General features: G+C 64.7%; 39 protein-coding genes (2 of these 39 running past the window's edge). 30 read left to right on the forward strand and 9 right to left on the reverse strand.

The genetic code is table 11. The annotated features are described in order from the left end of the window. Window positions 1-372, forward strand: the end of a protein-coding gene (locus F4Y72_08895) for a TonB-dependent receptor plug domain-containing protein (GenBank protein ID MXZ28406.1). The gene continues 2,946 nt to the left of window position 1, outside the view; only the last 372 of its 3,318 coding nucleotides appear in the window; the start codon falls outside the window, past its left edge; its stop codon occupies window positions 370-372. Between the two features lie 153 nt (window positions 373-525). On the opposite strand, the gene F4Y72_08900 is transcribed toward F4Y72_08895, so the two are convergent. Continuing rightward, on the reverse strand, window positions 526-906 hold the full coding sequence (locus F4Y72_08900) for a type II toxin-antitoxin system VapC family toxin (GenBank protein ID MXZ28407.1): 381 nt from the start codon (window positions 904-906) through the stop codon (window positions 526-528). After that, window positions 906-1,160 carry a type II toxin-antitoxin system prevent-host-death family antitoxin gene (locus F4Y72_08905; GenBank protein MXZ28408.1) on the reverse strand — a complete coding sequence of 85 codons (255 nt, stop codon included), beginning with the start codon at window positions 1,158-1,160 and terminating at the stop codon, window positions 906-908. The genes F4Y72_08900 and F4Y72_08905 overlap by 1 nt, the downstream gene beginning before the upstream one ends. A gap of 54 nt (window positions 1,161-1,214) precedes the next feature. Here F4Y72_08905 and F4Y72_08910 point away from each other — a divergent pair, with 54 nt between their 5' ends. The 18 genes from F4Y72_08910 (at window position 1,215) to F4Y72_08995 (ending at window position 32,611) form a co-directional block, all read left to right on the forward strand. Continuing rightward, window positions 1,215-1,904, forward strand: coding sequence for a sigma-70 family RNA polymerase sigma factor (locus tag F4Y72_08910; protein MXZ28409.1), 690 nt, complete (start codon window positions 1,215-1,217; stop codon window positions 1,902-1,904). A gap of 104 nt (window positions 1,905-2,008) precedes the next feature. Continuing rightward, a complete protein-coding gene (locus F4Y72_08915; protein ID MXZ28410.1) occupies window positions 2,009-3,082 on the forward strand; it encodes a DUF4974 domain-containing protein in 1,074 nt (357 codons plus the stop codon). Window positions 3,083-3,112: 30 nt separating this feature from the next. Next, window positions 3,113-6,502 (forward strand): TonB-dependent receptor plug domain-containing protein, encoded by a 3,390-nt coding sequence (locus tag F4Y72_08920; protein ID MXZ28411.1) that lies wholly within the window; start codon window positions 3,113-3,115, stop codon window positions 6,500-6,502. Window positions 6,503-6,673: 171 nt separating this feature from the next. Further along, window positions 6,674-8,212 carry a hypothetical protein gene (locus tag F4Y72_08925; GenBank protein ID MXZ28412.1) on the forward strand — a complete coding sequence of 513 codons (1,539 nt, stop codon included), beginning with the start codon at window positions 6,674-6,676 and terminating at the stop codon, window positions 8,210-8,212. Between the two features lie 117 nt (window positions 8,213-8,329). After that, a complete protein-coding gene (locus F4Y72_08930; protein MXZ28413.1) occupies window positions 8,330-8,641 on the forward strand; it encodes a DUF1778 domain-containing protein in 312 nt (103 codons plus the stop codon). After that, window positions 8,631-9,218 (forward strand): GNAT family N-acetyltransferase, encoded by a 588-nt coding sequence (locus F4Y72_08935; protein MXZ28414.1) that lies wholly within the window; start codon window positions 8,631-8,633, stop codon window positions 9,216-9,218. Before F4Y72_08930 ends, F4Y72_08935 begins: the two co-directional genes overlap by 11 nt. 6 nt (window positions 9,219-9,224) lie before the next feature. Further along, window positions 9,225-9,833 (forward strand): sigma-70 family RNA polymerase sigma factor, encoded by a 609-nt coding sequence (locus tag F4Y72_08940; protein MXZ28415.1) that lies wholly within the window; start codon window positions 9,225-9,227, stop codon window positions 9,831-9,833. Continuing rightward, window positions 9,830-10,918 carry a hypothetical protein gene (locus F4Y72_08945; protein ID MXZ28416.1) on the forward strand — a complete coding sequence of 363 codons (1,089 nt, stop codon included), beginning with the start codon at window positions 9,830-9,832 and terminating at the stop codon, window positions 10,916-10,918. The genes F4Y72_08940 and F4Y72_08945 overlap by 4 nt, the downstream gene beginning before the upstream one ends. Continuing rightward, window positions 10,915-14,043 carry a TonB-dependent receptor gene (locus tag F4Y72_08950; protein ID MXZ28417.1) on the forward strand — a complete coding sequence of 1,043 codons (3,129 nt, stop codon included), beginning with the start codon at window positions 10,915-10,917 and terminating at the stop codon, window positions 14,041-14,043. The genes F4Y72_08945 and F4Y72_08950 overlap by 4 nt, the downstream gene beginning before the upstream one ends. Before the next feature lie 58 nt (window positions 14,044-14,101). After that, the gene (locus tag F4Y72_08955; GenBank protein MXZ28418.1) at window positions 14,102-15,331 is read left to right on the forward strand and encodes a TlpA family protein disulfide reductase; all 1,230 of its coding nucleotides are present in this window, start codon (window positions 14,102-14,104) and stop codon (window positions 15,329-15,331) included. Between the two features lie 146 nt (window positions 15,332-15,477). Then, window positions 15,478-17,010, forward strand: a complete 1,533-nt coding sequence (locus F4Y72_08960) for a hypothetical protein (protein ID MXZ28419.1) — start codon at window positions 15,478-15,480, stop codon at window positions 17,008-17,010. Between the two features lie 32 nt (window positions 17,011-17,042). After that, entirely contained in the window at window positions 17,043-18,560 is a 1,518-nt protein-coding gene (locus tag F4Y72_08965; GenBank protein ID MXZ28420.1) for a hypothetical protein, read from the forward strand. Beyond that, entirely contained in the window at window positions 18,557-19,582 is a 1,026-nt protein-coding gene (locus tag F4Y72_08970) for a MoxR family ATPase (protein MXZ28421.1), read from the forward strand. Before F4Y72_08965 ends, F4Y72_08970 begins: the two co-directional genes overlap by 4 nt. 76 nt (window positions 19,583-19,658) lie before the next feature. After that, the gene (locus F4Y72_08975) at window positions 19,659-20,570 is read left to right on the forward strand and encodes a DUF58 domain-containing protein (GenBank protein MXZ28422.1); all 912 of its coding nucleotides are present in this window, start codon (window positions 19,659-19,661) and stop codon (window positions 20,568-20,570) included. Beyond that, window positions 20,567-22,288 carry a hypothetical protein gene (locus F4Y72_08980; protein MXZ28423.1) on the forward strand — a complete coding sequence of 574 codons (1,722 nt, stop codon included), beginning with the start codon at window positions 20,567-20,569 and terminating at the stop codon, window positions 22,286-22,288. Before F4Y72_08975 ends, F4Y72_08980 begins: the two co-directional genes overlap by 4 nt. Before the next feature lie 12 nt (window positions 22,289-22,300). Next, on the forward strand, window positions 22,301-24,796 hold the full coding sequence (locus F4Y72_08985) for a VWA domain-containing protein (protein MXZ28424.1): 2,496 nt from the start codon (window positions 22,301-22,303) through the stop codon (window positions 24,794-24,796). A gap of 11 nt (window positions 24,797-24,807) precedes the next feature. Then, window positions 24,808-31,461 (forward strand): hypothetical protein, encoded by a 6,654-nt coding sequence (locus F4Y72_08990; GenBank protein MXZ28425.1) that lies wholly within the window; start codon window positions 24,808-24,810, stop codon window positions 31,459-31,461. A 49-nt stretch (window positions 31,462-31,510) separates the two neighbouring features. Next, window positions 31,511-32,611, forward strand: coding sequence for a TlpA family protein disulfide reductase (locus F4Y72_08995; protein MXZ28426.1), 1,101 nt, complete (start codon window positions 31,511-31,513; stop codon window positions 32,609-32,611). Window positions 32,612-32,653: 42 nt separating this feature from the next. Here the strand turns inward: F4Y72_08995 and F4Y72_09000 are convergent, their stop codons facing one another. Then, a complete protein-coding gene (locus F4Y72_09000) occupies window positions 32,654-33,676 on the reverse strand; it encodes a DUF1838 domain-containing protein (GenBank protein MXZ28427.1) in 1,023 nt (340 codons plus the stop codon). A gap of 185 nt (window positions 33,677-33,861) precedes the next feature. On the opposite strand from F4Y72_09000, the gene F4Y72_09005 reads away from it, so the two are divergent. The 7 genes from F4Y72_09005 (at window position 33,862) to F4Y72_09035 (ending at window position 42,538) form a co-directional block, all read left to right on the forward strand. Further along, entirely contained in the window at window positions 33,862-34,707 is an 846-nt protein-coding gene (locus tag F4Y72_09005) for a DUF1838 domain-containing protein (GenBank protein MXZ28428.1), read from the forward strand. After that, entirely contained in the window at window positions 34,622-35,728 is a 1,107-nt protein-coding gene (locus tag F4Y72_09010; GenBank protein MXZ28429.1) for an alpha/beta hydrolase, read from the forward strand. Before F4Y72_09005 ends, F4Y72_09010 begins: the two co-directional genes overlap by 86 nt. Continuing rightward, on the forward strand, window positions 35,725-36,894 hold the full coding sequence (locus F4Y72_09015) for a hypothetical protein (protein ID MXZ28430.1): 1,170 nt from the start codon (window positions 35,725-35,727) through the stop codon (window positions 36,892-36,894). Before F4Y72_09010 ends, F4Y72_09015 begins: the two co-directional genes overlap by 4 nt. A 75-nt stretch (window positions 36,895-36,969) precedes the next feature. Then, entirely contained in the window at window positions 36,970-39,390 is a 2,421-nt protein-coding gene (locus F4Y72_09020; GenBank protein MXZ28431.1) for a TonB-dependent receptor, read from the forward strand. Between the two features lie 37 nt (window positions 39,391-39,427). After that, entirely contained in the window at window positions 39,428-40,318 is an 891-nt protein-coding gene (locus F4Y72_09025; GenBank protein MXZ28432.1) for an alpha/beta hydrolase, read from the forward strand. 100 nt (window positions 40,319-40,418) lie between these two features. After that, the gene (locus F4Y72_09030; protein MXZ28433.1) at window positions 40,419-41,597 is read left to right on the forward strand and encodes a serine hydrolase; all 1,179 of its coding nucleotides are present in this window, start codon (window positions 40,419-40,421) and stop codon (window positions 41,595-41,597) included. Window positions 41,598-41,605: 8 nt separating this feature from the next. Beyond that, window positions 41,606-42,538 carry a DUF1838 domain-containing protein gene (locus F4Y72_09035; GenBank protein MXZ28434.1) on the forward strand — a complete coding sequence of 311 codons (933 nt, stop codon included), beginning with the start codon at window positions 41,606-41,608 and terminating at the stop codon, window positions 42,536-42,538. 14 nt (window positions 42,539-42,552) lie between these two features. On the opposite strand, the gene F4Y72_09040 is transcribed toward F4Y72_09035, so the two are convergent. Together F4Y72_09040 and F4Y72_09045 are read right to left on the reverse strand one after the other, a co-directional pair. After that, a complete protein-coding gene (locus F4Y72_09040) occupies window positions 42,553-43,428 on the reverse strand; it encodes a hypothetical protein (GenBank protein MXZ28435.1) in 876 nt (291 codons plus the stop codon). Continuing rightward, window positions 43,422-45,059: a glucose-methanol-choline oxidoreductase gene (locus F4Y72_09045; protein ID MXZ28436.1), complete on the reverse strand. Its 1,638-nt coding sequence runs from the start codon at window positions 45,057-45,059 to the stop codon at window positions 43,422-43,424. The genes F4Y72_09040 and F4Y72_09045 overlap by 7 nt, the downstream gene beginning before the upstream one ends. 338 nt (window positions 45,060-45,397) lie before the next feature. Between F4Y72_09045 and F4Y72_09050 the strand changes: the two genes are divergently transcribed. Then, window positions 45,398-46,606: an FtsX-like permease family protein gene (locus F4Y72_09050; protein ID MXZ28437.1), complete on the forward strand. Its 1,209-nt coding sequence runs from the start codon at window positions 45,398-45,400 to the stop codon at window positions 46,604-46,606. A 161-nt stretch (window positions 46,607-46,767) separates the two neighbouring features. On the opposite strand, the gene F4Y72_09055 is transcribed toward F4Y72_09050, so the two are convergent. Next, window positions 46,768-47,988: an MFS transporter gene (locus F4Y72_09055; protein MXZ28438.1), complete on the reverse strand. Its 1,221-nt coding sequence runs from the start codon at window positions 47,986-47,988 to the stop codon at window positions 46,768-46,770. 128 nt (window positions 47,989-48,116) lie between these two features. On the opposite strand from F4Y72_09055, the gene F4Y72_09060 reads away from it, so the two are divergent. Continuing rightward, complete coding sequence (locus tag F4Y72_09060) at window positions 48,117-48,983, forward strand: methylenetetrahydrofolate reductase [NAD(P)H] (protein MXZ28439.1); 867 nt, start codon at window positions 48,117-48,119, stop codon at window positions 48,981-48,983. Continuing rightward, window positions 48,980-52,669 (forward strand): methionine synthase, encoded by a 3,690-nt coding sequence (gene metH / locus F4Y72_09065; GenBank protein ID MXZ28440.1) that lies wholly within the window; start codon window positions 48,980-48,982, stop codon window positions 52,667-52,669. The genes F4Y72_09060 and metH overlap by 4 nt, the downstream gene beginning before the upstream one ends. On the opposite strand, the gene prmC is transcribed toward metH, so the two are convergent. Further along, on the reverse strand, window positions 52,666-53,508 hold the full coding sequence (gene prmC / locus F4Y72_09070) for a peptide chain release factor N(5)-glutamine methyltransferase (GenBank protein MXZ28441.1): 843 nt from the start codon (window positions 53,506-53,508) through the stop codon (window positions 52,666-52,668). The genes metH and prmC overlap by 4 nt on opposite strands. Window positions 53,509-53,600: 92 nt before the next feature. Between prmC and F4Y72_09075 the strand changes: the two genes are divergently transcribed. Beyond that, complete coding sequence (locus F4Y72_09075) at window positions 53,601-54,755, forward strand: PLP-dependent transferase (protein ID MXZ28442.1); 1,155 nt, start codon at window positions 53,601-53,603, stop codon at window positions 54,753-54,755. Window positions 54,756-54,761: 6 nt separating this feature from the next. On the opposite strand, the gene F4Y72_09080 is transcribed toward F4Y72_09075, so the two are convergent. Both F4Y72_09080 and F4Y72_09085 read right to left on the reverse strand, forming a co-directional pair. After that, window positions 54,762-57,197: a TonB-dependent receptor gene (locus F4Y72_09080; protein ID MXZ28443.1), complete on the reverse strand. Its 2,436-nt coding sequence runs from the start codon at window positions 57,195-57,197 to the stop codon at window positions 54,762-54,764. Between the two features lie 208 nt (window positions 57,198-57,405). Next, window positions 57,406-57,671: the final stretch of a DUF3089 domain-containing protein gene (locus F4Y72_09085; protein MXZ28444.1), read on the reverse strand. The gene runs 1,936 nt beyond the window's last position; 266 of the gene's 2,202 nt are visible here — the last part of the coding sequence; its start codon lies off the right edge, out of view; its stop codon occupies window positions 57,406-57,408.

The raw sequence follows: 57,671 nt of genomic DNA on the forward strand, positions 1-57,671 counted from the left end.
CCTGACGAGTACCAACTGGAAGGCTCGCTGAGTTGGCTGTGGAACCAGTATGCCGCCAGCGTGTTCGTGTACTACACGCCTTCGTACGTCAACGACCGCGCAGCCTACTGCAGCAGCGCACGCCAGAACGTTCCCAACAGCCGTTGCGCCGCGATTCCCTGGGAATGGTTGAGTATCGACGTGGGCTCGCTGACCACGGTGGATCTGACGTTCACCTACCTCATGGACAATGGACTGCGCATCCGGGTCGGGGGCCGCAACATCCTTGACAGGGCCGCCCCGCCAAACGTGTTCGGCGGCCTACCGTACGATCCGACCCGCTGGGACGCGCGCGGGCAGGTGTTCTTCGTCGACCTGAACTGGGAGATATAGACCTCTTTCATCGCCGGTTCCGATCCCGTGCGGGGGGACCGGCGATCCCGGGAGCGAGTGCGCCGGCCTCCGGCAGCGGGCGGGCCTATTGTCCCGGGCTCAGTATTGGCGCCTCGCTCCCGGCTCTTTTCCGCAACTCCGACTTGCCTGTATTCACGCCGCCAGCGTGCGCACGTCATAGCGGCGGATACGGGCATCCCGCGTAACGAGGATCAAATTTTCGCATTGCGCCTGGGCGATAAGGAACCGGTCGAACGGGTCGCGGTGATGCATGGGGAGACGCCCTGCCTGCTCCGCGTGCTGGAAGGACAAGGGCAGATGCGTGAAGCCTCGTTCCGTAACCATCGTCCCCAGATTGTCGGGCGCCGTAATCCGGCCCTTCGCGCGTTTGACGGCAATCTCCCAGCCGGAAATCGCGCTGACGAGGACTTCATTGCGAGGGTCGGCAATTCCGTCGTGCGCGAGTTGGGTCAATTGAGGAACGTCCGACAGCCACCATATGAATGCATGCGTGTCCAGCAACAGGCGCTGCATTATCGATCCGAGTCCGGGAAAACCTTCGAGTTCTCTATCGCCTCCGTGAGCTCTTCGTCTTCCTCGTCGAAGTCGGGAGAAATCCAGATGCGGCCTTCCAGCCCACCGGATTTTCGTGGCTCCAGGGATTCACGATACGGCGTCAGACGCAACCAGGCCTCCCCCGCTCGGGCGATTACGATTTCCTCGCCTTCCCAGGCCAGCTTGCCCAGTTTCGAGAGTTGCGATTTCGCTTCGTGCATGTTCACTTTCATGGCGGCGGCCTTGCATTAGCTAATGCGGGCTAAGTCTGACGAGCCGTCACGAAATTGTCAAGGCGCATTTCGTGCCTCTTTGTGCGCAATTCCCGCCAATTCAGAGAAAGGAGTATTCTTGGGGAGTCGATCGGGATCGGGAGGAGACCCATCAACACCGCTTTCAAGCGCGGTCAAGACAATGTCATCGACCTGGCATCGCACGGGCGGCCGGAGCGAAGGCGTCTGGTCGAGCGGCTATTCGGCGAGCACGCGCATGCGCTTCGGGTGTTCCTCAAGGGGCGGCTGGTTCCGCCGGACGAGATCGAAGACCTTGTGCAGGAATTGTTCGTCCGGCTGATGAAAGTGAAACGGCTGGAGGAGAAGATGTCCGCCTCCTCCGGCAGCAACCGCTCCTACCTCCTGACCATGGCCAACAACATGGTTGTCGACCAGCAGCGAAAGGCGAGCATCCGCAGCAACTATGCCGCCCGGCAGAAGGGAGTTCCGGGCGATCACATTGATGAGCGGACACCCGAGGAAATCGTTGCGGCGCAACTGGAGCTGGAAGCCATGCGGGCCGTCATCCTGGCGATGCGCCCCAGCTGGCGGCAGGCCTTCGTGCTTCACCGTTTCCGCAACATGAGCTACGAAGATATCGCCCTGCACATGGGCATGACCGTCAAGCAGGTCGAGAACTGCATCGCCCAGGCGATGAAGCGAATCCGCAAGGCCCGCCGCAGGATCGAATCCGCCGGAACATGATCCTTCCGGGAGTGGGGGCATCGCCCCCACGGCGTCCCGCCCTCGCTCGAAGGAAGACTCAGGGAAATTTCGTGCTGGCACGTTAATTGCATTGGAGAGCTTGCATGCTGAAGAATCTTCAGGACATTTTGAACGGCGGAGTGGAGCAGGCGCTGTTGCGCCTGTGGTCCTCTCAACTGTCGGAAGCCGAGGCTGCGGCGATCCGCAGCCGGGCCAAGGACGATCCCAAATACCGCGAAGAATTGCTCGCTGCGCTGGATGCGCACGCAGGTATGGAAGACCTGGCCGACGATCCCGCGATCCGGGCTATCGCGGACGAGAGCGCGGAGCTGAGCAGGCTGCAGCGCTCGCAACGACGAGCGCGTTTCGCTGTAGCCGCCGGCATTGTGCTAGCGGTCGGCGCAACCCTTATTTACCTTGCGCCCTGGAGCGGTCCGGACGATAGCCATCTCCAGCGTCACTTCACCCGGACCGGCGAGCAGAAGACCATCGAGCTGGACGACGGCTCCGCCGTGACGCTGAACACCGCCACGCAACTCGTGGTGGACTACGGCGCCAACGGGCGAAGGATTCTGCTGGAGCGCGGAGAAGCCTTTTTCGACGTCGCCGAAGATCCGCAACGTCCATTCACCGTGGAACTGGGCGTTCGTTCGGTCACCGCCATCGGGACCGTGTTCAACGTGCGCAGGGACCCGCAGCGCTACGAAGTGGCGGTTCTGGAAGGCGCGGTGGCTATTCATGCCTTGACTGAAGATGCTTCGGCTGGGGCGCTGCCGGTTTCAACCGACGGCGAGGCCGCGGCGGTTGACGCGCCCGGGCAGCGCCGGGTGGACGCAGGTTGGCTGGCGGAATTCCACGTAAGCCGCAACGAGCTGACCGCGTTCCAGCCCAAGTCGATGGACCGCTACCTGGGCTGGCGCAATGGAATGCTGCGTTTCGACCGCGAGCCCCTGTACCGGGTCGTGCAGGAACTGAACCGCTACACCCGCAAGAAGATCCTGATCGAGGACGCGGCGGTCATGGAATTGAGCGTGTATGCGTCGGTGAGCGTGAATGAGCTGGATTCTGCACTCGACGCCCTGGAGCAATTGCTGGCCATCGAAATCACGGAACACTACGACCGGATCGTGATCACCGGTTCGGAAGGGAGGCCCCCCGCGCGCGGCGCCGGGGGCTGATCGTTGCACTCATCCCTGGAGGTAGGGACCATGAAGAGCATTACGAAATCACTTGGGACACTTGCCTATCCGGCGCTGGCGGCGCTGGTGCTGTCGCTGGGCGCGGCCGGCGCTTCGGCGGACGACGCCGAAGTCCTGACTCTGGACATCAAGTCTCAGCAGGCCGGTTCGGCGCTGATGGAGCTGGCCGGTTCCTCCGGCGTTCAGATCCTGGTCTCGGACGAGGCCGGCGCGGACGTCGAGGTGGAGGGCCTGACGGGCGAATACAAGTTCGACGACGCCTTGGCCGCGCTGCTGACGGACACCAGCCTGGCGTACGAGTACACGTCGGATAACGTGGTGCTCGTGCAGCAGGCGCAGGCGCAGCCGCAGGAGTCCGGCCAGCTTGAGGAAGTGGAAGCGCCCGACGAGACCGCGTCCGTGGAGGAAAGGGAGGACCCACTCGAGCTCAGTCAGCAGACGGTGACCGGTTCGCGGTTGCTCGGCGGCGATCCCAGCGCAAGGGTATTCAGCTTTACCGCTGAAGACATCGCCCGCCGAGGCGTATCCAACCTTGAGGATTTTTTCCGCAGGATGGCATGGCATCAGGCTTCTCTCAACTCGCAAACCAGCAACGCCAACTCTATCCACACCAACGACGCACGTTACAGCCGCGATAGCGTGCTGCCGGGTAATGGCCTGGGCGTGTCGGCCCTGAACCTGCGCGGATTGGGCTGGGAGAACACGCTGGTGCTGATGAATGGACGGCGTCTTGCCGGCACCGGAGGCATTGAGGACGACTTCGTGAACCTGCTCGATGTGCCGCTGGCGGCGATCGAACGGGTGGACGTGCAACTGGACGGCTCGTCGGCGGTGTACGGCTCGGATGCCCTTGGCGGCGTTGTGAATTTCATCACCAAGAAGGATTACCAGGGTTTATCCGCCACTTATCGGCGTTCCTACAGCTCCACGGACGCCGACAGCGACAACGCCAACATCACCGCCGGTTACGGATGGGGCAGCGGAAACATCACCGCCATTGCTACCCACTCCACCAGCGAACCGATCAACAACGCCAAGACCGGCTGGACGACGCTGGACTTTCGACCGCTGTTCGGGCCCGAGTTCGACTTCAGGGACTTCCTATCCGGACAGCCGGGCGTGGTTTGCGTGCTCGGCCCGCCCAGGCAATGGAATCCCGCCTATCCGCCCAGCTACCGATGCCCGGGATCCTATGACCCGGTCCAGCGCGCGTTTCTGACCACCTACCACCAACTGCCCGCCAGTCATAGCGGCGCCGGGGCCACGGCGGACGATTTCGTTACCTGGCGGGGCAACTACGCCACGCCATCTCCTGTGCCACTGGACGAACTCCCGCCGCAAAACGGTCAGGAGCGCGAGAACATGGGGTTGGTCCTGAGCATGGAGCAGTACTTGACGGACGACTTGCGGCTGTTCGCCGATGTGAAATGGAACACAAGCGAGAACTATCAGGAATTCAGCCGTCGAATGTCCGGCAATGCACTCCTGGTTCCGGCCAGCAACGCCTACAATCCCTTCGGCGCACCGGTGCAGGTACGCTATGCGCCCGTGCATGAATTCGAAACCGGCCTGTTGCCCGTTCAATACGACTGGTCGGAAAGCGAGAATCGCACCATTGCTGTCGGCGGCTTCTGGAACATCGCCGATAGCCATGTGCTGGAAGTGGAAGCCAATCGCACCAAGTCGTGGCGCAACACGCGCGGCTACCGCGCCACAGGCACCCGCGGCGCCCTGGATTCGACCGCGGAGGCGTTTTACGCGGCGCTCTCCAGTCCGGACCCGGCGCGGGCGCTGAATCCGTTCGGCAACGGCACGGCTCAGGGTTCGGCGTTCGCGGAATTTCTGACCGATGGCGGTCTGGGGGCCGATCTCCCCTACGAGGGCGTTACCGAAACCCGCCAGTACAGGCTTTCGGTGAGCGGCAACACCTTTGACCTGTGGGGCGCCGGGCCCATCGTCTATGTCATAGGCGCGGAGTACCAGCAGAGCATCATCTATTATTCGCAGGACAACACCAACACGGACCTGGAAGGCATAGACGAGACCTTGAACTGGCTCCTCGGTTCCACGTTCTGGGTGGGCCAGGAGCGTCCCACCCGCGATACGGGCGCCTTATTCACCGAACTGTCCATTCCACTGATAGGACCGGACATGAACATACCTCTGGCGGACAGCCTGAATCTGACCTTGCAGATGCGCTACGACCGCTACGAAACGCAAGGCGTATCGGATGGGCTGGAAACGCCCCAGATCATGATTCGATACTACTACTGGGATCCGTTCGCCGCAGAAATCAGGCATACCGTGCGGAGTTGGCCCAACCGCATCCTGAATCCATCCCAGGTGCATACCGCCAAGGTTACCGACAGCAGCCCGCGCATCGGTATTTACTACAAACCCACGCCCACCGTCACCTGGAGGATGTCGTGGCAGCGCTCATTCAATGCGCCCAACTGGCGCGATCAGTTCAGCCCTCGGGAGCCCTTTCCGCCGTCCGTTTTCGCCAGCAACTCCTTTCGCAGGATTGTGGACCCGTACGACCCGGATGGCCCCACCGAGATTACCCGGGACCTCGGCGTAACCCAGGTGACGCAGAATTACACCCCGGACATTGACGCCGAACACCTCGACAACTGGTCGGCAAGTCTGGAGTGGGCGCCCGAAATATTGCCGGGCCTGCGCCTGAGCCTTGATTGGCGCAAGGCCGAATATACTGACCGGATCGCTAGAAGCACCCTCTGGATCTACGACAACCCCGAGTGGCTGCTCGGCCTCGACGAGATCGCCGTGCGCGACGAACGTGGCAACCTTCAGCAAGTGATCCATCGCAATATAAACATCTCCGCAGACTACAACGAGATGTTCGACGCGAAAGTCGAGTATCAGGTGGACACGCGCTGGGGGCTGTTCATGCCGCAGATCGGCTACTCGCGCTATCTTGATGATTACCGCAAGATCGTTGAGGATTCCCCCGAAATATCCAATGTGGGAGAACTCGGAGGCCCCAACGTTTATCAGTGGAGCGCGTCGCTGGGGTGGGAGTGGAACTCCTGGAGTGCGTTCGTGTATATGAAATACACGCCTAGCTACGTTGACCCGCAATTCCTGTACTGTAATCCAAACCATCTGGCCATGGAAGGAACGCGCTGCACGGAGGTTTGGGAATATGCCTCGCAGGATATTTCATCGCTTACCACCGTGGATATGACAGTGACCTACCAGATGGATAATGGGCTGCGCATTCGCGCCGGCGGCACCAACATCCTGGATCGCGAAGCGCCGCTGGCCATTTCCCGTTCAAGCAGTCAACTCCCCCAACCCTACGATGCGTCACGCTGGGACGCGAAGGGCCAGGTGTTGTTCCTCGAGTTGAACTGGGAGTTTGGAGCCGACGACTGATCGCTCCGTAATGTAGTCCCCTCGACGCCGGCCGCGAAGGGAATCGACGGCCGGCGCTCGAATCGCGAGGAGGGGGTCCGGGAGAGGGCGCCTTCGTTGCAGGAAGGTGAGCGCCGGCGGCGAGGGTAAGATGGCCTGCCTCCAGAAGGCATGGGTGTCGGAGCAATGCGCGTGAAGTCCTCTCTTGTTCGAAGTCTGGCGTTGGCGGTTTGCGTCTGCGCCTTGTTGCCGTCGGTCGTGGCGGCGCAGGAAGCGGGACCCGGCGGCAGCGCCGAAGCCAAGGTGATCGGCGATCACGTTCTGGTGCCCGTGACCCTGAGCACCGAGGCGTTCCGCAAGGAGACGCACCTGGTGCTGGATTACGCGGCCACCACGCCGCTGCACATCTACGGTCAGATTTTCGGGGCGGTGCGATTCGGCGAAAACGAGCAGACACTGAAGATCCTGGGGGCGGAGGGACTGCGGCTGGAGGTGCCCAGGGAGGGCGTGCGGCCGACCGCGCGTGGATCGCCGGAATCGAATCTGCTGCTGTACCTTGGCAACCGCTATTCCAGCGAACTCAAGGAGATCGACGTGGCGGCGATCCTGGGCGGTCCGGTGCTGCGGCGCTTCGCGCTGGGAATGAACCTGGACGAGGGCCGCGTGTCCTTCGCGCCCGCGGACGAGGCCAACGCCTTGGACGCCCGGCTCTGGGCGCAGTCGGTCATCACCGGCCTTCAGACCACGGAGGAGGGCCGGGTGCTGGCGCCGGTCAGCCACGGCGACGGACGGCCTTCGCTGATGGCATTCAACACGGCGGGCTACCACAGCTACGTCAATGCGGAAACGGCCACGGCGCTGGGCCATCCGTCCGGCGACCTGCCGGACCTTCATTTCGGCGCAGGCGATCAGCGCGTCCGCCTGTCGGGGATGGCGGCGCTTTTTCCCGTGGACTTCAATGACGATCCGCGGTTTTCCCCCGACTGGCTGGTGGTTCCGGGACTGAGTCTGTGGACGGCATATCGTCTGGAGATCAACCCGGCGCAGGGCTACCTGGCGCTGGAGCCGGTGCGCGACAGCAACTACTCCGAGGCGGACTTTGCGTTCTACTCGGCGGCGGCGGCCGGCGACCGGGGGAAACTGCAGGCCTATCTGCGCGAGAACCCCGAGGACCGCAACGTGGCCGAGGCGGCCGAGGCGCTGTTCGGGCTGGGGCTGGAGGAGAACGCTTCGGTCGAGGAGCAGATGGAGGCGGTGGATTACCGCCTGTCCGCGACGCTGGAGCGCATGAAGTCGGACTGGCTGGGCGGGACCGCGCTGGGTCTTCATTTTTCGGAGGAACGCGACGCGCGCTCGGCGCTGATCGTGGCGCTTGCGGAGAAGGCCCTGGAGTTCATCGCCCGTTCCGACAATCCCGGGTTGCGCCAGCAGTTGCAATTGATGCTGGGCGACCGCTACCTGTTCGCCGGCGAAGCCGAGGAGGCGTGGAAGGTCCTTCTCGCGGCCGGATTCAACGGCGACCCGCAGCTGGACGGCGTGGTCCGCCACGAACTGGGACGCGCATACGAGGCGCTGGGACGGCACCGGCGCGCGTACTCCAGCTACCAGCGCGCTCTTTCGCCGCTGGTCCAGACCCCGCCCGACATGCAGGAAAGCGCCCGCGCCGGCATGGATCGCATCCGCCCGCTGCTCGACCCCGACGACCCCCTGCTTGCGGAGGAAGAGAGCTGACGCAGCCTCGCCGTCCAGACGTTTACTCCATCCGACGGCGACGAACTGGACTGACGTATTATTCTTGCTATGTACGGCAATGTGCCGTACACTGGAATTCCCACCAGGGGCAAGACTATGCTGAACTTTTCTGATGCAGCTGCAGTAATCGACGAGCCGAAATCGGCCCGTATGGAACAGCGCACGAAACCATCGGTCAAGGCTCAAATCCAGAAGGCCGCAGCGTTGCTGGGCGTTGATGAGACCACATTCGTAACCAGTGCTGCGCTGGAGCGCGCCAGGGCCACGATTGCGGATCAGGAGCGCACGCTGCTATCGGCCGAGGCATGCAAAACAGTACTTGCCGCACTTGATAATCCACCGGAACCCACGGAAGCGTTACGCGAGGCTATGGCCCTGCACCGAGCACGGATGCCCGATGGCGGCTGAACCTTTTCCCGGCGAACCGCTGCTACTTATTGAGCCGCTGGATCCCGGTAAACATGATCGGGCGGGATTCTCCTGCGGGATTGCCCGTCTGGACAATTACCTTAAGTACACGGCAAGGAAGCACCATGCCGGCGACTTCACCCGAGTCTGGGTTGCAACCAGGGCAAAACAAAAAGAGATCGTCGGATTCTATGCCCTGAATGCTCACTCGCTCCTCGGCGATCAGCTGCCCGCTGATCTCACGAGAAACGCACCATTGCATGGCGGCATCCCTGCGATCTATCTTTCGATGATCGCCGTCAACCGGCCCGATCAGGGTCAGGGCATCGGCAGGTTTCTTCTTGCCGACGCGTTGACACGCAGCGTCGGTGCAGCGGATCAGATCGGCCTGAAGACTGTGGTTCTTGATGTCATCGATGATGGCGGTTCGAAGATGACTGCAAAGAGGGTGGCCTTCTACGGCTCCATGGGGTTCCAGACGCTTCCTGGCTATCCAACGAGAATGTTCATTGGAATAGAAACCATTCGCAGGGCCCTTTCAAGGTCAGGGAAGGAGAATGGCCGCCTCGGTTGTTAATTCTTAATGGAGGGAGCTTTCTTGAACCGTTCGTTCAACCCGCGCAATGACGGCATCGTCGACCTGGCCTCGCAGCCGAGGCCGGGGCGCAGGCGGCTGGTGGAGCAGTTGTTCGACCAGCATGCCCAGGCATTGCGGCTGTTCCTGCGCGGGCGCTCGGTTCCTCCGGACCAGGTCGAGGACGTGGTGCAGGAACTCTTCACGCGGCTGATGGGCGTCGCCCGGCTGGAAGAGAAGATGTCGGATACGACCGGAAGCAATCGGTCCTATCTGCTGACCATGGCCAACAACCATCTCGTCAACCGTCACCGCAAGCGGAAGTTGCGCAGCGACTACGCCGCGGCGCAGCGGGGAAACGAACAGGAGCGGGCGGACGAGCGCACGCCGGAACGGATCGTCGCGGCGCAACTGGAGCTGGAAGCCATGAAGGCCGCCATCATGGACATGCCCCTGAATTGGCGGGTGGCCTTCATTCTGCAACGCTTCCGCAACATGAGTTACGAGGAGATCGCCGTGCACATGGGGGTGCAGGCAAAGCAGGTCGATAACTACATCGTGCGCGCGATGCGCAGGATCCGCAAGACGCAGCGGAAGATGAAGGGCGAAGGAGACTGATCGTGCTGAAGAATCTTCAGGAGATTTTGAATGGCCGCGCGGAGCATGCCTTGCACCGCCTCTGGTCGGATCAGCTGTCGGAAGCCGAAGCGGCGGCGATCGACAGCCGGGCGCGGAAAGATCCCGGCTACCGGGAAGAGCTGGACGGCTCGCTGGAGTTTCTCGCACGTATCGAGGACCTCGCCGACGATCGCGAGGTTCGCGCAATCGCCGCGGATTACCGCCAGGTGCTTCTGGAGCGCAAATCGAAACTGAAGCTCGCGGCAGGCCTCGCCGCGGGCGTTCTGGTGGCATGCGGCGCGGTGCTGCTTTATTTCTCGCCGCTTGGCGGATCGGACGACCGCCTGCTGCAAAAGTACGTCACCCGCATCGGCGAGCAGCAGACCATCGAACTCGATGACGGCAGCGTAGTCACGCTGAATACCAACGCCCAGTTGCTCGTGGACTACGGCAATCGGTCCCGCCGGATCCTGCTGGAGCGCGGCGAGGCCTTTTTCGAGGTGGTGACGGACACCGAACGGCCGTTTACGGTGGACCTGGGCTTCGGGTCCGTCACCGCGCTCGGGACGGCATTCAATGTCCGGAAGCAGCGTGAACGCTTCCAGGTAGCGGTGATCGAAGGCACGATTGCGCTGCACGAATTGGCTGAAGAAATACCCGCATCGCCGGCACCGCTCCCGGCGAGCGGGCAGGCGGTAGTTATTGCGGCGCCTTCGGAGCACCTGCTCGAGGAAGGCTGGGTCGCCGAGTTCGACATAGGCCTCGATGAGCTGAGGGCATTCCGGCCCGAGTCCATGGAACGTTACGAGGGCTGGCGGGGCGGCATGCTCGGTTTTTACCGCGAGCCCCTGAACGAGGTGGTGCGGGAGCTGAACCGCTATTCGCGGAAGAAAATCCTGATCGAGGACGCATCCGTCATGGAATTGAGTGTTTCCATGGTGGTGAGCATTCGGGAGATCGAATCCGCGCTCAAGGGCCTGGAGTCGGTGCTGCCGATCGAAGTCGGCAGGCACTACGACCGGATCGAAATTGGCGCTTCGGTGGGGGACTGGAGCAGAGACAAATCCCAAGAGGTGGGACCATGAAAACTTCATTGCGCATACATAATCCGACGGTTCTGTCGGTGGCCATGCTGGCACTTTTGGCGACGGGGGTCTCAGCCCAATCCGACGAGGTTCTGAAGCTCGACATCAAGCCGCAGAACGCCGATTCGGCGCTGGTCACGCTTGCAAAGTCCTCGGGCGTGCAGATCATTCTGGCCGACGGGGCCGGCGCGGATGTCGAAGTCGAAGGCTTGCAGGGCGAGTATCGGTTTGACGAGGCCCTGGCGGCTCTGACGACAGAAGCGGGCCTGACGCATGAATACACGGCCGAGAACCTGGTGGTGGTTCAGGAGGCGGAGCAGGTCCGGGAACCCGATGCGGCCGACGAAGCGCCGGCCGAAGAGGAAGAGGCGCCGATCGAACTGGGAGAGCAGAGGGTTACCGGCTCGCGCCTCACGATGGGTGATCCGACGGTCCGCGTTTTCACTCTCACCGCCGAAGACATCCGGGCGCGCGGCGTCACCACGGTCGAGGAACTTTTCCGGACCCTGCCGTTCGCCTATGCGGGCACCACCACGCAGAACAATGACGCTCCCGTGGGAGCAGGCGATACCGAAGATTTCAGGACCGGCGGGATCAATGTGGGCATTTCCACAGTCAACCTGCGCGCCCTGGGTTCGGCCAACACGCTGGTGCTGCTGAACGGACGCCGCACCGCGGGCGTTGCCGGCGTCGAGGACAACTATGCGAATCTTGTCAACGTGCCGCTTTCGGCCATCGAGCGCGTGGACATCCAACTGGATGGTTCGTCGGCCGTGTACGGCGCCGACGCCATCGGCGGGGTGGTGAATTTCATCACCAAGAAGAACTACACCGGCGCCACCTTCCAGGTCCGCGACGAATACAGTTCCACCGACGCGAACGCCAGCAAGGTCTCCTTCCAGGGCGGCTACGGCTGGGGCAGCGGCCAGATCACCGCCGTGTTGTCGCGCGATTCGTCCCAGCCCATCACCAACGAAAAAACCGGCTGGACCAGTTACGACTATCGCGACCACTACGGCGTCGAGTTCGATTCCCGCGACGACCGGGTGGGCCAGCCGGGCGTGGTGTGCCCCACTACGGTCACCTATCCCACGGGCACTTTTTGCGGTTTTCCGTGGATAACCTACCAGCTTCCCCAGGGGCACAGCGGCGTGGGCGCCACGGTGGATGACTTCACGACGAATATCGTGCCCGCCGATATCGTTGCGCCACAGAACGGCGAACACACGCGCAACGAGTCGGGCACCCTGTACCTGGAGCAGTACGTCACCGAAGATCTGCGTCTGTATGCGGATTTCCTGTATTCGAACAACGTATCGTCGCGCAATCAGAATACCCAGATGTTCCAATGGCCGGTACCCGCCAGCAACGCCTTTAATCCTTATGGAAGGACCGTGCTGGTGACCTACTATCCGATCAAGGAGATCGAGTCCGGGCTACCCGAGGAATTCTCCGCCTCGGGCAACCGCAAGCGCTCCCTGTCCGCCGGATTGATCTGGGATATCGGCGACACGACGACCTTCGAATTCAACGCGACCCGATCCCGGTCCACGCGTTATCAGCACCAGTACAAGCTGAATGGTCCGGGACTGATCAATCCGGCGAACCCGATTCATGCCCGGATGGTGGAACTGCTGGCCAGTTCCGATCCCAGCGTGGCGATCAACCTGTTCGGAGACGGATCCGTGCAGAGCCCCGAACTGGCGAGCCTCTACAACACCGACGCGTACCCGCTTCCGTCCGACAGTGTCACCAAGACCCGGTCCGTGGAGCCGCTGCTGCGCGGCCAGCTCCTTCAGTTGTGGGGGGGTCCGATCAGTTACGCGCTGGGAGCGCAGTTCAATGAAGACACGATTTACCGTGAGGTTACGCTGATCGACGGCGAGGGCGAGCGCCGGGAGGGCCGCTTCGAGCGCATCGGCGTGGCCCGGCCGACCCGTGAGGCAACCGCGTACTTCGCGGAACTCGCGCTGCCGATCGTGGGCGAGCGCAACGCCCGCCCGGGTATTGCTTCGCTCGTCCTAAGCCTGCAGGCGCGGCGTGATATCTACAAGACGGAAGGCGCCGACGGGGGTGTCGATCCGGTGTACGACCGCGTGAACCGGCGCTGGACCTATCCTGGCGATCCCAATGTCATCAACGTAGAGCATTCCGCCACCAGTCCCAGGCTCGGCATCCAGTACGCTCCGACAGAGGATTTCACATTGCGGGCATCCTGGTCCGAGTCGTTCCGTCCGCCGGTTTGGGGAGACCTTTTCAGCCTTACCAATCCCTCGTACTACACGTTCTGGACCTATGTGGACCCCTATGAGCCGTCCGGCAATACCGCGCCTATCAACATTCGCTCAACCTTGGCGCGTAATGCAGTCGATACGAGGCCGGAATACTCCGAAAACACTTCGTTTAGTTTCGACTGGACCCCTGCAGCCCTGCCCGGTTTCCGCTGGACGCTGGACTGGTCGAAGATCGACTTCACCGACAAGATCGAGAATGTCGGTGGACTGTTCAGGGACTATCCGGAAATCATCTTTGCGCTGCCTGATGTGGTGGAGCGGGATGCCGAAGGCAATGCGACCTTGTTCCGCCGGTCCCGGCCGATCAACATCGCAAAGAAAATAAGCGAGATCATCACCACCGAATTCGCGTACAACTTCGAGACGGCATGGGGCGATTTCACGCCCCGGCTCACCTATACGCGGGTGCTGGAGGAGACCTTCCAGATCACCGCAGAGAGCGAAGCCATACGCCGGGAGGGCACCGTGCTGGGCAGCGACGAGTACCGGGTAAGCGGTCAACTGGACTGGTACCGCGAACGCTGGGCCGGACACCTGTTTGTCTACTACACGCCGAGCTACCTGAACAACAACACGGGTTCCTGCCTTGAAATCGTGGGAAGGTGCGAGTACTGGGGCCAGGACAAGCCGCACCTGAACGTGGATTCCTATATCTCGGTCGATCTGACCTTGAGTTACACCTTCGACAACGGCATTCAGTTGCGCGCCGGCGGCCGCAATATTCTGGATGCGGAGCCCCCGGAAACGCTTTATTGGGGCATGCCGTACGACCCGTCGCGCTGGGACGCGCGCGGCCAGGTGATGTTCGTCGAATTCAACTGGGAACTGTAGTCCCCTCGGCGCCGGCCGCTCAGGGAAGGGCGGCCGGCTCGGGTTTGGAGAGCGGAAGATGATCCGCACCGCAAGTTCTATCGCCGCGATACTGCTTTTTGCCTGCGCCTGCGCACCCGGCAACGAATACGAGATCCGCGTCGACGCCTCGGCGCTTGAAGACGAGGCATCCAGGGCGGTCGCCTATGGCTATCTTCCGGGCAAGGACGATTACGGCGAGCTGGCGTCCGCGGAATTGCAAAACGGGCGCGCGACCCTGAGCGGCGTCGTGGATTATGTCCGCATCGTTCAGATCGACGTGCTTCCGGCCGATGATATTTATCCGCTGGGACGCGCGGAGTTCGTGCTTGAGCCGGGCCTGACCACGGTGCGATTCCTGGCGGACTCCAATGAAGTCGAGGGCGGCCAGTACACGCAGCTCGCCTTCGATTCCTGGCGCGGCGACCCCGAATACAGCGCCGCCGACGAAGAGCGCCGGGCCAGATTCGACGCCATGGCGGCGATGTCGGAGGAAGAGCGAGAAGAGCGTGAGGCCAGCCGCGTTGAATGGAGCGAAATGACGATCGAGTCGAAGCGCGAGGCGCTCAAGCCCAGTCTGATCCAGTCGCGGATACTGCGGGAAATCTATACGACGCATGAGGACCCGGTCATGCGTTTCGTGGCCCTGTCCGCCGACCAGGGCTGGATCGCCAAATGGGACCTGCATGAGGACTCGAAAGCGGGCCGGTCGATGGGATTTCTGGAGCAGATCGGCTTCTACGAATCGCTGGAGCGGGAACTTCCCGGGAATCCGGTCGTGGCGGCTGCGGCCGACCGGATCAGGGACGGTTACGAGCGCTACCTGACCGCCAGTTCCATCGCCATAGGCACCGAGATCAGGGACTTCGGGGCCGTCTCGCTGGATGGAGAGCCCTTCCGCCTGACCGAAGTCCTCGATGACAACGAATACGTGCTGGTCGAGTTCTGGGCGTCCTGGTGCGGACCCTGCAGGGCCGAGATTCCGCACATGAAGGAGGCCTACGAGAAATACCACGGCCAGGGCTTCGAGATCGTTTCCGTGTCGCTCGACGAGGAACACGAGGACTGGCAGGAGGCTTCGATCGAAGAGCAGATTCCCTGGATCGACGTGGGCGACCAGCAGGGTTTCGACAGCGAGTCGGCGAAGCTCTACGGAGTGCAGGGGATTCCGGCAAACTACCTGGCCAGGGGCGGCAGCGGTGAAATCGTCGGCACGAACCTGCGCCAGCGGAAGCTGGACGAAAAGCTGGCGGAGTTGTACGGCGAATAAATCGCACTGCAGGCAAGGTTCCGGTAAGCTGGACGTGATGTAATTGCCTGCAATCCCCTGACCGGGAATCGCAACGAATTACCTGATCGGCGCATCCATCCCACGGGGGCGTCGAAAAAAACAATCTTCAAGCGGGAGAGAAATCGATGAAACTGAATCCATTGCGTTTGGCCATCGCCGTTATGTTCGTGAGTCTGGGCTGGCTGGCGCAGCCTGCCGTTGCCCAGGACGGAGCGTCCCCAGGCGGCACGGCGGAAGCAAAGGTCATCGGCGATCACGTGCTGGTGCGCGTGGTGCTGAGCACCGAGAAGTTTCACAAGGAAACCCACCTGGTGCTCGACTACACCGACGAGCAGCCGCTGAGGATTTACAACTGCATTCTCGGCGCGGTCGAATATGGCGAGGGCGAGGAAACCATCAAGATCCTGGCCGACGGCCTGCGCATTGAGGTGCCGAAGGAGGGCGTCGAGGCCTCCTCCGAATGCACGCTGTTCCTGAAGAACCTGAGCGGGCAGTATTCGGTCGAGTTGAAGGACATCGACGTGTCGGCCATCCTGGGCGGCCCGGTGCTGCGCCAGTACGCGCTCGGCATGAACCTGGCCGCCGGCGAAGTCAGCTTCACGCCCGCGGACGAATCCAAGGTGGAAGACGCGATGCTTTGGGCGGAGTCGATCGTCACCGGCTTGCGCACGACCGAGGAGGGCCGGGTGCTTGCGCCGCTGAGCATCGGCGAGAAGGACCGCTCCCTGATGGCTTTCAATACCGCGGGCTATCACAGCTACATCAATGCGGCTCTGGCCGGCGGACTGGGCTATCCGTTCGGCGACGTGCCGGACATTCACTTCGGCCTTGGCGATCAGCGCGTTCCGCTGTCCGGCATGGCGGCGCTGTTTCCGGCCGATTTTTCCCAGGATCCGGAGCTTTCCCGGGACTGGCTCGTGGTCCCCGGATTGAGCCTCTGGACCGCCTTCAGGCTGGAGATCAACCCGGTGCAGGGCTACCTGGCGCTGGAGCCGGTGGTGAACACCAATTATTCAGAGGCCGATTTCGAGTTCTACACGGCGGCGGTGAACGAGGACCGCGACGCGCTGCGGTCGTATCATCAGGGCAACCCGGACGACCGCAACGTGGCGGAGGCGGCCGAGTTGATGTTTGCCCTGGGACTGGAGCAGAACGCCCCGGTCGAGGAGCAGATGGAGGCGGTGAATTACCGTCTCACCAGGACGCTGGAGCGCATGAAGTCGGGCTGGCTCGCGGAAACGCTGCAACCGTTGTTTCTCGCGGAAGACCGCGACGAACGCTCCGAGCTGATCACGGCGCTGGCCGAGGAAGCGCTGGAATACATTTCGCGTTCCGACGAACCGGGCCTACGGCAGGACCTGCAGCTGATCCTGGGCGACCGCTACCTTGAGGCGGGCGATGCCGAGCAGGCCTGGAAGTACTTCCTGGCTGCCGGCTTCAGCGGCGATCCGGAAAAGGAGAGCCTGGTGCGTCATGAACTCGGGCGCGTGTACGAGGCCCTGGGGCGCCATCGGCGCGCCTATTCGAATTACGAGCGCGCCGCATCGCCGCTGCTCGAAGGTTCGCAGGCGCTGAAGGACAGCGCCCGCGACGGGATGGAGCGCATCCGGCCCTTGCTGGAAACGGACGACCCGCTGGTCGTGGAGGCCGGCAGATAAGCTCCTTTTCGGCGTAGGCGAGGAGAACTGCCATGGCGGCCAACCCTGCGCCCGACCGTCTTCAGGATCAGCTGAACCGCCTCGCCGCCCAGGGCGCGAGGCGGCTCAAGCGCTGGGTCCTGCGCTGCGCCTGCGACCGCTATCTGAAATTGCTCTTCCCGGCCGCACTTTGCGTAAGCGGCGTCATCCTGCTGGCCGAGTTACTGGACACGGCGGCGGGAACGAGTCTTTGGCCCTTCGGCCTGGCCGTGACGGTACTGATTGCGCTGGCGCTGCCCGTTTTGGCGGTTGCCGGCTGCGTGCTGTTCGATTTCGCAAGCCACCGGATCGACCGGCGCATGTGCCTGGCGCTGTACGACCGTGATCTGGGCCTCAAGGACCGGCTGCAGGCGGCCGACCAGTATCTGGCCAAGGCCGACCGCAGCGATTTCGAGCAGGCGGCGGTGGAGGACGCGCGGGGTTATGCGCAAACCGCGCTGGAGCGTAAGCTGCCGCCGGTCGCGATCCGGCCGCCGGACTGGATTCCGCCGCACCGCAGGCTGGGTGCGCTGGCTGCCGTGCTGCTCGCCGCCGCCCTGTGGACTGGGCAGTACTCGGCGTCGCAGGCATCGGCCGGCGAGACGCTGGTTGCCGATGCGATTCCCGGCGACCTTCGCCGGGATTCCGACCTCACGCAGGTCCTGCCCGATCCGCTGCAGCCGCGACCGGCTTCCCTTGCGGCCAGGCGCAATAAGGAAGTCGAAGTGCCCGACTCCGAGGCGGAAAGCCGCCCGGGCGAGATGGAGGCGCGCGAGTTCTCCGCCCAGCGGCAGTCCGACAACCGCAGCGCCGCGGGATCGGACGCCCGGCGCAGCAACCGGGCGCGGCAGGCGCAGTCCGGCGCTTCGGGCCAGCGCGCGGAAAAGCAGGAGCAGGACGAGAGCGAATCCAGGAAAAACGAACCAAGGGAGCAGAAGCCCAGGGACCCGCCGAAAGAAGAGGAAGACCAGCCGAAGGAATCCGCGGGGCTGAAGGGCGGCAAGGGCGAAATGTCAGGCGGACGCATGGCCGCCTCGGATCACGCCGCCGCCCAGGACAAGACCCAGCAGCCGGAACCGGAGGGTGATTCCGATTTCGGCGACGAGGAAGAGGACGAGGAGCAGAAAGCCGGTTCCGCAAGCAAGCCGCTGATCAGTCAGCGCAAGGCGCCGGTCAACCGCTCCCTGACTCCCTCAGCCGACGGCAATGAGGAACGCGACGACCTGAACGGCCGCGGCGGCCCGTCCGGCCTGAAGAAGACCCGCGGCGTGGCCGCGATGCTGCTGGGCGTTCCGCTGCCCGATTACCTGCAGGGCAAGGTCAACCCCGGGCGCATGAAGATTCAGAGCGAGCAGGGCCGCGCCGAGGAGCACCAGGCCGATCCGACGCAGGCGCGGGAACGCCCGGCGCGCGACGCTGCCGTGGGCCACACGCTGCATCGCGAAATCCCGCCCCTGGGCCGGGACGTGGTACGAAATTATTTTCTTGCACAGCGAACGAATGGCGGAGAAGCGCCGGAGGAAATCGAATGACGGACAGTAATGCGGCCGCGGCCGCCGAGCGCGCCCGGGCGGGCGCCGACGAATTCACCGAAGTATTCAACCGGGTCAAGGCCCAGGTCAGCCGGCTGATCGTGGGCCAGGAAGAGGTCATCGACGGCGTGCTGACCGCGCTGATGTGCGGTGGGCACGTGCTGCTGGAGGGCGTCCCCGGCCTCGGCAAGACCATGCTGGTCAAGTCACTGGGCGAGGCGCTGAACCTGCGGTTCTCGCGGATTCAGTTCACTCCCGACATGATGCCCGCGGACATCCAGGGCACGATGGTACTGACGGAGACCGAGGGCGGCGGCCACGAGCTGACCTTCCAGCAGGGCCCGCTGATCGCCAACCTGGTACTGGCCGACGAGATCAACCGGGCGACCCCCAAGACTCAGTCGGCGCTGCTCGAAGCGATGCAGGAGCGCCAGGTGACCGTGGGCCGCCGGACGATCCGGCTGGACGAGCCCTACAGCGTGATGGCGACCCAGAACCCGGTGGAGCAGGAAGGCACCTATCCGCTGCCGGAAGCCCAGTTGGACCGTTTCCTTTTCAAGCAGATCGTGTCCTATCCCAGGGAAGAGGAATACGCGCCTATCCTCGAGCGCACGACCGGCGAGCAGGACGTGGTGATCGAACCGGTGGCCGACGCCGAAACCATCGTGCGCCTGCGCGCCGTGGCCCGCGCCGTGGCCGTCCCGGAGGTAGCCCAGCGCTACGCGGTCCAGCTCGTCATGGGCACTCAGCCGGACAGCGATTACGCGCCCGACAGCATCGGCGCCTACGTGGCGCTGGGCTCCAGCCCGCGGGGCGCGCAGGGGCTGATTCTGGGCGGCAAGGTGCGAGCGCTGCTGGCCGGGCGTTTTTCGGTGAGCACCGACGACATCCGTTCGGTGGCCCTGCCCGTGCTGAGGCACCGCGTACTGGTGAACTTCCACGCGCAGGCCAACCGGGTCACGCCGGACCCGCTGGTGGACGACGTTCTGCAGTCGGTAGAGCCGCCGCACACGGCGAGCTGAATTTAAGCCCGGGAGCGAGGGCGTCCCGCCCTCGACGAAGGCGAGACGCCTTCGTTCCCAGGGAGGAGAGTAAACCATGGGCATGGCCGCCCCCACAGTTGACGAATTCTTCGATACCGAGTTCCTGACCGCTCTGCAGGGCTTCAGCCTGTGGGCGCGGCGCATCATCAGCGGCGGCCGGCATGCCGAGCAGCTCTCGAAGGACAAGGGCGCCGGCCTAGAGTTCGCCGACTACAAGGCCTACGTGCCTGGCGACGATACGCGCACGATCGACTGGAATATCTACCGGCGCCTCGGCCGCGTGGTCGTCAAGGTGTTCGAGGAGCGCCAGGAACTGCCCGTTTACCTGCTGGTGGACCGCTCGAGCAGCATGTATTTCGAGGCCGCGCCCAAGATCGGCGTGGCGCTGAAGGTGGCGCTGGCCCTGGCTTCCATCAGCCTGTCCCAGCATGACAGCGTGGGACTGTTTTCGTTCTCGGACAACCTGGAAATGAAGCTCAAGAACGGTTCCGGACACGGCCGCCTGATGCGGGTCGCGGAACGCCTGGCGGAGCTCGAAGAGCAGGGCGCCACGGAACTGGTCCAGGCGATCGAAGGCGTGGAACAGCTGCGCCTGCGGCGGGGGCTGCTAGTCGTCATTTCCGACTTCTACGACCCGGCCGGGCTGGACGCCGTGCTGGGGTCGCTGCGCCAGACCCGGCACCGCCTGCTGCTGGTGCAGCTGATCGGCGACCACGACCTGGACCCGGCCGGTCGCCGCGACCTGCGCGGCGACGTACGGCTGCGCGACTGCGAGTCGGGCGAGGCCGTGGACGTGTCGCTCACGCCCGCCATTCTCGCCAATTACCGCACGATCGTGAACGATTTCAACGAGCGCCTCACCGGCTTCGCCACCGGGCAGGGCGCGGCCTTCCTGCGATTGAATACCGACGAGGAAGTGCTGCCGCAACTGGCGGCGGCGTTCGAGGCGGGGCGCATCGAGATATGAACTTCGCCAACCTGTCCTGGCCCTGGTTGCTGGCGGGCGCCGCCGGACTGGCCGGACTGCTGTACGTTCTTCAGCAGTTGCGCATCCGCTACACCGAAGTGGCGGTGCCGACCGCGATGTTCTGGCGCGAAGCGGCCCGCGACGCCCCGGTGCGTGTGTTTCGCCGGCGCTTTCGCCACTGGCTGGCCTACCTGCTGAGCCTGCTGATCTGCTGGCTCTTGTGGCTGGGCCTGGCCGAGCCGCGGGTGGACGATCCCGAGGGCGGCCAGTACCACGTGCTTTTCCTGGACGGATCGGCGCACATGTCCGCGCCGGGCGACCTTGAGCGCGCCATCGAACGCGTTCGCGACGATTTGCGGAGCCTGCCGGACGACCAGCGCGAAGTCATCTGGGGCGGCGCCAGGAACCTGAAGCTTCTGAATGCCGGCGAGGAGAGCCTGCTGTTCGATCGCCGGGTGGCCGGGCTCATGCCCGAAGGGGCGCCCTCGGCGGTGGCGGAACAACTCGACCTGCTGGCGCTGCCCGGCGCCTACCCCGAAGCGGTACGCCTGGTCATCTACGGCCGCGCCCCGGTCAGCGAGGAAGGACTGGATAGCTTGCCTGAGGGCATCCAGGTCCAGCGCGCCCAGGGTCTGGAAGAACCGGGACCGAACCGCGGCATCGTGGCCATGGGTCTGGGCACGGCCGCTTCCGGGCGCTGGGACGCCGTTGACGTGCTGGTACGCCTCGAGGCCACCGGAAATCTCAGCACACTTCCGGGCGACGTGGAGCTGAGTCTTGACGGTGCGCCGCTGAGCGGGGCAGTCATCCAGGATGCCCCTCCCGACGGATTTGTCCTTCGCGACATACCCGCCGCGGGCGGATTGCTGGAGGTCCGCATATCCGATCCGGACGCCTTGCCCGCGGACGACATGGCGCAGTTGCGCCTGCCCGAACGCCGGGAACTCAGGGTTGCCGTGTCCGCCTCACTGGGTTCCGTTCTCGTGGACGCGGTGCAGGCCGACCCCGGCCTCCTGCTGGCCGAGGACGATCCGGAAGTCGTATTCCGGCGGGCCGGCGAGGCGTTCGGCGGCGATCTGCCGGCGGTCGAGTTCGCACCGATGAACGAACAGGAAGCCGCCTTCGAGATTCAGTACACGGGCAATCTGGACGCGGAATCGGCTTTGCGCGACAGCCTGCAGGGATTGGGTCTGAACCTGATCGACGGCGCGGGACTGGCCGCCGAGGCCGGCCGGCCGGTGAGCGTGCAAACGTCCGGCGGCGAGTCGAGGAGTATTTCCGTTTGGCTGGAACTGCTCGATGAGCGCTTCAACTTCACGGCGTCGCGGGCGTTCCCGCTGTTCGTTACCCGCACCGCCCGCTGGCTCACCGAGGAAGATGCGGTTTACTCGTATCTGGCCGCGGGCCGGCTCGCGCCCGACGAATCATCGGAGTTCGCACTGACCGGTCCCGGGGACAGCGCGACCCGCCTGCTGGGCGCGGACCTGCCGCCGGCGCGCTCGGGAACGCTCGAAGCGCCCGACGGGGGGCTCTCGTATCCGGTTTCGCTGTTGAGCACGGCGGTAACCACGGGGCAGACCGGCGTGGAACTGTCCGCTTTCGCCCCCGCGGCCACGGGACTGGCCGGTCCTTCTCTCCTTGCCTTGATCCTGATTCTCGCGGCGCTCGCGCTGCTGGCCTTCGAGTGGTACGCGTACCAGCGCGGGTTGATGCCGTAGGGTCCGGGTGCGATGAGCATATCCTTTACCTATCCCCTGGCCGCGCTGCTGTTGCTGGCCGTGCCGGCATTGTGGTTCTGGCCCGCGCGCCCGCGCACAACCTGGCATGGGGTCATCCGATCGCTGCTGTTCGTATTGTTGATTGCGGCGCTGATGCAGCCGGTAACGGTGCTGGAAGTGGAGCAGGAAAGGCACGTCGTTGTGCTGGACGAGACCGCCAGTATGTCGGCGGCGGCGCGCAGCCGCGGAGCGCAGGCGGCCTCCGCGCTGTTTGCCGAACTGGCCGATCGCGGTGACGCGACCATGATTCGCCTGGGCGCGGAAGGTGACGAAAGCACTGCGGACGAGAACGGTGCGCGGCGGATCGTGCCGGGCGAACGCGATGCGTCGCCCCTGGCCGAGGCGCTGGCGATTGCGGGTCAGTCGATTCCGCGCGAGCAGCGGGGGTCCGTGGTCCTGATCTCCGACGGCCTGGCCACCAGCCGCGATTGGGCCTCATCCGCGGCGCAGCTCGCCGAGCGCGACATTCCGGTGCACGTGTTCAATCCCGGGGCGGCTTCCACCGATCCGTTCCCGGCGCGGCTGAAACTGAGTACGGGCCGTCCCGGGGAATCGCTGAGGGCAACGGCCGAAATCAACGGCGCGAACGCCGAGATGCAACTGGTGCTGAGATCGGACGGGGAAGAGCTGGCTCGCTCCGAGCCCTTCCAGGGCGAAGGGCGCCATTACGTTGAAGTCGATTTCGAAGCCGGTGAACCGGGCTTTCTTGACGTAACGGCGGAACTGGTGGTCGAGCCCGGCGCCCGGGACGATCCCGGCAACAATCACCTGCAGGCCGTGGCGGCGATCCAGGCGCCGCTGCGCATCCTCTATCTGGGGTCGCGCCAGGAAGGCGCGGCGCGGCGCCTGGCCGAAATTCTGGGGCCGGGACATGAGATCGACACGGCGGATCCGGCCGCGCTGGACGGGGACACCGATCTGGAGCCCTATCAGGTCGTGATGCTCGACGACGTTCCGGCGCGCCTGCTCTCCGAGGCGTTCCAGGCGCGCCTTGAAGACGCCATCGTGGACCAGGGCCTGGGTTTGATGATGAGCGGCGGCCAGGCGTCCTTTGCCGACGGCGGCTACTTCGAAACGCCGGTGGCGGAGCTGCTGCCGGTCGAGATTACCGGTGAGGACGACATCAGCGATCCCAGCGTGGCGCTCGCCCTGATACTGGACACCTCCGGCTCCATGGGCGGAACGCGCATCGAGCTGGCCAAGCAAATCGCCCGGATCGCGGTGCGCCGCCTGCAACCGCACGACCGGGTCGGGATCGTCGAGTTCTATGGCGCCAAGCACTGGGCGGTGCCCTTGCAGCCGGCCTCCAACAAGATCGAGATCGACCGCGCCATCGGTCGCATGAAGGCCATCGGCGGCACGGTCCTGTACCCCGCGATCCAGGAAGCCTACTATGGGTTGCAGAACGTCAATGCGCGTTTCAAGCACATCATTCTCGTGACGGATGCGGGCGTCGAGGACGCCAATTACGAGGCGATGGTGCGCAGCATCTCGCGCGACAACATCAACGTTTCGACCATCCTCGTCGGACAGGGCGGACATAACCTGGTCATGTCCGACATCGCGAACTGGGGCCAGGGACGCTTTTATGGCGTCGGCAACCAGTTCAGCCTGGTGGAGCTGGTACTGAAGCGGCCCACGATACGCAAGGCGGTCCGCTACAAGCGCGGCAGTTTTGCGCTGGACGGCCTGAGCGGACCCGGATGGTGGGGGCCGGTGGATCCCGCCGCCCTGCCGCCGCTGAACGGCTATGCCCAGGTGGAGCCGCGCGACGGAGCGGAAATGCTGATCCGGGTCGCGGACGCCCGCTATCCGGTACTTTCGACCTGGCGTTACGGGCTGGGCCGGGTAACGGCCCTGATGACCGAACCGGCCGGCCAGGGCACGGAAGACTGGCGCGAATGGCCGGATTTCGCCGAGTTCCTGGGACGAATCGTGTCCCGTACGGCCTCGGACCAGGAACCCTTCAAGCTGGGATTGCAGCGCCGGGGCGGCCGGGCCCACCTGAGCGTGCGGCGCTACGACAACGACCCGCTGCTGGCGCCGGACGCCCGGCTGGTGGATGCAAGCGGTCGCGAAACGGCGGAGCCTTTGCCTGCGCTGATCGAGACGGCGCCCGGACTGTTCGAGGCGGACTTTTCCGCTGCGCCGGGAGAGGCGGTACGGGTCGTGGTGCGGCCGAACCGCGGTCCGGGAGCGCAGCGCATCGCGATCGCGCCTTACTCCGACCGGTTCGAAGAAACCCAGGTCGATCCGTCGTCGTCGCTTGACCTGGACGAACTGGCGGCGCTGACCGGCGGCGCCGTGTTGACCGGCGGCGACGCTGCACAGATTCGCGCCGGCGGCGGGCTGCGGGCGGGCGACGTGACGCGGCTTTGGCCGTGGCTGCTGCTGGCCGCCCTGCTCGCCTACCTGGCGGACATCACCTACCGCCGCTGGCCGCGTTGAGGATGGCAACGATGAATAACAGGACACCCCGTTGTTTTCTTGCCCTTGCACTGTTGCTCGCAGTCCTGTGCCTCCCGCCCCCGGCGCAAGCCCAGTCCGCGCTCGCCGAGTTGATTGCCTCGCTTCAGGCTTCCGAGCGCTTCGAGCCCGAGAGAGTCGCCGCGGTCTATCGCGAGACGGTTCTGACCGGCGCCGGCATCGACCGCGCCGTGGCGCGCTTGCGGGCCTATGCGCGCGCCGGCACGCTCAGTCCCCAGGGCCAGGCCGCGTCACATCTGGCAATCGCGCATCTGCAATGGCGCGACGGTGCGATCGAGGACGCGGTGCTGTCCTCGGATCTGGCGCTGGAGAGTTCGCCGACGCGCGAGGCGCTGCTGCTGAAGGCGCGATTACTGGATGCCGGCGGCGATGAGGACGCGGCGCGCGAGTGGTATCAGCGGGCGGCCGAGGCCTACGACGAGGGCGACGAGCAGTGGCTGATCCGCGTGCGCCTGGCAATGATGGATGTCAGTTCGCGCAACGTCGAGGTCCTGGAGGAACTGGCGTCGCAGCGCGACCAGTCCTTCCGCAACCAGGCCGCCGTGGTGCTGGCGCTGCTGGGCCGTCCGGAGCGGGCGATTGAGCTGTACCAGCCCCTGCCCGGGGCGGCCCGGCTCTACCGGCAGTATTTGCGCCTGTCGGAGTGGGCGCTGAGCGCCGGGTCGCATGAGTTGGCCCGCGAGCAGGCCTGGCTCGCCTATGCGGACGCGCCGGTTCGCGTGGATCGCCTCTACGCATTGAGCCTGCTGGCCGAGTCGTACCGCAGCGCCGATGAACTGGCGCTCCTGCTGGCCGACTTGGCCACGCGCGATCCCGCAGACCAGGACCTGCTGCGCCTGCGCGTGGAGACCCTGATCGAGACCGAAGATTACCCGCAGGCGCTCGAACTGTATGGCCAACTGGAAGGTTCGGAAGCCGACATTGCCGAGCGCCGCCGTCTGGTTTCGCTGTATGAGGCAGCCGGCGACACGGACGCGATGGTGAGCGAGTATCGCCGGATGATGGACGCCGAGCCCGCCCAGCCGCAGTGGTATGACGGCCTGGCGGCGCACTATCTCAACGTCGCCGATAACGACGCGGCGCTGGCCGTGTGGGAGACGTTTCAGGAGCGCAACGGCGAACGCGCGGGCGTATTGGTCGAGGGCGGCCGTCTGATGGTTGCGATGGGCTTTGTCGATGAAAGCGTGGCGATGATCGAGCGCCACCTGCAAGCGCACGGTCCGGATGTGGGCGCGCTGTTGTTCCTGTTCGAGACCTGGCTGGACCGCGGCGATGACGAACCGGCGCTTGACGCGCTTGAACGCCTCGAGGAGTTCCTGCCCCCCGACGCTGCCGAGCTGGTGGAGCTGGCCGATGCTTATGAGCGATTGAGCCGGCCGCAGGAAGCGCTGCGGGTGTTCGAGGCCATCCGGGACGTTCGCGGGGAGCTCGGTTACGACGATCAGATGCGTCTGGCCTGGCTGTACACGATCGTGGATCGCAAGACCGAGGCGCTGGATTTGTGGCGCGACATCTGGGTTGGCGTCGAGAGCCCGGCGCGGCGCAGTTTTGCCGAAAGCCAGTTGCTGCTGTTGGCGGCCGAGCTGAGCGCCCTGGGTGACATGGCGGTGGAGCTCGAAGGAATGCTGATGCTGGGCACCGCCAACCGCAACCACATGAATCTCCTGGTGCGCATTTACGTGGAATCCGGCGACAAGCTGTCGGCGACCGAGATCATTGACGAGTATGCCGAGTCGATGGGCGAGGACGCGATCGGCCATCAGCAACTGCTGGCGCACGTGTACATGCTGCTGGAGGACTATCCGGCCCACGACCAGGCCTTGCGCCGCCTGTACGAGATCGACCCCGACAACCGGCTCGATCACATCCAGAGCATTATCCTGAACCTGTTGACGTTCGATCTCGCCACCGGGACCAATGAGCGGCTTGGTGAGATTCAGCGCTGGATCGAGGAGTTGCGTACGTACGACGAAGAAGCCGTAACCGGCGAGTTCGAGGCCAGCATTTTTTCGACCGCGGGTTTTGTCGACCAGGCGGTGGAGGCGTATCGGCGGGCGCTGGTGGAGCAGCCCGAGAACAGCGACAACCTGTTGTTGCTGGCCGACGTCATGGACAACAACGGCCAGACCGACGAGGCGGTGGCGATTCTGCAATTCTTCGCCGAGAACGCCGTCGAGGACAACGACTTCGTTGTGGCGGTGGACGGCGTATTGAACCTGATCGGCACCACGACCTTCTTTCAGCAACCGGACCCCGAAACGCTGGATACCCTGGCCTGGACCCGGCGGGTGATCCTGGAGCGAATCGCGTCTCGCGCGAACCGGTTTTACCTGTACGAGCTTTTGGCCGACATTGCCCGCGAGCAGGGCGACACCGAGGCTTCCTTCCTGGCGCTGGAGAACTCGCTGGCGGAAGCGGGCCTGAGGCGCCCGGCGGTGTTGCGCGAACTGCTCACCATGGCCACGCCGAACACGGGCTTTGGCGGGTTCAGCACCGGCGGCGGCGATATCGACCGGCAACTCAAGTACGGGCGCCGCCTGGTCGGTCTGCGCCAGCAGTTGCCGCCGGAGGTGTATATCGACGTCGGCAAGTCGCTGCTGGCGCGGGAAGACGTCTCGGGCGCCGAGCGGGCCTTCGAGATGATCGACGACATCACCGGGATGATCGACATCGACCGGACCAAGGCGGAGATGTTCGAGGAGGCCGGGTATGACGAGCAGTCGCGGGTGTTCTACAACCGCGCGCTCAACGTCAACCGCGACAGTCTGGAACTTTTGCACAAGACCGGGTTCCTGTACGAGGTGATCGGCCGCGAGGACGTGGCGTTTGAGCGCTATATGCAGGCTATCAGCGACGTGCTCCGCCGCCAGTCCACGATCCTGGCCGCCGGTGCCCGTCCGGTGGACCCCAACTCCTGGCAGGCGATCATGAACCAGCGCACCGACACCACCGTGTCGCGCGAGTATCGCGAGCACTATGCCTCGCTGGAGCAGGGATTGCTGCTGAGTTGGCCTGAGGGCGCGGAAGAGTCCGAGGCGGCGGCCGCGGAACTGAAGGCCCTGTTCGAAACCGAGTTGCGCAATGTGCTCGACCGCACCGAAGATGAGCTGTTGCCGCTCGCCCGCTATGCGCGCCTGGACCGCACGGCCCGGCTGGTTCGAACGGTCGGTTTCTTCCTGGATGACAGGGATCTCGCGCAGTATGCCGACCGCAGGCTGCTGGCGCACTTCGGCGACGACGCCGACTTTGCCGAGCACCTGATCGCGGCGTACGGAGCTGCCGGCCGGCCGCTTCCCGACGGCGTGACCGTCGACGACGACGACGCGCTGGGCGCAATGACGCCGCTGCGAAGGCAGTTGGCCCTGGCCGGGAAACGGGAGGATTTCGAGACCCAATTGCAACTGCTCCGACTGGCCGGCGCCTTCGACGAAATGGAAACGCTGCTGGGCGAGCGGATTCTGGACGGTGAATTCACGGAAGGGCTGGGCTATGCGCTGGGTCTGCTCGGCAAGCCCGAGTTCCGGCGCCTGGCTCTCGCCACATCGTCAAAGCTTCTGGAAGAACGCGACGCGTTCAAGGCGCTGGTGGGTTCGAACGTGGACTTGCTCATTCGGGCGGAGGAAGTGGCCGGGCAGCCCCTGGTGCCGCCGGAGGAAGTCGTTGCGCTGCTGCTGGATCCGGGCGCCGGCGCCGAGCCGGCCAGCCCGTTCGGTTTCAACGACAACAGCGGCTACTGGCAATACCTCGAGGAGCGGGGAAGCACGCAGGACCGGATCCGCTTTCTGCAGGCCGAGGTGGAGGGCGCCGGGTCTGATGGCAATGCCGGCATCTTTTTTCCGGGCAGCGATGCTCTGAGCCGCGTTCGCCCGCTGCTCAAGGAAGAACTGACCGCCGCGCAGCGCAGCGAGGTGGCGGACACGGTCATCGAATACCTGTCCGGCCTCGAGACCAACGATGACAGCGTGTTCTACACGGTCGCCCAGGCAATGATGATCGTTGACGGCCGCCGGGAGAATGCCGAAGTGCTGTACCGCGTTGCCGATTACGTCCGCAATCGCTGGCCGAACATGCCCGACGTGAGACCGTTCCTCGAGGCCATATATGCGGGCCGAAGTGACGAAGCGTTCCGGTTGATCGTCGAGATGGAGGAGAATCTGCCGTCGCCGCAAGGCTTCCCCGTTCGTTTTTTCGCACCCGGGCTGAATGACGCCCTGGAGGCTGCGAGCTCGGAATTGCTCGACAGGATTGCCGCCGGCGAGGAGGTGCCGCTTGATCTGGCCCGCGCGGCCTATGAACGCGAATACTCGTCGCGGTTCTTTTATCGACCGCCAACCATGGACCGGCTGGATCGCCAGGACCTCGTGCTGGACCGGCTTGCCGCGCTGGATCCCGATCCTTCCCGATACCGGGCCGACCGGATCAGTGTGTGGCTCAACCTGGGCTATGCGGACCGCGCCGGCGAAGCGATCGCCGAGGAATACCGGTCGGCGCCGGACGATGCTGCCTGGCGGCTGGCGCATTTCCTGTTTTTCCGTTCGCAGCAGCGCTTCGGGGAAGCGCTCGAAGTCGTTTCGGACGGCGGTGCGGATCTGAGCGATCCCGCGGTCATGCAGCAGGTAATGGCCCGGCAGACGCGGGCGCCCGGCGCGGTTGGCGCGATTATCCGCCAGTTGCAGACCATGCAGCCTGTCGAGGAGGATTCGGGATCCGTATCGGCAGGTTCCGGTCTTCTGGTACTTGGCGGCCCCCAACCGCAAAGCCGTCGGAAAGGTCCTGTAGAGCGGCTGGGCGAGGCGCTGAACGCCGGCGATCACGAGGAAGGACAACGGGCCCTTCGGGAGGCGTGGCGCAGTCTGCTGACGCCCCGCAATTCTCCGTACGGGCCTCCTCCGGGAACCATGCCGCTGACGTTCCTCGCCAGCGGTCTATTGAATACTGCGATGCCGGAGCCCGGGAAGAAGACGTCTGCAAACCGCGGCGGATACTTCAGTGGCGTGGCCTACATCATGACGCCTGCAGGAATGTCGGGGAGTTCAAACGGTCGCGCCATGGGCGAAAAGGCCCCCGAGCGACGCATGTTGTTTGACGCCGTTGCGGAGGCGCCCTACGGCGCTGCCGAACTGGATGCCTTCCTGCGCGCGATTCCGGACGGGACGCGGACGGGATTCCGTCAGCTTTACGAATACCTGGCCAAGGCCTCCGACGACGGCGGGCGGCTGGAGGAACTGTGGAATCGCCTCAACCTCCAGGAAATCACCGATCACGAATTTACGCTGTGGATGATGCTGCGCGACGAGCAGAGAGTTGAATTTGGCCCCGGGGGCCTGCAGGCATTCGAAGCCCGCTTGGCGGCCGTTTCCGATCCCTCGCCGTACCAACTGCTTCTTGCCGCCCGAGTTCTTGCCACGGCCGGTGCGGTGGACCGGTCGGTGGATTACTACAAGCTGGTGGCGGCGCGCAGAATCGAGCACAACGAGTATGGCGACCAGGAGCGCTTCTTTTACGGCTTTTACGGGGGACAACCGAGCCCCGCCAACCTCCTGGAGCTGATCGGTGAAGTTGCGCAGAGACTGCCCTCGGAGGCGGCGCGTGAGGTTCTGGATGCGGTCCTGCTTCTCGCCCGGCCTGCGAAGGAGATGCCGGCCTACGACATGCTGTTCGACGCCTTTCTGATTGCCTCCCTGGAAAAGGTGTACTCGCCGGAGGAAGTGTTCGTGCAGGCGCGGCGCCGGTCCCCGGCTGCTCTGGACTTGCCGGAACGCCTGTACGAATCGGGTGCGTTAAAGGCGGCCGAGTTGGCGCGCGCTTTTGCACGCGCGGGCGACCTGGCGCGCGCAACGGAGATTCTCGGCGCCATGCTGACGGAAGCGGGTCCACCCGCACTTACGCCGGAGGAACAGATGGATATGCGGCTAAGGTTCAGTGCCCAGGCCGCGAGCGCCCTCAGCCTGCTCTACGGTCTTCCGGCAGTGACCCAGCGGTACCAATACCAGGATCAGGGCTATACCGCCGCGCAGGAGGTTCTCAGAAGGCAAATGCGGCTGTTCCCTATGGGTGAGGACGAATGGCCGGGCATGCCGGACTGGGTCGCGGCAGCCACCGACATGCTGCTGGACCTGGTGGCGAGTCGACAGGTGGAACAGTACGACGCACTCCGGTTGCTCGTTCCGCTCGGGATGCGGCAATTGCGTGCGGAAGAACCTGCGCAGGACGTAGGCCTGATGGCCCGCATCCTGCAGAGCATCGAAGCCGGCGGCCGCCCCTTGAGCGCCGAAGGACTCGTGCTGCTTGCTTCCCTTGCGGAAGCGGGCGGAGGATCCCTGCAGTTCGATCGGGTGGCCGGAATACTGGAGGAAGGCCGGCTGCCATGGAAGGAGCGGTTAACGCTGCTGGGCCTGTATCAGGACTCCGACGAGGGGGCGCAACTGCTGGAGCTCGTACGCGCCAACGGCCTCGACAGCGGCCTGGGCGTGTTGCGCGTGCTGCAAACGATCGCCGAGCGGATTGAGGACAGTGCCTACGTCGCTGAATTGCAGGAACGCATCGAGCGGGAAGAGGCGGCCGAGAAGGAACTGACGCCGGACGAAGAGGAAGAGACCCAGGCCGTCGCTATGGCCATCCCCTGATCCTCCGTCGAATGAAACGCAAGGTAAACTCCAACCAGGGAGAACGACCATGAAAAAACATCTGCTAATTGGTTTGTGCTTCGCCGCAAGCGCCGCGCTGGCGTCGGAAAGCGACATCACGGTGACGGCCAGCGGCCTGGACAAGTTCGAAGGCGAGCTGATCGAAATCGGTTACACCGACCCGCGCACCGACGCGGGCTTCGAGGTGCTGGGTATCGCGATCATCCAGGACGGCGAAGCCACGATGAGGATTCCGTTGTCCGAGCCCCTGCTCATCGAATTGAACCTGCTTGCCGGCGCGAAGGCCGACGAGTTCCGGGTACGCGGGATTGCCGAGCCCGGCGGCGAGCATGAGGTCCTGTGGGATTCCGCCACCGACGCGCTCACCTTCAGCGGCGGCGACTACAACGAGATAATCCGCGCCGCGCTGGACGAACCCGGCGAAGCGGCTACCGAATCCCTGCGCGTCATCTATCTTGAGTATGAGGATCCGGTTGCCCGGCTGCTTGCGCTGCGGGCCGCCTGGCAGGACGGCGAGGACGAGGAGCAGGTGAAGGTCATGGAAGAACTGGAGTCGCTGCTGGGTGAGAACCTGACGGTGCAGTTGCTCAAGGTGTTCACGGCCAAACGGGTCGAGGAACTGGCCGAGGCGATCCGCGACTTCACCGCCAACAGCCTGGCCGGCGAGGAAATCCGCCTCTTTGACGTCGTGGCCAGGAATAAATTCACGCTGGTCGAATTCTGGGCTTCCTGGTGCGGGCCGTGCATCGCCGAGATTCCGCACCTCAAGGCGGCCTACGAGCGATTCCGCGAACAGGGATTCGAGATCCTCGCCTTCAACCTGGACGATGAACGCGAAGCCTGGCGCCAGGCGTCCGAGGACGACTACAACATCGAGTGGCTCAACGTGTCGGACGAACTCGCATTCGATAGCCCCGTGGCCAAGATGTATCGCGTCGACGCCATCCCCGCCAGCTTCCTGGTCAGCACCGACGGCGTGACCGTCGGCCGGAACCTCCGCGGCAACGGTCTGCAACTGCGCCTGGAAGAGCTGTTCAAGGAAGAGGCCGCCAAGGCAGCCGCAGCCGAGGCGGAAGCCGCGAACGAGGAGCCCGCCGAACCGAACTCCGGAGAAGCCGTCGAGGAATAACCCTGGGGAGTGCCGTGAGGGCAGTGCCCTCACCCCCGATCGCTACGTGGGGGCGGGTTCGTTCTCCTTCATGTAGACCTCGAACGACGACTCGCTCGGCATGTCCTCGTCGAGTTCGTTGACCAGGTATTCCGGATAGTTCTGCTCGGCGTAGGCGAGGATGTTCGCCGGCAGTTCGTCCAGGCTGCCGAGGCCCCGGGTCGTGCAGCGATAGAACAGCCGGCCCTCGTGCCGGCCCATCATCTGCCACGGAAGCCAGGGGGCCAGGCGGATCCAGGAACCGCTGTGCTTCACGCGATCCAGTGAGGGATTGCGCAAATCGTCGTCGTCGCAGACGTACTCGAACATTTCACAAACGGGCAGGAGTTCGCCAGTCGATTCCCGCACCCAGACCTCGGGGTCGAGCAGGTTGGGCACCACGCCGCGGAAGTCCAGCCATACGGAAGTCTGATCGCCGCTGGTCTGCCAGTTCAGGATGAAGGGATTGCTGGGGTCGTCGGACGCGCGGTAGTTGGGGAACTTGAAGAACATTTCGCCGGTCTGGTCTCCCACCGGCGCCTGGGAGCGGAAATTGGGCCCGAACACGCCCTTGACCATGCGATTGTGGATGTGCATGACCTTGTTGGTCTCCCCGGTGTACGGGTTGTCCCAGGTCTCGATGATCTCGTTGGTCCTGAGATCCTTGTAGAAGCCCACTTCCTTCCAGAAGCTTGCGAAGGCGCCGTTCTCCTGACGCACCGTATAGCCCAGGCCGAAGCCTTCCAGGCCGAACAGCGCATCGGGCGTATTGTTCGGCAGCATTCCGAACACCAGGCCCGAGTACCAGCCATGCACCCAGTCTCGGTCCTTCAGCGAATTCGTCAGCTTGAAATACGCTTCCAGGTTGTCCATGGGGTTCATCCAGTCGTAGTCGATACGGTCCTGGGCCTGATCCTGGCCCCCGTCCTCGGCCTGATTCTGGTCCTGGCCCTGGCCGCAGCCGGGCAGGGCTGAGGCGGCCGCGAGAGCGGCGCCCCCCAACAGGATATTGCGCCGACTGAACGGTGAATCGAATTGGTGCGGCATGACAGTCCTCCCGGTTGATGCGCGTATTCGTGGCCCGTGAGTCTAGACAGGCCGAGGTTCGTTTGCAATCGGCTCGGGCTTCCTGAGGACATGCTAGAGTCCCAAGCGCGCCTCGCGCTGGAGGTGGCCGACCGGCTCTGTTGGCCGGCCGTATTATTGGCCGCTGACAAATCGGGAGGAAACGCATGAAACGCAGAACGGCACTCGGTCTTATCGGAGCGGCCGCCGCCGCGCCCCTGGTGAGGGTTCCGGCAGCGCGCGCGGAGATGCTGGATCTGGATCCGTCCGATCCGCACCACACGCTCATGATCACGCGCAAGCTCGCGCATACGATGGACGACAGCATCGTCTACTGGTGGGCGAAATTGCTGCGGATGGCCGTGGTAGACAAGATAGCGACCCCGCTTTGGGACGTCCATGTGGGCGCATTGCTGAAGACCCGGGACGCCGGCGAGAACGGCGCATACGAAACGACGGCCATCAGCATGGTCTTCTACACCGACCTGGAGACCGGCGAATTCCTGGAAACCTTCAAAAACCCGTTTACGGGCCAGGAGGTCGAGGTCGGCTATTTCCCGGCCAGGCCGGCGACGCAGGTGCGCAGCATCGATGAGTACCCGAAGGAGCGGCCGGCCGGGGAAGGGTTCAGGAGCATCCGCATCCATCCGCTCGGACCGGCCGTGATCGAGGGTGACGACGTATGGGTTCGGGACGACGCCATTTTCCGCATGGAACCCGAGACGCCGGAGGCCGGCCGGCCGTTTCGCGGCAACGACTGGAGTACCTATCACGGTTCGCTGAAGGACGTGGCCAATCCGGAAGTCCTGAATGCGCCGGCAACCTGGCACTTCAACGACATCCTGAGTTACCTGCCCTGGATGGGCATGGGCGACAGGCCCGGCGACTACGTCTCGCGCGGTTTCGGGCGCAAGGTTTCGTCTTTCGATGCGATGCCGGAAAGGCTGCGGGGACTCATCCGCACCAGGCACCCGGAGATTTACAACGACCCCGCGGGCGCGCTTGAGGGATAGAAGCATGAAACCGGGTCCGCACCGGGTCGCACTGCCTGCCTGCCTTGCGGCCGTTGGTGCGATGGCGGCATCTGCCTGTTCCCCGGAGGTGGAGACCAGCGCCGAACCGGTTTCCGCCGGCACGATCAGCTATGAGGATATCGTCGCGAAGTACGCGGACCCGGATTCCCGATTCGTTGTGCTGGAAGGCAACGACGGCATCAACGTCCACTACAAGGATGAGGGATCGGGTCCCGCGGTTCTGCTCGTGCACAGTTCGACGGGCGATCTCAAGGACTACGACGTCTGGGTGGACATTCTGAGCGCGGACTATCGCGTCGTGCGGCTTGATCTTCCGGCATTCGGTCTGACCGGTCCGGTGCCGAGCGGCAACTACTCCGTGGACCGGTTCCTGACGCTGGTGGACAGCCTGATGGACCACCTGGGCATCGAGCGGTTCGCGATCGCCGGCGCCTCCTACGGGGGTCTGGTAGCGTTCCGATATGCCGGCACCCGAACCGATCGCGTGACCGGCCTGGTGCTGCTGAACTCGGCGGGCATCGAGTACGGCGGCCGCGGCGGCACCACGGAGCGCGTCCGTGACACGTCCACGGCGTTCATGCCGAAACGCTACACGATCGAGGAAATGGGCGCCAACCTGCGTTACTCGGTCAACGACCACGGCAACATTACCGAGGATCTGATCCAGCGCAAGACCGACTACTGGAACGTAATCGGCCGCGACCGGGAAGGGTTCATTGCCATGCAGATGTACGAGCGGGGGAACCCGGAACGGGTGCTGGCCCGGGTCCGCGCGCCGGCGCTGGTCATGTGGGGCGGCGACAGCAGGGCGCTGTCGCCGGAAACGGCACAGGCGTTCGTCGATGCGATGAAGAACGCGGCGAGCACGGAAAAGATCATCTTCGAGGGCGGCGGGCACTTCCTGCATATTTCGAGGCCGGAAGCCACCGGCCGTGCCGTGAAGGCGTTTCTGGACCGCGAGTTCGGATCCCCGGCGAATCAACCAGGAGAAAAAACATGAGTGAGAAGCTCGGCAAGAACGATACCCCGGAGTCATTGAGGCGCCGGCAGTTGTTGACCGCCGGATCCGCCGGCGCGGTGGCCCTGGCATTGGGGGGCCGGGCGGCGAGTGCGGACGACGCGGCCGCCGATGGTGGCGGTTCCGTGAGCGTGGCTGCCGACGGCGACTACGAGCGGGTGCCGCTGCGCAAGGACACGGTGCGGGTGACCGCCGTGCAGTCCATCATGCGGGCCGTTCGCAACACGCAAAACCCCGGGCCCGAGATGAAGGCCAACCTCGACCACATGCTCGACATGATCGACAAGGCCAACGGCTTTCCGGGTCGGCAGGACCTGATCTGCTTCCACGAACAGCCGATCATGGGCTGGAACCCGTGGACGCGCGAAGAGGTCCTGCGCGTGGCCATCGAAATACCGGGGCCGGAAACCGAGGCGCTGGGCAAAAAAGCGAAGGAGTACGGCTGTTACATCACCTTCGGCACCTATGCAAAAAACGCGGACTGGCCGGGTCATCTGCTGCTGAACGGCGTGCTGATAGGTCCCGAGGGCAACGTGGTCGCCAATCACTGGAAAACCAACAATATTCGCGGCTTCATTCCCGGCTGGGACATCTTCACGACCGGGATCTACGACGTGCTCGACCGCTATCGCGAGATGTACGGCGAGGACGCCGTTTTGCCGGTCGCGCGCACCGATATCGGCAATATCTCCTGCACGATTACGCCAAGGCAGCCGGACATCGTCCGCGCGCTGGCCATGAAGGGCCTCGAAATCCGCCTGAGTTCGTCTTCGGGAGGTTACAGCCTTACCGAGGCCCAGGTCATCGCCGGGCACAACCGGCTCTGGAGCGTGGTATGCAACCAGTCCGTTTCGCCGGAGCAGCCGGGCTTTCCGGAGTTCTCGGGTTCGGGCGACACGGCCATCTTCGATCCGCGCGGAACCATCGCGGCGCGCGCCAGGTCGGTGCACGAGGAATTCGTCAGGACCACCATCCCGATGGCGGCTTTCCGCCGCTCGCGCACCATTCCGCCCGGAGTCCCGATGGAAATGCTTCGCCCGGTTTACGATCGGTATGTTCCGCGTGACGGATCAAACGGCCAGGCGTCGTATCTCCCCGCGGACGGGGCGGACGCATCGCGGCATTTCGGGAGCATCCGGAACTGGTAGTCGATCCGAATATCTGGACTCCATGGCGTGATTGCGGTTATTCCGATCACTACTTAGAATGGCATTTCAAGACTAATGGGAGGACGCATCATGCGTAGTCTGCACAATCGCCTCTTGCTGGGCGGCGCCCTAATGAGTCTTTTCGCTGCCGACATGGCAGTCATGGCGCAGGACCTTGCACTTGAAGAAATCGTGGTTACGGCGCGCAAGCGCGACGAGTCGATCCAGGACATCCCGCTGAGCGTCACGGCTTTCGGGTCTGAGCAGCTCAGGGAGCAGCAGATCACGGACGTCGAGGACATGCTTCAGTTCGTCCCGGGTGTGCACATGAGCAACCACACCGGAAACCGCAACAATCCGGCGATCCGGTTCCGCGCCATCGACCCGCCCTCGAGCGTGCGCAGCACGCAGACATCGTCCGCGTTCGTGGACGGCGTCTATCTGCCGGGAACCAGCCAGTGGCTGTCGATGAACGACATCGAGCGCGTTGAGGTCGTGAAAGGCCCGCAAAGCGCCTTCTTCGGCCGCGCCACCTTCGGCGGCGCCATCAATTTCATCAGCAGGACGCCGGGCGACGAATTCAACGGCGACATCAATCTGATCGTTGGCGATAATGGCCGCGCGGATGCGTGGGTCAGCGCCGAGGGTCCGCTCGTGGAAGACCGGCTGTATGTCCGGGCCTCCGGCCGCTTCTACACCTACGATGGGGCCTGGACGAACGAGCACCCCACCGGCGGCGATCTGGGCTCCCAGCAGACGAACGCCGGCAGCGTGACCCTGTACGCCACGCCCACGGAAGATCTCTCCATCAAGCTGCGTCATGTGCGAACCGAAGATGACGACGGGCTGGCCGTTCAGTTTTTGGTCAAGGGCGAGAACAACAATTGCGGACCGTTCACCACCAACGGCGTTACGGGGAGATCGAATTATTACTGCGGGACGCTGAGCCGAGACCTGATCTCCAACGGCATTTCCATCGACACGTCGCCCCCGGAGGACTTCGTGTACAAGGACAACATGGGCCTGGACCGCACAACCGAACTCACCAGCCTGAATATCGACTGGGACATCGGCGGCTACACCGTGAGTTCTGTGACGGGCCGATACCGCGAGGACACGGCGGAGTTGCGCGAACTCCTCACGGACGAACTCCTGGTCTACATTGGGTGGAAGGACGAGTCGTGGTCGCAGGAACTGCGCCTGAGCTCGCCCCAGGACAAACGGCTGCGCTGGATGGTGGGTGCCTACTATCTCGACCTGACATACGGCAAGGAAGGCCTAAGCGCCTTCCCCTGCCCGGGCGCTGCTGGGCCCTTCTGCTTCGACCCCACTATCCGCGCGCGTAGCGGAAGAGGCGGCCGCGGCCTCTTCGGGCCCAGTCCAGCCGTCGCCGAGAACGTCGAAAACCAGGCGATATTCGGCAGCGTGGCTTATGACCTTACCGAGCAGCTTACCGTCAGCCTTGAGTTCCGGTACGAAGAGGAAACGCTTGCGAACGCCTCCTCCGTGACTCAGGAGGCCATGCCGCTGGATCCGAACGACCCCATCGGCACGGCCCAGCCTTTCGGCGGCGCCGAGATTGACCTGGCCGCCGATTTCGAGGCGGAGTTGCCGCGCGTCATCGTGGACTACAAATTGACCGAGAACACCCTGCTCTATGCAAGCTATGCGAAGGGTAACAATCCCGGCGGCTTCAACCCCGAGGTCATTCAATTGGAGCCTACTGTCGCCTTTCCGGCGTTTTTCGCGGCGGAAGGCATCGGCAAGGAAGTCCTGCAGGCGGAGTTGGACTCCTGGGAGTTCGGTGGCAAGCACACCCTTGCCGACGGCCGGGGCTTCCTGAACGGTGCGGTCTATGTCATGCAATGGAGAAACCAGCGCTTCCGGGGATTCACCCGGGACGTGGACAGCAACGGTGACGGCGTTTTCATCATCGGGTCGGACCGGATCGGCCCACAGGTCGATTACAACAGTAACGGCAGTACCGACATCTGGGGGTTTGAGCTGGCGGGTAGCTGGGCGTTCAGCGACAACTGGGTCGGCACCGCGTCCTATAACTACAACAAGAGCGACATCAAGGTGTATCAGGATGGCATCAATGCGCGGGTCTATGGCAGCGGGGATGCAAGCGGCTTCGAGGTCGCGCGCTCACCGGATCATGCTGCGACCCTGGCTGTCGACTTCAACATGCCCGCCGACAACGTATGGGGCGGGGACGGCGAGTGGTTCGCCCGCTGGGATGCCTGGTACCAGTCATCGACCTGGAATTGGGTCGTGAACCTCGCCAAGACCGAGGAGGCGGTGCTGCAGAATATTCGCGGCGGCTGGCGCAACGACCGCTACAGCGTTATGTTGTGGATCGAGAACCTGACCGACGACGACTCCGTGCTGGCATCGCAGCGGACCACGGGCAGTTTCCTGTCGGGCACGCTGGGCTACCAGCTGACCCTGCCCGAGCCGCGCACCTACGGCCTGACGCTGGCCGCGAGCTTCTAGAATTCTGCGAAGAGTCCTACCGCTCGCTGTGTTGCTGATGGCGGCGCTGCTTCCGCAGCGCTCGCCGGCGGACTGGGACTACCGTACCGTCGAAGGCGCGGGCGGCGTCCCCCTGAACGTCGTAACGGCAGGGGACCCGTCCTCGCCCGCGATCCTGCTGATTCACGGCTTCGGACAGAGCCACTACAGCTTCGTCCATCAGCTCAATTCCGATCTGGCCGACGATAATTTCCTTGTGGCCTTCGACTTGAGGGGGCATGGCGCGTCCGGCAAGCCGTGGGCCGCGGAAGACTACACCGAGCACACGGTCTGGGCCGAGGACGTCGCCGCCGTGGTCTCGGCCACCGGCATTGAACGGCCGGTGGTCGTCGCCTGGTCGTACGGCACGATGATCGCAATGGACTATATCCGCGAGCATGGCATCAGCGGCATCGCCGGGATCATTCTCACCGGTGGCCAGGGCGGCCTGAAGCCGTTGCGGATGCCCGGAACGGACGACCCGGACATGGCGGAGCTCGGGGAGATTCGCGTACTGCAGCAAAGCCGGGACCTGGCCGACAATATCCGCGCCGGCGAACGGGTGATTGATCTGTTGACCGCGTCACCCTTACCCGAGCGCGAGCGGGAGTTGTTCCGGTCACTCGGCCTGATGGTGCCGGCCTATGTCCGCCGCGCCATGGTGCACCGGCGCCTGGACAATCAGGACCTCGTGGATCGGCTCTCCTTGCCGGTGCTGTTTGCCCTGGGCGCGGAGGACAACCCCTTCCAGCTTGAAGACGCAGCCGAACTCGCGGCAAGCCGCGAGAACGTGAGCCTCACCATCTACGAAGAGGCCGGGCACTCGGTGTTCCTCGAACAGCCCCAACGCTTCAACGACCAACTGCGCCGCTTCGCGGAGCGCGTCCGCGCCTCCGCGTCGCTCGAGTGAGGGCGGTAGCCCTCAAGGTGCCCCTGGGGGGGAGGGCGTCCCGCCCTCCAGGAAGGCGAGACGCCTTCCCTCCCGGGTTATTACGCGGGAGCAGATCGGGATGCGCCGCGTAGTCGTTTTCATCGCCATTGCCGCCGCCGTGGCCGTCCTGGCTGCGGTGCTGTTCGTTGACTGGCGGTTCTGGTACCGCTGGTACACGCTGCCGGAGGACCCCGGCGAGTGGCCGGCGAGCTATTACCAGCCTGTCGTGGAGGTTCCCGGCAATCCCGGGGAATTCTTCCCGGCGGCTGGCGTGGCGGAACTCACGATCGACGCCGGCGCCCTGGAGGCGGCTGCGTCCTGGACCGAGCAACACAACAGCGTTGCGCTTTTGGTGCTGCACCGGGGCGTAGTGCAGCTTGAGCGTTACTGGCAAGACATCGGCCCCGAATCGTTGTTCACCGGCCGGGCGATGACCCGGTCGCTGCTTCCCCCGCTGGTCGCGATCGCAATCGAGGAGGGCGCCGTCAAATCGCTGGACGATCCGGTAGGCCGCTATCTTCCGGAATGGAGCGATGACGACCGGGGGCGGATCACGGTACGCCAGTTGTTGCGGAACCTCAGCGGGCTCGAGAACCCGCCGCTGGCCGGAGATCCGGATCCCTACGCCAAGAACGCCCGCATATCGCTGGGTTCCGATTTTCGCGCCGCGGCGCTGGATTTCGACCTCGAAAACACTCCGGGCGAGTTCTTCGCTTTCTCCAACGCCAATGCCCAGCTGGTGGGAGCGGTGCTGGAGTCCGCAACGGGCGAGCCCTACGAGGACTATCTGAACAGCAGGCTGTGGGCCCCGCTGGGCGCCGGCCCGGCGCAGATCTACATGGACCGGCCGGGCGGCATGCCCGCGGTCTATTGCTGCTATCGCGCCACGCCCAGGGACTGGTTGCGCTACGGCGCCGCGCTGGCCGCGGGTGGCCGCGTGGCGGACCGCCGGCTCTGGCCGGAGGGCTGGGTGGAGGAGATGACCGCAGGTTCGGGCATCTATCCGAATTACGGTTACCAGATCTGGGTGGGGAATCCGACCGGCAGCGGCCGGCGCTACGTCCAGGACCGCGAGCAGGCCGCGCCGCACGGGCCGCCGATCGAAGCCGACGGCGTATTTTTCCTGGAGGGCGGCGGCTTTCGCACCATGTATGTCATGCCGGACGAGGAGCTGGTGATACTGCGGCTGGGTTATTTCCATCCCGACTGGCTCACTTCCACGCTGCCCAACCTGGTCCTGGCCGGACTCACCGAATAAGGAATCCCATGTCAAAAATCAGGCCGCTTGTTTCCCCGAAACCGAAGCCCGGCGTATCGGCTACCCGCCGACAGTTGTGTCAATCGCTGGTTGCCGGCGCGGCCCTGGTCGGCCCGGGACTGCTTCCGCTGAACGCGTCCGCATCCGCGGACCTCGATCTGAGCAGCGACCGCGACCTGTTACGCGCCTTGGTCAAGATGCGCGGCAGCCTGGATTCCGGGCTCGTGATCGGCTGGCTGCGGGCGAAGAGATTCGCGGTGTCCCAGGGCCGGATCGAACCGCTTTGCGGGTTCCTGGCCGCGGTTTTCAGCCGGTTTCGGCAGGTCTCCGATGAATTGTTCGAGGCCATCGTGCTGGAAATTACCCATTACACCGATTTCGAGACCGGCGCCCTTCTGGATCGACTGGCCATGCCGTTCGCGGGCCACACAGTGGAGGTGCCGGCATTCCGTTTTGGTCCCGCAAGCACCCGGTATGCGGTGCGGCTTGATGAAGAAGACGAGTTCGAGCCCGAGCCGGACAGCACGCAGGGCGCTTTCTCGCCCGCCGCTTCGATTCTGATGACCAAGTCCATTCACCGGGAACGGATTCACGCGGGAATCCTGTACCTGCGTCACGAGGAGCATGGCCGGGTCAAGCCCAGGGACAGCGATTTGCCCGGCATGTTCTACAAGGAATCGACGGTCTGGTCCGCGCCGCTGGACGAAGTGCTCGATCCGAACCTGACCCGCGTGGATGCCCGAGTGAACTACTCGGCGATGACCAGCTGGCGGCCGTGGATGCATATGGGCGACATTCCCGGCCATACCGCGTCCAACGGCTTTGGCGCAAGGGCGCGGTCGGTCGCGGATCTGCCGGACGATTTTCTGCGCTACACGCGGGAACTGCATCCGGACGTGTTGGAGGACCCGGAAGCCGTGCTGGACACGTTTGAGGGGTAGAGGACCCGGCTGCCCTAAAGGTCGAACGGGATCGGGCGTTCGAATTCGCCCCAGCGCGGCTCCAGCAGTTCGGGGTATTCGCGCTCCATGCGGTCGAGAAACTCGCGCGGCAGTTCCGATGGGGAATTGATTTTCTTGCCATCCCAGAAGCCCGCCAGGTGGCCCATGCCTTCCGGCATCTTCAGCCAGGCGGGATGTTCGAAGGCGTAGTGTCCGCAGAAGTGGGCGGGCAGCGACGTGATGGTCTCGTTTGCGAACAGGTCGAATTCCACCCAGTTGCAGGAATTCTCGATGTGCGTGGCCGGCCAGTCCGGCGGAGCGCTGCGAACCAGGTCCATCTTGATCAGGTCGTTCTCGATCCGGAACTTGCGGTAGGGAGACTGGACGAACCCGTCGCCCGCCAGGTTGCGAAAACCGATCGGGCTTCCGATGGTTCCCGGATCGGTCAGCAGCGGCGTCACCGGCACCTCGACCCGCTCGCCCGTTATGGGATTGGTCACGGAATCGGTAAATTCGTTGGTGTGGAGGTCCCGCGGCAATGAAATATTGTGCGCGTGGATGCGGTAGTTGTAGTCGCCGAGATGGCGGAAATAGCTGTACTCGATACCCTCGTAGCGGATCAGGGGCTCCGGGCGCCGTCCCCCGGGGATGACGAAGACCAGCCAGTGGTACCAGGTCAGGGTCGTGCCCTGCTCGTCGACCAGGTCCCGCTCCATGCGCATCTGCGCGCGAAACTCCTCCACCGGGTCGTCGAAATAGAGGAATTCGGAAACGACTGGGCTGACCGGCGGCTCGACCGATTTGGGTGCGGCGGCCTCAAGAACCCGTGCACCCAGCAGGGAGCCGGTCGCGCCGGCCGTGGCGGTAACGAAAGTGCGTCTGTTTACCATGGTTCGTCTTCTCCCTTGTCGTTTCGGCGCCCTTCGGGCTGGCCCTGACGGATGAAATCCGCCGCCCGTTCCCCGATCATCATCGCGGTCGCGTTGGTGTTGCCGCTGGTCAGGCTGGGCATCACCGAAGCGTCGGCGACGCGCAGCCCGTCGACGCCGCGAACGGTCAGGTCGGACCGGGTGACCGCGAGTCTGTCCGTGCCCATTTTGCACGTGCCGACGGGGTGGTAGCCGAGAAAGGCGGTACGGCGCAGGTAGTCGCGCCAATCGTCGCCGCTTTGCACCTCGGGCCCGGGCAGCCGCTCGCCGATTCGGTAGGGCGCGAACGCCGGGCCGTTGAGTATTTCACGGACCTGCCGGCACCCCGCGATCAGCCGGCCCATGTCGTCGTCGTCCAGCAGCGCGTGAGAGATGACCGGCGGCGCATCCGGGTCCGCGCTGCGCAGTCGTATGCTGCCCCGGGACCGGGGATGGGACACGTTGATCGCGGCGGAGATGGCCGGCCGGTCATAAGGGATCACGCCTTCTTCCGAGAAGCTGAAGGCATATGGGCCGAGCTGCACCTGGATGTCGGGCCGCGGCTCGCTCGGAGCGGATCGGATGAAGGCCACTGCGTGGGGGTACGGACTGGTGGCGGGGCCGCGACCGAACAGCAGCCAGTTCAATCCGTGCAAGACGATCTTCCAGCTGTTGATCTCGGTGTTGTAGGTGGACACGTTCACGTCGATGCCCACCATGCCCTCGGGGTGCTCCTGGAGGTTCGCGCCGACGCCCGGGAGGTCTTTTACGATTTCGATGCCGGCGTCGCGCAGTTGCCCGGCCGGGCCGATCCCGGACAGCATCAGCAACTTGGGCGAGGCGATCGCGCCGGCGCACAGAATCACCTCGCGGCCGGCTTCGGCGCGATGCATACGGCCGCCTCTTCGATACTCCACGCCCGCGCAGCGGCCGTTCTCGAACAGCAGCCGCCGGCACACGCTGTGCGTACGGATGGCGAGATTCCGGCGCCGGCGCACGGGATGCAGATAAGCCCTCGCAGCGTTGTAGCGGCGGCCGCGCTGCTGATTCACTTCGGTATAAGCCACGCCTTCCTGGGTGCGGCCGTTGTAGTCGTCGTTGAGCGTCAATCCCGACTCGACGGCGGCCTGCACGAAGATGTGCGCCAGCGGATGCGTTGTACGCAGCGCCGCGGTGCGGACCGGACCGGTGCGGCCCCGATAACGGTCGTCTCCGAGAGGCGTGGATTCCATGCGCCTGAAGAACGGCAGCACGTCGGCATAAGCCCATCCGGGGCAGCCTTCCGCGGCCCAGCGGTCAAAGTCGTAGTCCGCGCCGCGCACGTACAGCATGCCGTTGATCGAACTGCTGCCGCCCAGGGTCTTGCCGGCCGGCCACAGGTCTACGCGATCGTTGCGGCTGGGATCGGGCTCCGCCTGATAACACCAGTCGAGCCGGGGATTGCCGATGGCGCGGATGATCGCCGCCGGCATCCGGATATACAGCGAGCGGTCGTCCCCGCCGGCCTCCAGCAGCAATACCCGCGTGTCCGGGTCCGCGGACAGGCGGTTCGCAACGGCACAGCCCGCCGAACCGGCGCCCACGACGATGTAGTCCCAGGAACTGACGGACAAAACCTCGCTGCTGATTCAGAAAAGCGGATCATACGAGACGCGGCCGCAACTCCGCTAACCCTCGGTTCCTCTTGCACACCGGTTCCGGGAACCGCCAGCGAGCACATCCCTGTGGGCTCGGCGTCGGCATCCTGCCTCCGACGTTCCCGGAACCGGTGTGCAAGAGGAACCTTTAGCAGGCGGCGCCGGCTAAAGCCCTTCGTTCGTCCCCCTCCTCGTAGGAGCGTTGGAGCAGGACAGCGAGAATCGAGCCAGGGATGGCGTCTCCAACGAGGAGGGGGACGAACGAAGGGCGAGGAAGCACGCGAACGAAGGACTAATGGTCTATTCTTTGCAGAATGTTCTTTCTTGACGTGCTGAGGCAGGCGCTGGAATCGATCGGCGCCAACCTGTTTCGCGCCCTGCTGACGATGCTGGGCATGATCATCGGCGTCGCGGCGGTGGTGACCATGGTTTCGCTGGGTACCGGCGCGCAGCGTGCGGTGGAGGAACAGATGGAGGCGCTGGGGGCCGACATCCTGGCGGTCACCAATTCCCAGCGGCGGTTCTGGGGCGTGTCGCTGGAGAACAGCAGTCTGGGCGTGGACGACGCCTCGGCGCTGCGAAGGGACGCGCGCCATCTTGAGCGAGTGGTGCCCAGGATCACTCAGCGCCTGCAGTTCGAGTTCGGCAACAGCAACACCCGCGTTGAGCTGATCGGATCCACCACCGAGTATCCCGAGCTGCACCGCTACGAAATTGCCGCCGGGAGGATGTTCGTTCCGCAGGAAGAGGAGGCGCGCCTGCGCGTGGCGGTGCTCGGAAGCGAGGTTCCCGGGAAGCTGGAAACCACGGCGAGCGCGCTGCTGGGGCAGAGCGTGCTGTTGGGCGGGGTTCCGTTCACTGTGATCGGCGTCCTGGAGGAAACCGGCTCGGTCGGCATGCAGAATCCCAATGACGATGTGCTTGTGCCGCTGTCCACGGCGCAGTACCGGGTAACCGGCAGTGACCGGCTCGAAAGCATGGACGTGCAGATCCGCTCCGGCTCGGCAGTGGAGCAGGCGCTGGTGGACGTGGAGCGCATTCTGCGCCGCGAGCACCGGATCCGCCCTGGCGAGGACAACGATTTCGGGATCCTGGACCGCAAGCAGTTTCTGGAGGTTCGCGAGGAAACCACCCGTATCTTCGCCCTGCTGCTTCCGGCAATCGCGGGGGTCAGCCTGGTGGTGGGCGGAATCGGCATCATGAACATCATGCTCGTGACGGTGGCAGAACGCACCCGCGAAATCGGCGTGCGCCGGGCGATAGGCGCGACCCGCGGCGCGATCATGTCGCAGATCCTGGTCGAATCCTCGCTGCTGTGCCTGCTCGGCGGCTTGCTGGGCGTGGCCGCCGGCTGGGGAGCCTCGAAACTGCTGGCGGAGTTCTTCAACTGGCAGACCGTGGTGGCGGCGGAATCGATCGGGGTCGGACTGGGCTGCAGCCTGCTGATCGGCATCGTCTTCGGCCTGTGGCCCGCCCGCCGCGCCTCAACGCTGGACCCCATCGAAGCCCTGCGCCACGAATAATCGGACAGCCGCTGCGGAAGCCTTTTTCCTGCCCGTCCCGTCAGGGAGCGTTGGAGCAGGGACAGCGAGAATCGAGCCAGGATGGCGTCTCCCGGACGGGACGGGCAGGAAAAAGGCGAGGGCCGCACGAACGTAACTTGACTCGCCCTTTGCGGGCCTCGTCAGGACGCGCCGGCAACCTCTGGATTGGGGATTCGCGGCATCCAGAGCAGGGTGGCCAGTCCCAGCACCGCCGCCACCCCGCCCCAGTACACGGTGGCCGTGGTCAAACCGATCGACTGGGCCCAACCTCCGAGCGCCGCGCTGCCCAGCGCCACGCCGCCGAAAGCAACGACGCTCCACAAGCTCATGACGCGCCCCCGGTATTTTTCCTCGACCACCGCCTGGGTGAGCGTTTGCGATCCCACGCCGCAAATGGTCAGGGCGCATCCGAAGAACGGCAGTTGCAGCATGGCGAGCCAGAAATTGCCGGTAAAGCCGAAGGCAACGATCAGCAGGCCGGCCAGCGCCACGCAAATGGCGGCCGATGTGCGAAGCTGCTTCAGGTCCTTGTTCCGGGCCACCCAGAAGCCACCCGCTACCGCCCCCACGCCGAAAGAGGAAATCAGCAGTGACATTCCGTCGCTGCCCCGTTGAAAGACTTCGTCGGCGTACGGCGCCATGAGCTCGAACAGCGCCCGTCCGAAGGTGGCGCCAATCAACACGAGAACAAGGTAGTAGCGGATTGCGGGATGGCGCAGGGTGTAACTGACGCCGTCGCGCAGCAGGCGGGCCAGTCCGATCTGCCGTTCCAGTTCGCGCGCCACCGGCTGCAGCTTCAGGTCCCAGAGCACCCATGCCATGCCGAGAAAGGTGGCGGTGCTGATCGCGAACGCCGGCGCCAGACCGAAAAACTTGATGATGTAGCCGCCGAGCACCGGGCCGATGACGCGCGCGACGTTGAAACTCACCGCGCCCAGTCCCACGGCGCTGGCGAGTTGCATGGACGGCACCAGGTTGGCCATCAGGGCTAGGCGCATGGGCGTATAGCCGCCGCTGAACACGCCGAAGGACAGCGCGAGCAGGAACAGCGCGGCCGGCGTCATGAGGCCGAGGGCCGACAGGGCGAACAGGCCGGCAGTGACGCCGATGTTGAGCACGTTGAAGGTCTGCGCCGCCCTGCGCCGGTCCCAGCGGTCGGCGTATGCGCCGAATACCGGTCCCAGCACGGCCACCGGGAAATACGCCGCAAACGCCACCGCCGCGACGAAAAACTCCGACTCGGTCAGCTGCCAGGCCTGCCATCCCAGCGACAGCCGCAGGATCCACAGGCCATGCGTGGTGATGGTGCTGCCGATCAGGAAACGGCGATAGGCGGGCGTTGATAATGCGGAGCTGGACATGCCGGGGGGCCGATTACCTGGCGGAGTTCGCGGCGTGAAGTGGGCCGCGATGGATAGCCGCCGGGCCAAATGGGCGAGCGAGTGAGTATGATGCGCGCAGCGTGAATTGTCCACGCCGAACCAAGCCCATGAGCCCACCCGCCAAAATTTCGCTGGAGTTCTTTCCGCCACGCACGGACGAACTGACCGCAATGCTGGAAGCCTCGCTGAAGCGCCTGTTGCCGTACGGTCCGCTGTACTGCACGGTTTCCTATGGCGCGGGCGGTTCGACGCGGGCAGGTACGGCGCGCTGGGTGCGGCGGATCCGCCAGGACTTCGGCATCGATTGCGCACCCCATCTAACCCACGTCTCGCACACCCGCGACGAGGTGCGGGAGATCGTGCGGGGCTACGTCGCGCAGGGCGTGCGGAGGATGATCGCGTTGCGCGGAGACATCCCTGCGGACGGTATTCCGGACGAAGTGCGCAAACGTGGCTATTCCTCGACGGTGGAGTTGATCGCCGACCTGAGGGCCGAGGGGATTAACGAGGTCATGGTAGGCACGCACCCAGAGCACGGCGGTGGCGACAGCGCCAGTTTGCGCCGGCACCTGGAGTTCGTGAAGCAGAAGCTCGACGCCGGCGCCACGCTGGCCATCACCCAGTTCTTCCTCGATAACCACAGGTACTATCGGCTGCGCGATGTTTTCGCGGGAGCGGGCATGGAGCACCTGCTGGCGCCCGGCATCATGCCCCTGCATAACTACAGGCAAGTGTTTTCGTTTGCCGGCAAGACCCACGTGGAGGTTCCGGCCGCGCTGCGCGAGCGTTTTCAACAGGCCGGGGAGGATCCCGACGCGGTCAGGCAAATCGCCGAGGGTTTCTCGCTGGACCAGGTTCGGGACCTTGCGGAGAATGGCGTGGAGCGTTTTCACATCTACACGATGAATCGGGCGCCGTTGACCGCGGCCATCTGCGAGGCGCTGGGATCGAGCGCCCCGGGTCCGCAGTCGTGAACAGTCCGTCGGCCCGGGCCGAGGCCCTGGGCGAACTGATCCGCACCCGAATCGTTTTCATCGACGGTGCGATGGGCACGCTTGCCCAGACCCTGGATCTTTCTGAGGAGCAATACCGGGGTCGGGAGTTTGCCGACTGGCCCCAGGTGCTGAAGGGCAACCACGACCTGCTGTGCCTGACCCAGCCGCATTTCGTGCGTGAGATCCACGACTCTTATCTCGAGGCCGGGGCCGACATCCTGACCACCAACAGCTTTACCGCCAATGCGCCATCGCAGGCGGACTACGGCCTTGAGGACCGGGTAGCCGACATCAACCGCGCATCGGCGAAGATCGCCCGCGAGGCCGCGGACGCGGCCCAGCAGCGCGACGGGCGGCCCTATTTCGTGGCCGGCAGCCTGGGGCCCACCAACCGGACCGCATCGCTGTCGCCGCGCGTGGAGGACCCCGGCTACCGGGCCACCGATTTCGACCAGCTCGCGGCCACCTATGAGATCGCCACCCGGGCGCTGATGGAAGGCGGCGCCGACCTGCTGCTGATCGAGACCATTTTCGATACCCTCAACGCCAAGGCGGCGTTGTACGCTATCGCGCGCGCCGGCGACAGTCTGGGGCGCACCTTGCCCGTAATCGTTTCCGGCACGATTACCGACGCTTCGGGCCGGACGCTGTCGGGCCAGACCGTGGAAGCCTTCTACAACTCCATCCGGCATGCGCCCATGACCGCCATCGGCCTGAACTGCTCGCTGGGCGCGACCGAGCTGCATCCGCACATGCGCGAACTGTCGCGGGTCGCCGAATTGCCCGTGAGCGTCCACCCCAACGCCGGTTTGCCCAACGAACTGGGCGAATACACCGAGTCGCCGGAGGAGATGGCGGCCACGCTGGAAGCGATGGCGAGGGAGGGGCTGCTGAATCTGGCCGGCGGCTGCTGCGGCACGACGCCGGAGCACATCCGGGCGATGCGCGAGGCGCTGGCCGGTATCGGCCCGCGCACCCCGCCCGCGCCGCCGCCGATCACCAGGCTGGCCGGGCTGCAGCCGCTGAACATCGACGACAGCACCGGCTTCGTTCACGTGGGGGAGCGCACCAACGTTACCGGTTCGGCGATCTTCCGGCGGCTCATCGAGGCGGACGACTACTCCGCCGCGGTGGAGGTGGCGCGCCAGCAGGTCGAGGCCGGCGCCAACCTGCTGGACGTGAACATGGACGAAGGGCTGCTCGATTCCGAGGCCGCGATGCGCCGCTACGTCAACCTGCTGGCTGCCGAGCCCGACATCTCGCGGGCGCCCGTCATGATCGACTCGTCGCGTTTCGAGGTGCTGGTTGCCGGCCTGAAATGCCTGCAGGGCAAGGGCGTGGCCAATTCCATCAGTCTCAAGAACGGCGAGGAGGAATTCCTTGAGCAGGCGCGCGAGATCCGGCGCCTGGGCGCGGCCGTGATCGTCATGGCTTTCGACGAGCAGGGCCAGGCCGAGAGCGTCGATGAGCGGGTCGCGATCGCCGAGCGCAGTTTCCGGCTGCTCGTGGAAGAGGCTGGTTTTCCGCCGGAAGACATCATCTTCGACCTGAACATTTTCGCCGTCGCCACGGGTATCGAGGAGCACGACGACTACGGCCGCGCTTTCATCGAGGCCACCGGCCGGGTGCGCGAGCGGCTGCCCGGCGTGCATGCCAGCGGCGGGGTCAGCAACCTGTCGTTCTCGTTCCGCGGCAACAATGCGGTGCGCGAGGCGATGCACTCGGTGTTCCTGTATCACGCCATCGCCGGGGGCATGGACTTCGGGATCGTCAACGCCGGCCAGCTGGGCGTGTACGAGGACATCCCCAAGCGGCTGCGCGACACGGTGGAGGACGTGATCCTCAATCGCAACCCGGGCGCGGGCGAGCGGCTGCTGCAACTGGCGCAGGAATACCAGGGGCGGGGAGCGCGGCAGGACCGCGACGAACAGGAGTGGCGCGCTCTGCCGCTGGCGGAGCGATTGAGCCATGCGCTGGTGCACGGGCTGGACGCCCACGTGGTGGAGGACACCGAGGCCGCCCGGCAGGGCAGCGAACGGGCGCTGGACGTGATCGAGGGCCCGCTGATGGACGGCATGAACATCGTGGGCGACCTGTTCGCCACCGGCAGGATGTTCCTGCCGCAGGTGGTCAAGTCGGCCCGGGTCATGAAGAAGGCCGTGGCCCATCTCATCCCCTTTATCGAACAGGAGGGCAGCGGCGTGTCCAGCCGCGGGCGCCTGGTGGTCGCGACGGTCAAGGGCGACGTGCACGACATCGGGAAGAACATCGTGGGCGTGGTGCTGCAGTGCAACGGCTATGAGGTCATCGACCTCGGCGTAATGACGCCCTGCGAGGAGATCCTGGACACCGCCGTCAGGGAAAAGGCCGACTACGTCGGTCTGTCCGGCCTGATCACGCCTTCGCTCAACGAGATGGTGCACGTGGCCGGCGAGATGCAGCGTCGCGGCATGGACCTGCCGTTATTGATCGGCGGCGCCACCACCTCGCCGCGGCATACGGCGCTGAAGATCGATCCGGCCTACGAGGGCGGCGTGGTGTATGTGAAGGACGCGTCCCGGGCGGTGGGGGTGCTGAGTGAACTGAGCGGCGCCGGGCGCGACGCGTACCTGCGCGGCGTCGCCCGCGACCTGAAACGCCGCCGGGAGCAGCCGGCCGGCAAGCGCCGGCGCGAGGACCTGCTCAGCCTTGAGGAGACGCGGGGCAATCGGCTCGAGATCGACTGGGGCGCGGAACCTCCGGTCGAGCCCGCGCGCACCGGCGTTGTCGAACCGCAGTCGCCGACGCTGGAGGACCTATACGGCTACATCGACTGGCAGCCCTATTTCGCAGCCTGGGAGATGCACGGGAAATTCCCCCAGCTTCTGGATGATCCGAAGAAGGGCAAGGCCGCGAGCGAACTCTGGGACGACCTGCACCGCTCGCTGATCGAACCCATCAGGGCCGGGGAGATCGAATTCCCGTCGGCGGGCGTTGCCGGAATTTTCCCGGCCGCTTCCCACGGAGACGACATCGTGTTGTTCGAGGACGAATCACGGGCAACGGAACTGGGGCGCATTCACGGCCTGCGCGAGCAGCGGCGAATGCCGCCGGGCAGGGCCAATACCGCGCTGGCCGACTTCGTCGCCCCGCCCACTGCGGGCGGCGACTGGGTCGGGATGTTCGCGGTCACCGCCGGGGGCAATCTGGACGAGACCATAGCGAAGCTGGCCCGCGGCAGGGATGTGGCCGACGACTACGGCGCCATCCAGCTCAAGGCGCTGGCCGACCGGGCAGCCGAAGCGTTCGCGGAGTATCTGCACGAGAAGGTGCGCAGGGAGTTGTGGGGATACGCGAGCGACGAGTCGTTCAGCAACGAGGACCTGATTGCCGAACGCTACCGGGGCATTCGTCCCGCGCCGGGTTACCCGGGTTGTCCGGACCACAGCGAGAAGGAACTGATCTGGCGCCTGCTGGACGTCGAGCGGCGCATCGGCGCGCGCCTGACCGAGTCGTACGCGATGTGGCCGGCCGCCACGGTGTCGGGCTACTACTTCGCCCATCCCCGGTCCCGCTACCCGAATATCGGACTGATCGGAGACGATCAGCTCGCCGACTACGCCCGGCGGAAGAAGATCACGCTTGACGAAGCGCGCCTCTGGCTGGCGCCCAATCTCGCCGACTAAATCCGGGCTGAGGTTACGCGCTCATGGCCCGCCAGGTCGCGATGCGTGACCGGCGGTCCAAGTCCGGCGTGGCGCATCAGTGAGCGGACCGGCGCGCCCTGGTCCGCGCCGTGCTCAACCACCAGCATTCCTCCGCGGTTGAGGTGCGGCGGCGCGCCGGAAATGACCAGGCGCAGTTCCCGCAGGCCGTCCGGACCGCCATCCAGCGCCGCACGCGGTTCAAAGCACAGCGGCGGGTCGCCGCACAGGGCCGACTCCACGTACGGCGGATTGCAGGCGATGGCGTCGAAGCGCCGGCCCTCCAGCGGACCGTACCACGGGCCCTGAACGAAGCGCACCCGGCCCGGCGCCAGCCCGGCGGCGTTACGCTGCGCGACGGCAAGCGCAAGGCGGGAACTGTCGGTGGCGACGAATTGCGATTCAGGCAGGGTCCGGGCCAGTACGACAGCAACCGCGCCGCACCCCGTCCCCAGTTCCAGTATTCGTGGAATCCCGTCGGCCGAACTGACCCCGTCGCGGATGACGTCCACCAGCAACTCGGTCTCCGGCCGAGGCACCAGCACGTCGCGGCTGATCTCGAATTCCAGCGAATAAAACTCCCGGCGACCGATGATCTGCGCCAAGGGCCTTCCGGCGCCGCGTTCGGCCAGCAGTGCTTCGAATTGCTGCACGGCCCCGCTTTGCGACTCTTCCGCCGTGCGCGCGTAAAGCGCGGTGCGGTCCACGCCCAGCGCATGCGCCAGCAGCAACTCGCAATCCAGCCGCGCACTGTCGCTGACGCTCTTAAGCCGCCTTGTCCCCTCCCTCAACAGGGAACCCAGACTTCGCACCGCCGCCATCGCCCTATTGTCCCCGACCTGTTGCCGTGACGCGTCACGAGTATTGTGTTCTCGGCGCTTCCCGCCATAATGCGCCTTCAGGATTCAGCACCATGAGCAAGAAGCAGGGCAATTCCACTCGCTGCGTACACGCGGGCGACACCCACGACGCCGCAACCGGCGGGGTCATGCCTGCGATCCATCAGAGCAGCACCTTCGCCTACCCGGCCGTGCGGGAGCGGCCGGAACACATCTACACTCGCCTGTCGAATCCGACCCGCAACGCCTTCGAGCGGGCCCTGAACGAGCTGGAAGGGGGAGCGGGAACCCTCGCCTTCTCGTCCGGCCAGGCAGCCAGCAACGCGGTGCTGGAACTGCTCGAGCCCGGCGATCACATCATCGGCCCCGCCAACGTGTACGGCGGCAGCTTCAACCTGCTGCGGGTGGCGGGCGAGGCCCGCTTCGAGGTCAGCTACGTTCACCAGGACGAGGGCCCTGGCGCCGTGCAGGCCGCCTGGCGCAAGAACACGCGGCTGGTGTGGATGGAAACGCCGTCAAACCCGCTGATGCGCATTACCGACCTCAAGGCCATATCGGCACTGTGTGCGGAGCAGGGCGCCCTGAGCTGCGTGGACAGCACGCTCGCTACGCCTCTGGCGACGCAGCCGCTGTCATTGGGCTGCGATATTTCGATGCACTCCATTACCAAGTACGTTGCCGGGCATTCGGACGTGCTGGGCGGCACCCTGAGTATTGCCGGCGGGGAGCTGGCGGAGCGCCTCAAGCGGGTGCGCACCCGCACGGGCGGCGTGCTGGCGCCGCTGGATTCGTACCTGGCCTTACGCGGGCTGAAGACGATGGAACTGCGGGTGCGCCGCCAGTTCGAGAACGCCGGGCGCATAGCGAGGGACCTGCGCCAGCATGAAAAGGTGGCGCAGGTTCACTACCCCGGCCTTGAAGACCATCCCCAGCATGACGTCGCGAAGAGGCAGATGGACGGCTTCGGGGCGGTGGTGTCGCTGCATCTTCATGGCGACGAAACCGCGGCCGAGCGGCTGCTGAACGCCCTGGAACTGTTCACGGTCGCGGAGAGCCTGGGCGGCGTGGAAAGCCTTGCCGGCTTTCCGCCGCTGATGAGTCACTCGGCGATGACGCCCGAGGCCCGCGAGACCGCCGAGATCACCGGCAACCTGGTGCGGCTGTCCTGCGGCATCGAAGACGCCGACGACCTCATCGCCGACCTGCACCAGGCACTGGCGCAGGTATAGACCCCGTTACATTGAGTAGCTGAAGCGCACTCCCGCCTGGCGCTTGTCCGGCGCGAAGATCACGGTCGCCAAGTTGCCCAGGGCGAAGAAGTCGCCGGAGGACTGCGCCGTGCGCACCGTGTCGTCGCCGGTTACGTTATCGACGTAGGCGAACACGCTCCAGCGCTCGGCCTGCAGGCCGATGCGCGCATCGACGTTGACCCAGGAGTCGAACACGTTGCGACGTCCTACCGCGATGCCGCGCTCGCTCTGGTATTGCATGAGCAGGTCGAGCTGCAGGTTCATGCCGTTGCCGACGGGGCGGGTATAGCTGGCCGAGACGTTGAAGTTGTGACGCGGCACGCGCTCCATCTCCCTGCCGGATTGATCCACCGAACAGAGGAAGAACCCGGCGGGTGTTTGCTGCAGCGTGCAATCGCCTACCAGCCCGATCGTAAGGTTGCTATTGGTGAGGCTCACATAGTCGGTGTACTCGCTGTCCAGCCACGTATATCCGCCGCGAATCAGCAGCTCTTCCGTGAGTGCAAGCGCGCCCTCGACTTCAAAGCCCCTGATTTCCGCGGCGCCCGCATTGCCCACCACCAGGTCGAAGCCGGTGGCCGCGGTTACGCTGGGCTCAAGGCTGACCGTCTGTTTGCCCTCGTAATCCATGAAGAACGCCGCGGCGTTGAACGTCACGCGGCCATCGGCCAGCGTGCTCTTGAATCCGGCTTCGTAGCTCCACAATTCCTCCGGCGCGAAGCGCGCGGTAAGGGGGTTCGGACTCGCGATCGTGGACACGCCGCCGGGCTTGACGCCCTTGGCGATGGAAGCGTAGGTGAGTATGTTCTCGGAGTACTGGTACTCCAGCGTGAACCGAGGCGTGAAGAAACTGTCCTCGGAACCCCGCTGGACGGTCGGATTGTTGTTTACGGGGATCGGTCCGGCAAACGCGGCGCCGATCATGCCGTTCCCGCCCACGGTCCAGTAGGTGTCCGTGGACTCATCCGAGTAGCGGGCTTCCACCGAGCCGGTCAGCCTGTCGTTGAAGTCGTATTCGAGGATTCCGTACACCGACCAGTGATCGGTATCGCGCCCCTCGTCGCGCTTCGTGATGGGGCTTTGCGCGGCCACGTTCTGGCCCGCGGAAATGAACGGAACGAACATCAGCACGATCAGGTTTCCGTTCTTCTGCCGCACTTCCTCGTTCCAGTACAGTCCGCCCACGGCCCAGCGGAACCCGTCGGATTCCAGGTCGCCGAGCCTGAGCTCGAGGTTGGTCTGGTCAATGTCCGCATCCAGGTCGAAAAGGAACTGCGCGGGCAGGGGTTCGTTGACGCCGGGCGACGGCAGGAAAACCGGCCCCCAGGGCTCTCCGTAGTAGTCCACGTCCATGTTCTGGGTGGTTTCGGCGGAGGTGCTGCCCAGCCAGGCGTTCAGCTTGGCCCCGCCGAAGTCCCATTCGGCGCGCGCGTGCAGCAGCAGCGAATCGAAGGTGCTTCCCTCGTAGTCCTCGCCGGTGTAAGGGTTCAGGCTGGCGGTAATCCTGTCCAGCAGAGTGATCGCTCCGGGCGGCGGCGCAAAGACATTCGCGGGGTAGGGAGCCGGTCCGAATGCGCCCGGCGCCAAGAGTCCCACGACGTGCTCGGGCAAATAGACGGGATCGGCGTGGCCGGTCTTGCTGGCGAGCTGCATTTGCGGTCGGATTTCGTATTCGTCCGACGAGTAGGCAACCCTGAGGTCGAGTTTGAACGTGTCCGATGGCCGGAATGCGGCCGCTGCCGACACGCCCGTGGAGTCCGAACCGCCAATGCCTTCGCCCGACACTTCGTTCTCGTAGTAGCCGTCGTGCTGCGCCGTTACGGCGTTGATCCGCAGGCCGAGGGTCTCCGATACCGGGAAGGACACGCCCACGCGGGCTTCCATCTGCCCGTAGTCGCCCACGTCGGCGGAAAAGCTGGCCTCCATTTCGTCGCTGGGCGCCCTGGAGACGTAGTTCACCGCGCCGCCGAAGGCCACCCGGCCGTACAGCGCGCTTTGCGGACCCTTGACCACTTCGATGCGCTCGATGTCCATGACCTTGAGGTTCATCAGCATTCCGCCGCCCGAGGTCAGCATCGATTCCGACGAGATGTCGATTCCGTCCACCAGGATGCCGACCGGCGCGCGGCCGCGGTCGGTGGGAAGTCCGCGGATATGCGGGCGGGTGTCCTGCGGGATCCAGCCCTTGTCGAACACCAGGCCGGGCGTGAGCCGGGCGATGTCGTCGATGTCCCTGATGCCGGCCGCGGCAATGGCTTCTTCGTCGAACACGGAGATGCTCAGCGGGATGTCCTGTACCGATTCGGTCCGTTTTCGGGCCGTGACGACGATTTCTTCGATTTCCTGTGCCGGCAGCGAGGTGGCAAGCAAGGAAAGGGCGGCGAGCGCGATCGCCGGGCGCGTGAAACGCGATAAGGTCATGGTTGTCCCCTATTCAAGTGCAAGAGAATTCCGCCTCCCCAAGCGGATCGAAGTCGAGTATATACGCCAGCCTCAATCCGGGGGAATCGCCGCGAGCGCAAACCACCTTTCCCAGGACACGCCTACAAGCACATCCCTGTGGGCTCGGTGTCGGCATCCTGCCTCCAACGTTCCTGGGAAAGGTGGTTTGCGCTCGCGGCGATTTGCGCTATTGGGATTCGCGCCAGGATTGTGCCCGGAGGGATGCGTTGGCGCTCAGTGCAGCGTGGAACAGCGCCACGTCGTAGTAGTGGTAGCTGGCTCGAGGCAGCATCAGGGCGTCGAAGGGCGTGGCCGGAGTACGGTCAAGCCGCAGTATTCCCCGGTCGCACCAGGCCCCGGTGACTCCGGGGATCGAGGCGCGCCGTACCTGTCCCGGCAGCGCGGGCGCCACCGCGCCGCGATTGGCCGAGGCTGGCGTCCATTCGCCCGGCG

This window comes from Gammaproteobacteria bacterium (assembly GCA_009838035.1).
Taxonomy (GTDB): Bacteria; Pseudomonadota; Gammaproteobacteria; order Steroidobacterales; family Foliamicaceae; genus Foliamicus.

What these genes read in the sequence shown, in the direction of transcription:
- F4Y72_08900 (MXZ28407.1), bottom strand. Translation starts at nt 906, where the DNA reads ATGCAGCGCCTGTTGCTGGACACGCATGCATTCATATGGTGGCTGTCG.
- F4Y72_08905 (MXZ28408.1), bottom strand. Translation starts at nt 1,160, where the DNA reads ATGAAAGTGAACATGCACGAAGCGAAATCGCAACTCTCGAAACTGGGC.
- F4Y72_08915 (MXZ28410.1), top strand. Translation starts at nt 2,009, where the DNA reads ATGCTGAAGAATCTTCAGGACATTTTGAACGGCGGAGTGGAGCAGGCG.
- F4Y72_08920 (MXZ28411.1), top strand. Translation starts at nt 3,113, where the DNA reads ATGAAGAGCATTACGAAATCACTTGGGACACTTGCCTATCCGGCGCTG.
- F4Y72_08930 (MXZ28413.1), top strand. Translation starts at nt 8,330, where the DNA reads ATGCTGAACTTTTCTGATGCAGCTGCAGTAATCGACGAGCCGAAATCG.
- F4Y72_08935 (MXZ28414.1), top strand. Translation starts at nt 8,631, where the DNA reads ATGGCGGCTGAACCTTTTCCCGGCGAACCGCTGCTACTTATTGAGCCG.
- F4Y72_08940 (MXZ28415.1), top strand. Translation starts at nt 9,225, where the DNA reads ATGGAGGGAGCTTTCTTGAACCGTTCGTTCAACCCGCGCAATGACGGC.
- F4Y72_08950 (MXZ28417.1), top strand. Translation starts at nt 10,915, where the DNA reads ATGAAAACTTCATTGCGCATACATAATCCGACGGTTCTGTCGGTGGCC.
- F4Y72_08955 (MXZ28418.1), top strand. Translation starts at nt 14,102, where the DNA reads ATGATCCGCACCGCAAGTTCTATCGCCGCGATACTGCTTTTTGCCTGC.
- F4Y72_08960 (MXZ28419.1), top strand. Translation starts at nt 15,478, where the DNA reads ATGAAACTGAATCCATTGCGTTTGGCCATCGCCGTTATGTTCGTGAGT.
- F4Y72_08965 (MXZ28420.1), top strand. Translation starts at nt 17,043, where the DNA reads ATGGCGGCCAACCCTGCGCCCGACCGTCTTCAGGATCAGCTGAACCGC.
- F4Y72_08970 (MXZ28421.1), top strand. Translation starts at nt 18,557, where the DNA reads ATGACGGACAGTAATGCGGCCGCGGCCGCCGAGCGCGCCCGGGCGGGC.
- F4Y72_08975 (MXZ28422.1), top strand. Translation starts at nt 19,659, where the DNA reads ATGGGCATGGCCGCCCCCACAGTTGACGAATTCTTCGATACCGAGTTC.
- F4Y72_08980 (MXZ28423.1), top strand. Translation starts at nt 20,567, where the DNA reads ATGAACTTCGCCAACCTGTCCTGGCCCTGGTTGCTGGCGGGCGCCGCC.
- F4Y72_08985 (MXZ28424.1), top strand. Translation starts at nt 22,301, where the DNA reads ATGAGCATATCCTTTACCTATCCCCTGGCCGCGCTGCTGTTGCTGGCC.
- F4Y72_08990 (MXZ28425.1), top strand. Translation starts at nt 24,808, where the DNA reads ATGAATAACAGGACACCCCGTTGTTTTCTTGCCCTTGCACTGTTGCTC.
- F4Y72_08995 (MXZ28426.1), top strand. Translation starts at nt 31,511, where the DNA reads ATGAAAAAACATCTGCTAATTGGTTTGTGCTTCGCCGCAAGCGCCGCG.
- F4Y72_09000 (MXZ28427.1), bottom strand. Translation starts at nt 33,676, where the DNA reads ATGCCGCACCAATTCGATTCACCGTTCAGTCGGCGCAATATCCTGTTG.
- F4Y72_09005 (MXZ28428.1), top strand. Translation starts at nt 33,862, where the DNA reads ATGAAACGCAGAACGGCACTCGGTCTTATCGGAGCGGCCGCCGCCGCG.
- F4Y72_09010 (MXZ28429.1), top strand. Translation starts at nt 34,622, where the DNA reads ATGCGATGCCGGAAAGGCTGCGGGGACTCATCCGCACCAGGCACCCGG.
- F4Y72_09015 (MXZ28430.1), top strand. Translation starts at nt 35,725, where the DNA reads ATGAGTGAGAAGCTCGGCAAGAACGATACCCCGGAGTCATTGAGGCGC.
- F4Y72_09020 (MXZ28431.1), top strand. Translation starts at nt 36,970, where the DNA reads ATGGGAGGACGCATCATGCGTAGTCTGCACAATCGCCTCTTGCTGGGC.
- F4Y72_09025 (MXZ28432.1), top strand. Translation starts at nt 39,428, where the DNA reads ATGGCGGCGCTGCTTCCGCAGCGCTCGCCGGCGGACTGGGACTACCGT.
- F4Y72_09030 (MXZ28433.1), top strand. Translation starts at nt 40,419, where the DNA reads ATGCGCCGCGTAGTCGTTTTCATCGCCATTGCCGCCGCCGTGGCCGTC.
- F4Y72_09035 (MXZ28434.1), top strand. Translation starts at nt 41,606, where the DNA reads ATGTCAAAAATCAGGCCGCTTGTTTCCCCGAAACCGAAGCCCGGCGTA.
- F4Y72_09040 (MXZ28435.1), bottom strand. Translation starts at nt 43,428, where the DNA reads ATGGTAAACAGACGCACTTTCGTTACCGCCACGGCCGGCGCGACCGGC.
- F4Y72_09050 (MXZ28437.1), top strand. Translation starts at nt 45,398, where the DNA reads ATGTTCTTTCTTGACGTGCTGAGGCAGGCGCTGGAATCGATCGGCGCC.
- F4Y72_09055 (MXZ28438.1), bottom strand. Translation starts at nt 47,988, where the DNA reads ATGTCCAGCTCCGCATTATCAACGCCCGCCTATCGCCGTTTCCTGATC.
- F4Y72_09060 (MXZ28439.1), top strand. Translation starts at nt 48,117, where the DNA reads ATGAGCCCACCCGCCAAAATTTCGCTGGAGTTCTTTCCGCCACGCACG.
- prmC (MXZ28441.1), bottom strand. Translation starts at nt 53,508, where the DNA reads ATGGCGGCGGTGCGAAGTCTGGGTTCCCTGTTGAGGGAGGGGACAAGG.
- F4Y72_09075 (MXZ28442.1), top strand. Translation starts at nt 53,601, where the DNA reads ATGAGCAAGAAGCAGGGCAATTCCACTCGCTGCGTACACGCGGGCGAC.
- F4Y72_09080 (MXZ28443.1), bottom strand. Translation starts at nt 57,197, where the DNA reads ATGACCTTATCGCGTTTCACGCGCCCGGCGATCGCGCTCGCCGCCCTT.